This window comes from Faecalibacterium intestinale (assembly GCF_040096575.1).
Lineage (GTDB): Bacteria > Bacillota > Clostridia > Oscillospirales > Ruminococcaceae > Faecalibacterium > Faecalibacterium intestinale.
This window is the reverse complement of record NZ_JBBMEN010000023.1, coordinates 1-42,274: the sequence shown is the minus strand read 5'-3', so window position 1 is coordinate 42,274 and position 42,274 is coordinate 1. Positions and strand designations below refer to the sequence as shown.

37 protein-coding genes and 2 riboswitches are annotated in these 42,274 nt (G+C 59.3%); of the genes, 25 read left to right on the top strand and 12 right to left on the bottom strand.

Going from position 1 to position 42,274, the window contains the following annotated elements:
- The first annotated feature begins 238 nt into the window (after positions 1–238).
- Together WMO20_RS12250 and WMO20_RS12245 are read left to right on the top strand one after the other, a co-directional pair.
- Entirely contained in the window at positions 239–571 is a 333-nt protein-coding gene (locus WMO20_RS12250; protein ID WP_295815553.1) for a PadR family transcriptional regulator, read from the top strand.
- Positions 564–1,232 carry a hypothetical protein gene (locus WMO20_RS12245; protein ID WP_349187029.1) on the top strand — a complete coding sequence of 223 codons (669 nt, stop codon included), beginning with the start codon at positions 564–566 and terminating at the stop codon, positions 1,230–1,232. Before WMO20_RS12250 ends, WMO20_RS12245 begins: the two co-directional genes overlap by 8 nt.
- Positions 1,233–1,324: 92 nt before the next feature.
- On the opposite strand, the gene fba is transcribed toward WMO20_RS12245, so the two are convergent.
- Entirely contained in the window at positions 1,325–2,188 is an 864-nt protein-coding gene (gene fba / locus WMO20_RS12240) for a class II fructose-1,6-bisphosphate aldolase (RefSeq protein WP_005920439.1), read from the bottom strand.
- Between the two features lie 448 nt (positions 2,189–2,636).
- Here fba and WMO20_RS12235 point away from each other — a divergent pair, with 448 nt between their 5' ends.
- The 3 genes from WMO20_RS12235 to WMO20_RS12225 are packed head-to-tail and all read left to right on the top strand — an operon-like array spanning position 2,637 to position 6,540.
- Entirely contained in the window at positions 2,637–2,993 is a 357-nt protein-coding gene (locus tag WMO20_RS12235; protein ID WP_349187028.1) for a hypothetical protein, read from the top strand.
- Positions 2,980–3,786, top strand: coding sequence for a 23S rRNA (guanosine(2251)-2'-O)-methyltransferase RlmB (gene rlmB / locus WMO20_RS12230; protein ID WP_349187026.1), 807 nt, complete (start codon positions 2,980–2,982; stop codon positions 3,784–3,786). Before WMO20_RS12235 ends, rlmB begins: the two co-directional genes overlap by 14 nt.
- A 42-nt stretch (positions 3,787–3,828) precedes the next feature.
- A complete protein-coding gene (locus WMO20_RS12225; RefSeq protein WP_349187025.1) occupies positions 3,829–6,540 on the top strand; it encodes an HAD family hydrolase in 2,712 nt (903 codons plus the stop codon).
- A gap of 72 nt (positions 6,541–6,612) precedes the next feature.
- Here the strand turns inward: WMO20_RS12225 and WMO20_RS12220 are convergent, their stop codons facing one another.
- From WMO20_RS12220 to WMO20_RS12195, 6 genes are all read right to left on the bottom strand, one after another.
- Complete coding sequence (locus WMO20_RS12220) at positions 6,613–7,998, bottom strand: alanine/glycine:cation symporter family protein (protein WP_349187023.1); 1,386 nt, start codon at positions 7,996–7,998, stop codon at positions 6,613–6,615.
- A 257-nt stretch (positions 7,999–8,255) separates the two neighbouring features.
- The gene (gene thiC, locus WMO20_RS12215) at positions 8,256–9,566 is read right to left on the bottom strand and encodes a phosphomethylpyrimidine synthase ThiC (protein WP_349187022.1); all 1,311 of its coding nucleotides are present in this window, start codon (positions 9,564–9,566) and stop codon (positions 8,256–8,258) included.
- Positions 9,567–10,012: 446 nt separating this feature from the next.
- On the bottom strand, positions 10,013–10,651 hold the full coding sequence (gene thiE / locus WMO20_RS12210) for a thiamine phosphate synthase (RefSeq protein WP_349187020.1): 639 nt from the start codon (positions 10,649–10,651) through the stop codon (positions 10,013–10,015).
- Entirely contained in the window at positions 10,638–11,459 is an 822-nt protein-coding gene (gene thiM / locus WMO20_RS12205) for a hydroxyethylthiazole kinase (protein WP_349187019.1), read from the bottom strand. Before thiM ends, thiE begins: the two co-directional genes overlap by 14 nt.
- A gap of 15 nt (positions 11,460–11,474) precedes the next feature.
- Entirely contained in the window at positions 11,475–11,990 is a 516-nt protein-coding gene (gene thiW, locus WMO20_RS12200; protein WP_015536868.1) for an energy coupling factor transporter S component ThiW, read from the bottom strand.
- A 262-nt stretch (positions 11,991–12,252) separates the two neighbouring features.
- A riboswitch (TPP riboswitch) is annotated at positions 12,253–12,361 on the bottom strand.
- 201 nt (positions 12,362–12,562) lie between these two features.
- Complete coding sequence (locus WMO20_RS12195; RefSeq protein WP_349187017.1) at positions 12,563–14,998, bottom strand: glycoside hydrolase family 94 protein; 2,436 nt, start codon at positions 14,996–14,998, stop codon at positions 12,563–12,565.
- A 528-nt stretch (positions 14,999–15,526) separates the two neighbouring features.
- Between WMO20_RS12195 and WMO20_RS12190 the strand changes: the two genes are divergently transcribed.
- The 4 genes from WMO20_RS12190 (at position 15,527) to WMO20_RS12175 (ending at position 20,002) form a co-directional block, all read left to right on the top strand.
- Complete coding sequence (locus WMO20_RS12190; protein ID WP_316544584.1) at positions 15,527–16,534, top strand: LacI family DNA-binding transcriptional regulator; 1,008 nt, start codon at positions 15,527–15,529, stop codon at positions 16,532–16,534.
- 78 nt (positions 16,535–16,612) lie between these two features.
- Positions 16,613–18,058, top strand: coding sequence for a twin-arginine translocation signal domain-containing protein (locus WMO20_RS12185; RefSeq protein WP_112090564.1), 1,446 nt, complete (start codon positions 16,613–16,615; stop codon positions 18,056–18,058).
- A 97-nt stretch (positions 18,059–18,155) separates the two neighbouring features.
- Positions 18,156–19,133 (top strand): carbohydrate ABC transporter permease, encoded by a 978-nt coding sequence (locus tag WMO20_RS12180; RefSeq protein ID WP_097778849.1) that lies wholly within the window; start codon positions 18,156–18,158, stop codon positions 19,131–19,133.
- A gap of 2 nt (positions 19,134–19,135) precedes the next feature.
- Entirely contained in the window at positions 19,136–20,002 is an 867-nt protein-coding gene (locus tag WMO20_RS12175; RefSeq protein ID WP_005920400.1) for a carbohydrate ABC transporter permease, read from the top strand.
- 398 nt (positions 20,003–20,400) lie between these two features.
- On the opposite strand, the gene WMO20_RS12170 is transcribed toward WMO20_RS12175, so the two are convergent.
- Both WMO20_RS12170 and brnQ read right to left on the bottom strand, forming a co-directional pair.
- Complete coding sequence (locus WMO20_RS12170) at positions 20,401–20,811, bottom strand: peptide deformylase (protein ID WP_349187016.1); 411 nt, start codon at positions 20,809–20,811, stop codon at positions 20,401–20,403.
- Between the two features lie 14 nt (positions 20,812–20,825).
- Positions 20,826–22,106, bottom strand: a complete 1,281-nt coding sequence (gene brnQ, locus WMO20_RS12165; RefSeq protein ID WP_349187015.1) for a branched-chain amino acid transport system II carrier protein — start codon at positions 22,104–22,106, stop codon at positions 20,826–20,828.
- A gap of 210 nt (positions 22,107–22,316) precedes the next feature.
- Here brnQ and WMO20_RS12160 point away from each other — a divergent pair, with 210 nt between their 5' ends.
- Complete coding sequence (locus tag WMO20_RS12160; protein WP_005920396.1) at positions 22,317–23,087, top strand: ABC transporter permease; 771 nt, start codon at positions 22,317–22,319, stop codon at positions 23,085–23,087.
- On the top strand, positions 23,081–23,674 hold the full coding sequence (locus WMO20_RS12155; RefSeq protein WP_349187013.1) for an ABC transporter ATP-binding protein: 594 nt from the start codon (positions 23,081–23,083) through the stop codon (positions 23,672–23,674). The genes WMO20_RS12160 and WMO20_RS12155 overlap by 7 nt, the downstream gene beginning before the upstream one ends.
- A 6-nt stretch (positions 23,675–23,680) precedes the next feature.
- Here the strand turns inward: WMO20_RS12155 and hemW are convergent, their stop codons facing one another.
- Positions 23,681–24,763 carry a radical SAM family heme chaperone HemW gene (gene hemW / locus WMO20_RS12150; protein WP_349187012.1) on the bottom strand — a complete coding sequence of 361 codons (1,083 nt, stop codon included), beginning with the start codon at positions 24,761–24,763 and terminating at the stop codon, positions 23,681–23,683.
- 109 nt (positions 24,764–24,872) lie between these two features.
- Between hemW and WMO20_RS12145 the strand changes: the two genes are divergently transcribed.
- On the top strand, positions 24,873–25,577 hold the full coding sequence (locus WMO20_RS12145) for a Bax inhibitor-1/YccA family protein (RefSeq protein ID WP_112090570.1): 705 nt from the start codon (positions 24,873–24,875) through the stop codon (positions 25,575–25,577).
- A gap of 164 nt (positions 25,578–25,741) precedes the next feature.
- Entirely contained in the window at positions 25,742–26,506 is a 765-nt protein-coding gene (locus WMO20_RS12140; protein WP_349187010.1) for a peptidoglycan DD-metalloendopeptidase family protein, read from the top strand.
- A gap of 45 nt (positions 26,507–26,551) precedes the next feature.
- Here WMO20_RS12140 and WMO20_RS12135 read toward each other — a convergent pair whose 3' ends face one another.
- Both WMO20_RS12135 and WMO20_RS12130 read right to left on the bottom strand, forming a co-directional pair.
- Complete coding sequence (locus WMO20_RS12135; protein ID WP_349187008.1) at positions 26,552–27,745, bottom strand: MFS transporter; 1,194 nt, start codon at positions 27,743–27,745, stop codon at positions 26,552–26,554.
- A gap of 81 nt (positions 27,746–27,826) precedes the next feature.
- Positions 27,827–28,471, bottom strand: a complete 645-nt coding sequence (locus tag WMO20_RS12130) for a TetR/AcrR family transcriptional regulator (protein WP_349187007.1) — start codon at positions 28,469–28,471, stop codon at positions 27,827–27,829.
- Positions 28,472–28,649: 178 nt separating this feature from the next.
- Here WMO20_RS12130 and WMO20_RS12125 point away from each other — a divergent pair, with 178 nt between their 5' ends.
- The 12 genes from WMO20_RS12125 (at position 28,650) to WMO20_RS12070 (ending at position 42,215) form a co-directional block, all read left to right on the top strand.
- Complete coding sequence (locus WMO20_RS12125; RefSeq protein WP_349187006.1) at positions 28,650–29,942, top strand: BaiN/RdsA family NAD(P)/FAD-dependent oxidoreductase; 1,293 nt, start codon at positions 28,650–28,652, stop codon at positions 29,940–29,942.
- 58 nt (positions 29,943–30,000) lie between these two features.
- A complete protein-coding gene (gene cmk, locus WMO20_RS12120) occupies positions 30,001–30,666 on the top strand; it encodes a (d)CMP kinase (protein ID WP_112090575.1) in 666 nt (221 codons plus the stop codon).
- Positions 30,667–30,692: 26 nt separating this feature from the next.
- Complete coding sequence (locus WMO20_RS12115) at positions 30,693–31,304, top strand: lysophospholipid acyltransferase family protein (RefSeq protein WP_308564594.1); 612 nt, start codon at positions 30,693–30,695, stop codon at positions 31,302–31,304.
- 3 nt (positions 31,305–31,307) lie between these two features.
- Positions 31,308–33,218, top strand: coding sequence for a bifunctional 4-hydroxy-3-methylbut-2-enyl diphosphate reductase/30S ribosomal protein S1 (locus WMO20_RS12110; protein ID WP_112090577.1), 1,911 nt, complete (start codon positions 31,308–31,310; stop codon positions 33,216–33,218).
- 96 nt (positions 33,219–33,314) lie between these two features.
- Positions 33,315–33,935, top strand: a complete 621-nt coding sequence (locus WMO20_RS12105) for a GtrA family protein (protein ID WP_349187005.1) — start codon at positions 33,315–33,317, stop codon at positions 33,933–33,935.
- Positions 33,936–33,955: 20 nt separating this feature from the next.
- Entirely contained in the window at positions 33,956–34,090 is a 135-nt protein-coding gene (locus tag WMO20_RS12100) for a hypothetical protein (protein ID WP_005927141.1), read from the top strand.
- Positions 34,091–34,108: 18 nt separating this feature from the next.
- Positions 34,109–34,774 carry a deoxyribose-phosphate aldolase gene (gene deoC, locus WMO20_RS12095; protein ID WP_097782685.1) on the top strand — a complete coding sequence of 222 codons (666 nt, stop codon included), beginning with the start codon at positions 34,109–34,111 and terminating at the stop codon, positions 34,772–34,774.
- Between the two features lie 216 nt (positions 34,775–34,990).
- Positions 34,991–36,160 carry a GGDEF domain-containing protein gene (locus WMO20_RS12090; protein ID WP_349187004.1) on the top strand — a complete coding sequence of 390 codons (1,170 nt, stop codon included), beginning with the start codon at positions 34,991–34,993 and terminating at the stop codon, positions 36,158–36,160.
- An 82-nt stretch (positions 36,161–36,242) separates the two neighbouring features.
- Positions 36,243–36,341, top strand: a riboswitch (SAM riboswitch).
- Between the two features lie 99 nt (positions 36,342–36,440).
- On the top strand, positions 36,441–37,595 hold the full coding sequence (metK, locus tag WMO20_RS12085; RefSeq protein WP_117928679.1) for a methionine adenosyltransferase: 1,155 nt from the start codon (positions 36,441–36,443) through the stop codon (positions 37,593–37,595).
- A 201-nt stretch (positions 37,596–37,796) separates the two neighbouring features.
- On the top strand, positions 37,797–38,843 hold the full coding sequence (locus WMO20_RS12080; RefSeq protein ID WP_349187003.1) for a SpoIID/LytB domain-containing protein: 1,047 nt from the start codon (positions 37,797–37,799) through the stop codon (positions 38,841–38,843).
- A gap of 128 nt (positions 38,844–38,971) precedes the next feature.
- The gene (locus WMO20_RS12075; protein ID WP_349187002.1) at positions 38,972–41,386 is read left to right on the top strand and encodes a glycosyltransferase family 2 protein; all 2,415 of its coding nucleotides are present in this window, start codon (positions 38,972–38,974) and stop codon (positions 41,384–41,386) included.
- A gap of 4 nt (positions 41,387–41,390) precedes the next feature.
- Positions 41,391–42,215 carry a glycosyltransferase gene (locus WMO20_RS12070; protein WP_349187001.1) on the top strand — a complete coding sequence of 275 codons (825 nt, stop codon included), beginning with the start codon at positions 41,391–41,393 and terminating at the stop codon, positions 42,213–42,215.
- Positions 42,216–42,274: the final 59 nt, after the last annotated feature.

Sequence of the window (42,274 nt, the reverse complement as noted above, 5' to 3'; positions counted from 1 at the left end):
CACAGAAGTTAAGCTTACTTGTGCCGAAGATAGTTAGCTGGAAACGGCTTGTGAAAATAGGTAGTCGCCGACTTAACTGAAAGCTCTGAGATGAAAGTCTCAGGGCTTTTTTGTTGCATAAAAATATGGCATGATTTTTGGTTGTAATGCCAATAGGTCAGGACTTGACAGAAACACTACTATGTAATACAATGTAGATAAGCTACTACGCATTACATACTAGCAGAAAGGAGGACTTATGGAAAACAACGCACAGCTTTTAAAAGGTGTTCTGGAATACTGTGTCCTGAAATTGATTGCGCAAGAGCCGACCTATGGCTATGAGATCGTGATGCATCTGAAACAGGTCGGATTTTCTGACTTGAGTGAAAGCACGCTCTATCCGCTGCTATTGCGCTTGGAGCAGCAGGGAAAGGTTACGGTAGAGCGCAGACCTTCTCCCAAGGGACCGAGCCGAAAATATTACATTGTAACGGAAGAAGGACGGCTGGCGCTTCTTGAGTTTCGGCAGGATTGGAGCCAACTTTGCCAGCTGGTGGAAAAAATTTTTAAGGAGGAGCCAGATGAATAAGTATTTTGCATTGCGAAAAACAAACCGGATGCGTACTAAGCTGCTGACCGAAGAAAGTCAGGCACAGCTTAAAGAAGTGATTCGTTATCTTCGCCGGGTCAGCTGGGACTTCTGTGGTATCGAACTTGTGCGCAGCGATTTGCTTGATATTGCAATCCAAGCCAACAAGGAAAATCAGGAACTGTTTCATTCGATTTCGGACGCAAAGACCTTTGTGGACGAGGTCAAGCCCAGCTTGAAAACACTGAGAGCCGGGGATTACTTCTGGTATGTTGCACCTCTGTATTTCTTTTTTGGGTGGGGCATTGAAGGGTTGCTGCTCTATCCGATTATTGGAAATTGGGTTTTTGAGCTTTCGGTAGGCTATCTGATGCAGCTTGTTGTTGCAGTGGCGGCGTTTTGCATACTGTTCCGCCGGATGATGGAGCAGGTGGGCTTTCCGCCGCGGGAGCATTGGCTGAAATATGCTGCATGGCTGGTGCTTTATATCGTAATTTTGTATGGAACGGGCTGGTTCTTTACCCAGATCGCGGGCAATCTCGTGTTGTTGCGGCTTCCGATTCTTAGCTATTCAATCGTTTGTCTGCTTCTGGGTGCGGGACTGTATGCAATCCATTTCTGGCGATATGGAAACGACCCACGGCTGAGTGCTCGCATATAAAACAAAAAGCGGCTCCGCTGCACTGTGCATAACAGTGCGGCGGAGCCGCATACTTTATTGGGTGGTGTACCGGTTAGGATACGAGCTTTTGCTTAGCCCTTGCCTGCGCAGCCGAACAGCTCGATCTTCTCCTTGCACTTGGCCTCGATGGCCTTTGCGCCGGGAGCCAGCAGCTTGCGGGGGTCGAAGCCCTTGCCCTGCTGATCCTTGCCCTCTTCGATGTACTTGCGGGTGGCCTCAGCAAACACCAGCTGGCACTCGGTGTTGATGTTGATCTTGGAAACACCCAGGCTGATGGCCTTTGCGATCATCTCGTCGGGGATGCCGGTGCCGCCGTGCAGAACCAGAGGAATGTTGTTGGTGGCCTTATGGATGCGGTCCAGAGCCTCGAAGTCCAGACCCTTCCAGTTTGCGGGGTAGACGCCGTGGATGTTGCCGATGCCGGCAGCCAGGAAGTCGATGCCCAGAGCGGTGATCTTTGCGCACTCCTCGGGATCAGCGATCTCGCCAGCGCCTACAACGCCGTCCTCAACGCCGCCGATGGAGCCAACCTCGGCCTCGATGCTCATGCCGTGAGCGTGTGCCAGAGCAACCAGCTCCTTGGTCTTTTCCACGTTCTCCTCGATGGAGTAGTGGCTGCCATCGAACATGATGGAAGAGAAGCCGGCCTCAACGCAGGCCTTGCAGCCCTCGTAGGTGCCGTGATCCAGATGCAGAGCAACGGGAACAGTGATGCCCATGGAATCGACCATAGCGCTGACCATAGCGGCAACAGTCTTGAAGCCGGTCATGTACTTACCTGCACCCTCGGAAACACCCAGAATGACGGGGCTCTTCATTTCCTCGCAGGCGGTCAGGACTGCCTTGGTCCACTCCAGATTATTGATGTTGAACTGCGGCACACCGTAGTGGCCATCGCGTGCCTTGAGCAGCATTTCGGTTGCATTTACCAACATTATTCATTACCTCCAAAAATTATCGGGGTTCCGGCTCTGCCACACACCGCATTGTGCATGGTTTAACGAGCCCACATGGTTAGTATACCCCAAACTGCGCCTAAAATCAATCCGAACAGGCGCTTTTTCTTGCATAGAGCTGCTGCGGAACAGGCACGGCACAAAGCAGCTCTGGCGGCTGCATCAGAAACTTATTATGTTTAGAGACAAAAATCCATATATGCCGCAACATCTGCCTTGTGCTTGGATGAGGTGGGTTTTCAACACATTTTAACATTCGTCAAAATGATGTTGGAGAAAATTGCAAAAGCGGACAATTTCCGGTTCAAAAAATTGTCATAATTCCGACTTGAATTTTACAAATTGTAAGACTTTTGCTAAGATATGGAGGAACTTGCTGTTGAAAACCCGGTGGAAACTGTTTAATTCCACCCGGAAAACGGGCGCTATGGCTGGACTTTTACACACTTTCCACCGAGTTTTCAACTTGTGGAAAAATTACAGAGCGTTTACGGAATGTATAGACGTTTTTTGTGGAAAACTTTTGACCTTGGCAAAACGGCGGAATTGCACCCCGCCGACCGGGCAGCGGGCAAAACATTTTTACAGCTGCCGAAACCGGCAGGAAGGAACGCTTTTTACCGAAAAAATTTTAGCGCCGGGCAATAAAATCTCTGCAATTTGTGGCGAAGCCGGGCGAGATATGGTATACTTTATCTTGGATTATCATAAACAGAATAAAACGCTCCGGCGCGGCACCGCCCGCCCGGAACGGAAGGAGCATAAAAAAGATGGAAGAACGTAACCAGCCGCGCCGTCCGCGCCGCGATGCAGAGCAGCCGCAGCAGAAAAGCGAGAGCCTGATCTACGGCAAAAACCCTGTGACCGAGCTGCTCAAGAGCGGCTCCGGTGTGGACACCGTGCTTATTGCCGAGGGGATGGCTCCGGTAGTGGCGGCATACTATACAGCGCTGGCCAAAGAGGCCGGCGCAACGGTCAAGCGGGTGCACCCCAACAAGCTGCGCCTGATGACCGGCACCGAGAGCCATCAGGGCGTGGCGGCCTTTGCAAGCGAGATCGAGTACGCGACCGTGGAGGATCTGCTGGCAGCAGCCAAAGCCAAGGGCGAGCCGCCCTTTTTGGTGCTGAGCGACGGCATTGAGGATCCCCACAATCTGGGCGCAGTCATGCGCAGCGCCCTGCTGTGCGGTGCCCACGGCATCGTCATCCCCAAGCGTGGCGGCGCATCCGTTACCCCCACCGTGATCAAGTCCAGCGCAGGCGCTGCCGAGCGTCTGCCGGTGGCGCGTGTGGCCAACATCGGCGAGACCATCCGCCGCCTGAAGGAGCAGGGCGTGTTCGTCTACTGCGCCGACATGGACGGCGTCTCCCTGCGCAAAAATAACCTGACCGGCCCCATCGCGCTGGTACTGGGCAGCGAGGGCAGCGGGGTATCCCAGCTGGTAAAGAAGCTGTGCGACGGTGTGGTGCGGCTGGATATGGCTGCACCCGGTACCGGCGTGGACAGTTATAACGTTTCGGTGGCGGCAGGCATCATTCTGTACGAGATCCAGTCGCAGCGCGCCGTAGAAGAATAAAACAAGCGGTAAACTCCATCCAGAACAGTGGGAGGGACAAGGATGCCGAACAATAAAAATGAACGCAAGGGCAAGCAGACGGGAGAGCTCTCGGCTGAAGAGCGGTTCCGCAACTTCTTCAGCACCAGTGTGATCGATCTGCCCGAGGAGATGACCCACCGGGACGAGCCTGCCCCAGTGGAGGAAAAGCCCAAGGCCGGGCTGCTGGGCAAGCTGTTCGGCCACGATAAAGAAGAAACGCCCGCCGCGGCACAGCCGGTGCTGGAGATCCCCACTGGCGAGATCCTGCTGGGGGCAGATGCAAAGCCGGTACAGCCGGAGCAGGAGGACATGGCGCTGGAGCTGCGCACCGCAGACCCTGTTCCGGTAATGCCGCTGCAGTTTGCCCGGACAGAGCCGGTCGAGGCAGCGCCGGAAGAGCCGGTGCCTGCACCCAAGGCGGCTGCTGCTGTGCAGCAGGCAACGGAAAAGCCCGTACCGCAGCCAAAGCCGCAGCCCGCTGCAGCGCCCCAAAAGCAGCCCAAGGCGAAAAACGCCCCGGAGATACTGCTGCCGCAGGAGGAACTGGAACAGCGGGAGATGCAGCAGCTGAAGGATATGCTCAACGGCATGAGCGGCAAGGCAAAGCCTGCCGTGCAGCCGGCAAAGCCCGTGCAGGCAGCGCCGCAGCCAAAGGTGCAGCCCGCGCCTGCACAGCCTGCGGCAGAGCCGGAAAAAGCCCCGGCAAAGGCTGCACAAAAGGCCGCCGAGGAACTGCCGCCGGTGGTGTTTGCCAGCGCTCCGGCAGACCCGGAAACGCTGCCGAAAAAGCCTGAGAAAAAGTCGATCTTCCAGATGTTCGGCACGGCAGAGGACGAAAAGCCCGCTGCCCACAAGCCGGAAAAAGAGGATACCATGAGCCTGCCGCTGCTCCCGCTGGAGCAGGACGGCGCTCCTGCTGATGAAACAGTGCCCGCACCGGCAGTCGATGCAGCTGTGACCCCGGCACAGCCGGAGGACGCACCCGCAGCAGAAACCGCTGCCCCTGCCGAGGATACTGTGCCGGAATCCATCGCTGACAAACTGCACCACATGGCCGCAGAGCTGACCTTGCGCTGTGTGCTGGCGGGCATTCTGGCTGTGGTGCTGCTGCACCTTGGGCTGACGGCAGAACGTCTGCTGCCGCCGCTTTCGGTGCTGGACCCGGACGCAGCACCGGCGGCGTTCTATGCCGCCAATCTGCTGCTGTTTGCCGCCAGCCTGTTTGTGGGCTACCCGGTGCTGCGGGACGGCCTGACCGGCTTGCGCGGCCGTCCCAGTGCGGACACCATGCCCGCGCTGGCTGCTGTGGCAGCGCTGCTGCAGGCAGTGGTGGCCATGCTGAATGCCAACGCCTACCGCAGCACCGAGGGCATCGGTCTGCTGACCGGTATGGCGGCGCTGGGACTGTTTCTGGCGCTGGTGGGCAGCCGGGTGATGCTGTCTGCCGTGCAGGGCGGCTACGCGCTGGCGGCAGAGGGCGGCGAACTGCGGGGCGCTTACCGCACCCGCGATAAAGACCTGATCCGCGCCCTCGCCCGGGATCTGGAGCAGAAGGACCCGTGGGTGCTGCTGAGCCGCCCGGTGCAGACTGCCAGCGATGACTTTGTGGAGCAGAGTCTCAGCGAGCGCGCCAGCGAGCGCCGCGCCCGCAAGGTGGCCTGTGTTCTGCTGGCGGCGGCAGTGCTCAGCGGCGTAGCCTTCCTGCTGTTCGGCGGCGGCATCAACTGCGCTGTAGCTGCGGCTGCTGCCGTGCTGTGCATGGGCGCACCCCTTTCCTCGGTGCTGGTGCCGGGTCTGGCGGCGCTGCGGCTGCAAAGAGCTGCCGCCGCTGTGGGCGCTGTGGTGCCCGGCTGGGCAGCCATTGAGGAGCTGGGCGGCATCGACACCATTGAGCTGGATGCCGATGACCTGTTTACCGCTGACAGCGTGACGCTGGAGGATATCCGCATCTTCAAGGGCGGCCGCATCGACCGCGCCATCCTGTATGCGGCCAGTGTACTGAACGAGAGCTGCGACACCCTGCGCGGGCTGTTCCGCCAGATCATCGAGGACCGCACCGATATCCTGTTCCCGGTCAAGGATCTGGAGCAGCACACCGGACTGGGCTTCTCGGCGTGGTGCGACAATAACCGCATCCTCATCGGCACCCGCCGCTACATGGAGCAGGAGGGCGTTACTCTGCCGGAGCAGGACTACGAGGACAGCCACTCCAAAAATGGCGAGCTGCAAATTTTGTATCTGGCAGTGTCCGGCAACCTGCACGCCATGTTCGTGCTGCGCTATGTGGGCGGCCGCAATGTGGCACGCAGTCTTGCTTCTCTGCAAAAGGAGAACATCCGTCTGCTGGTCACCAGCAAGGATCCCAGCCTGACGGCGCGGCACATCACCGAGGCCTACCATCTGCCGGAGGGCATGGTCACGGTACTGGACGGCGACCAGTGTCAGGCTATTGAAGCCGCCGATGCAGCCCCGGCAAAGCCCAAGTGCTGCCTGTACCACCACAGGGGCTTTGCCAGCCTGACCGGCGGCTTGCAGGCCGCAGATCAGGCACAGAATGCCGAGACCAGCGCCACAACGGTGCAGCTGGTGTCGGTATGCTTCTCGGTGTTCATTGCGGTGCTGCTGACCTATGCGGGCAGCATCTGGCAGCTGTCCATCGCCACGGTGCTGATGTATCAGGCCGCATGGAGCGCATTGAGCATCGCTGTCTGCGCCCTGAAGCAGCATAGCTGAAAGCTTTCGCATATTACAAAACGGGCTGTTGCACAGAACTTTGTGCAACAGCCCGTTTTTGCTATCTTCCTTTTATTTCAGCTTTTTGCGCTTTTCGTAGTCGTTCAGGGCGGTCAGCGCCTCGCCAGAAAGGGGAACGAGCGCCAGCATATTGAAGATGGTCATCAGTCCGATGCCCACATCGCCCAGATCCCACACCACGGTGTAGGCCTGTGTGCCGCCCACCAGCAGCATGGCCAGCGCCAGCAGCTTGTAGGCAGTCTGGCTCCACCAGTTGTCGCCGCACAGGTAGGCCACATTGCCCCGGGCGTAGTACAGCACCCCCAGAAAGGTGGAGAAGCTGAACAGCGCTAAGATCACCGCAATGAACACGATGCCAAAACTGCCCAGATGGTACTGCATGGCAGTCTGTAAAAGGTCCATGCCGGTCAGCCCGGCGGTGATGTCCTGCGGCACCAGCAGCATCAGAAAAGCAGTGCAGCTGCAGATGACCACCGTGTCGATCAATACGCCCAGCGCCTGCACAAGACCCATCTTTACCGGGTCGTCACACTCCGCAGCGGCAGCGGCGCAGGGGGCAGAGCCGCTGCCCGCTTCGTTGGAGAACAGCCCGCGCTTGACACCGTTCATCAGCACTGCGCCAAAGCCGCCTGCGGCCACCTGACGCAGGCCAAAGGCTTCGGCAAAGATGCGTGCCAGCACAGCGGGCAGCTGCCGGAGATTCAGCACCACGATGCCCACCGTGATGACAAAGTAGCACACCGCCATGACCGGCACGATAAAGTCAAGGCTTTTTACGGTGGCGTTTTTGCGCAGCACGATCAGCGCCGCCAGCAGGGTAAGCACCACGGTAGTGGCCAGCGGCGGGACGTGAAAGGCGTTTTCAAAGGCAGAACTGACCGAGTTGGAAATCACCTGACTGATGCCGCACCAGCAGATCAGACCGGACACCGCAAACAGCGCTGCGCACACCGAGCGCTTGAGCTTTTTGCCCCGTTTGCGCTCTGCCAGCACATGAAGGTAGTAGGCCGGGCCGCCCCGCCAGCCGCCGTACAGCGGGTCCGGTACGCGGTACTTCTGCGCCAGAGTGGACTCTACAAAGGAGGTGGAAGCACCCAGCAGGGCGGTGACCCACATCCAGAACACCGCGCCCGCACCGCCCGCCGAAACAGCGGCCACCACGCCCACAAGGTTGCCCATGCCCACCCGGGTGGCGGTGGAGATGACCAGTGTCTGGAAGGAGGAAAGCCCGCCCGCAGCCTGCTTTTTTTCGCACACCGCGCCGATCATATCCCGGAACAGGCGCACCGGCAGCAGCCTTGTGCGCAGGGTAAAGCCGATACCGGCTGCAAACAGCAGCACCACCATGAAGGAGATGCCAATGCCGCCCGCCACTGGCAGGGTGAATAAATCGCCCCACAGCAGGCGGTAAAGCGCTTCGATCAGATCAACTATCAAGAAAACAGCCTCCTGTACTTTTGAGAAATAAAGTTGCTACTTCATTATAGTACAGCACAGAAGAATTGTAAAATCTAAAATATTGATAGAATAGATTGACCAAACTGAACGCAGTGCAGCAAATGCAAAATAATAATTCCACTGAATATGCCGCAGCTCGGCAGCGGAGGGCATTTAAATCGTCCTACAAAAAAGGGACTGCCGCACGATTGTGCAGCAGTCCCGGAGGAAGAAGCGCCTTTCAGCGCGGGAAAAGCTTACAGAATGTCGATGTATTCACCGGCCAGCGCCTTGTTCATGCTGCGCACGGCGCAGAACTTGCCGCACATACTGCAGGTGTCGCTGTGGTCGTCCTCGGGCAGGCGGGCGTCGCGGATGGCCTTGGCGGTCTCGGGGTCCAGTGCGCAGGCAAACTGTGCATCCCAGTCCAGTACGCGGCGGGCATCGCCCATCTTGTCGTCAATGTCCCGGGCATGGGGGATGCCCTTGGCAATGTCGGCGGCGTGAGCAGCGATCTTGGAGGCCACGATGCCCTGCTTTACGTCTTCCACATTGGGCAGTGCCAGATGCTCGGCGGGGGTCACATAGCACAGGAAGGCCGCACCGCTGGCGGCTGCCACTGCGCCGCCGATGGCAGCGGTGATGTGGTCGTAGCCGGGGGCGATATCGGTGACCAGAGGTCCCAGCACATAGAAGGGTGCACCCATGCAGATGCTCTTCTGCACCTCCATGTTGGCGGCGACCTGATTCAGGGGCACATGGCCGGGACCCTCCACCATTACCTGCACGTTGTGCGCCCATGCACGCTTGGTCAGCTCGCCCAGACGCACCAGTTCCTCGATCTGGCACACATCGGTGGCGTCAGCCAGACAGCCGGGACGGCAGGCGTCGCCCAGAGAGATGGTCACATCATGCTCGGCGCAGATCTCGCAGATCTCGTCAAAGTGCTCGTAGAAGGGGTTCTCGTTGCCGGTCATGCTCATCCACGCAAACACCAGAGAGCCGCCGCGGCTCACGATGTTCATCTTGCGCTTGTGCTTGCGGATCTGCTCGATGGTCTTGCGGGTGATGCCGCAGTGCAGGGTAACAAAGTCCACGCCATCCTCTGCGTGCAGGCGTACCACATCGATGAAGTCCTGTGCAGTCAGCTCCGCCAGATCCCGCTGGTAGTGGATGACCGAATCATACACCGGCACAGTGCCGATCATCACCGGGCACTCGTGGGTCAGCTTCTGGCGGAAGGGCTGGGTGTTGCCGTGGCTGGACAGATCCATAATGGCTTCTGCGCCCATGTTCACGGCGCTCATCACCTTCTGCATCTCAATGTTGTAGTCCTTGCAGTCGCGGGAGACGCCAAGGTTCACGTTGATCTTGGTGCGCAGCATGGAGCCTACGCCCTCGGGGTTCAGGCACTTGTGGTGCTTGTTGGCGGGGATGGCTACCTTGCCTTCGGCGACCCACTGGCGGATCTCCTCGGTGGTGCGGTATTCCTTTTTGGCTACGATCTCCATCTCCGGGGTGATGATGCCCTTGCGGGCGGCATTCATCTGGGTGGTATAAGTCTGCATACGCTGTGTTCCTCCAAATGACAGTTTATCTCTGAACAGCAGGGTGCTGGTCATACATTGCAGCAGGGGCGAACCGCTGGTTGGGAGTTTCTCCGAGGACCGTCCGCTGGGGTGGGACCCTGCTGCCGCAGGCAGTAGGGCGGGCGATGGAATGGACTGCAGCAGCAACGACCGCCGCCAGTGGCGGAAACAGGAAGTTGCTGCTGGGGCAGCGGCCAGTAGGATGCGAGTGCTGCTTAAGGCACGAAGCATCCGCTGGGTGCCGCAACCCGAACTCGTGTCCGAGGAGAAAGCTCCCGGCCAGCAGGCAAGTAGCCGTCATTCAGAAAAAACAGTATGCTCTGGATGCCGGCACCTGCGCAAGATACGCTTTTCATGTTGGTTTTCTCCATGAATTTTGTAACGCGGCCCAAGGTGGTGCCCCCGGTTTGCCGCGGGATGATAGCTTACTTTATGATCTGCTCCGAAAGGGCGCGCAGCTCCCGGCACTCGGCCTCGATGTCCTTTGCGGCAAAGATGGCGCTTACCAGCGCCACACCGTCCACGCCGGTGCCCTTGAGCTGCAGGATGTTCTCCTTGTGGATGCCGCCAATGGCCACCACCGGCACATCCACGGCGTTGCAGATGTCCAGCAGGGTCTGCCGGGGCATCTCGCTCACGTCCGTCTTGGTGTGGGTGGCAAATACCGCGCCTACGCCAAGATAATCCGCGCCGTGCGCCACAGCGTCCAGCGCTTCCTGTACCGTGTGGGCGGATACGCCGATCATCACGCCCTCGCCCACGCGCTGGCGCACCTGTGCGGCGGCCATATCGTCCTGCCCCACATGGATGCCCTCGGCGTGGCACTGCAAGGCCACCTCCACGTTATCGTTGATGAACAGCGGCACGCCGTACTGCTGGCACAGGGCGTGGATCTGGATGGCTTCCTGCAGAAAATCCGCGTCGCCCAGCTGCTTTTCCCGCAGCTGCACACAGGTGACACCGCCCTTCAGGGCGCTTTCCACCTGCTGATACAACGTCTGCTCGCCCACCCATGCGCGGTCGGTCACCGCGTACAGGAGCATGGTGTGTTTATCGCACTTCATAGTTTGCGCCTTTCTCCAGCTGTTCGGGGGTCATGTTGTAAATGGCATCAATGATGTAATTGCGGTAGGTAGCGTTGCCGTCCTGCGGAGTGAGCCGCTGGTGGGCAACTTCACCCGCCAGACCCATGGCGCATACCGCCGCAGCGGCAGCTTCCAGCGGGTGGCCGGGGTTGGCGGTGACAAAGGCTGCCGTCAGGGCAGAAAGCTGACAGCCTGTGCCGGTGATGCTGCTCATCATGGCGTTGCCGTTGCGGATGCAGTAGGCTTTTTGTGCATCGGCTACGATGTCGATAGCACCGGTAATGGCTACCACCGCGCCGGTGCGGGCGGCAAAAGCCTTGGCAAAGGCTACAGCGCTGTCCAGATTCTCCTCGGTCACCTTGTCGGCTACGTCTGCATCCACGCCCTTAGTAGTGCCCGCGCCGGAGGCAAGGGTTTTGATCTCCGAGATGTTGCCCCGGATCACCGTGAACTGCACCTCCCGCAGCAGGCGGAAGGCGGTGTCCGTGCGCAGATGGGAAGCGCCGGCACCCACCGGGTCCAGTACCACCGGATGCCCCAGCTGATTGGCCTTTTTGCCCGCCAGCAGCATACTGGTGACGGTGCGGCTGTTCAGTGTACCGATGTTGATATTCAGTCCGCCGCAGATGGCGGTGATCTCCTCCACCTCGGCGGCATCATCGGCCATGATGGGAGAGGCACCGCAGGCCAGCACCATGTTGGCGCAGTCGTTCACGGTGACGTAGTTGGTGATGTTGTGGATGAGAGGGCTGCGGCTGCGCAGGTTCTCAAAGGCGGTTTTGAGCATTCCCGGCACCTCCGCTCAGGAAAGGCTGTTCTGCATGGAGCGCAGAGCGCCGGAGCGCTGCAGGCTGAACACCACTGCACCGGCGATTACCGCACCCACGGCGGTGGAGATGAGGAAGGGCACGATGTAGGCGTAGAAGGCGATATCCGCAGCACTCTTGCCCATCAGGAAGATGGCCACGGGCCATGCGCACAGGCCGCCCAGAATGCTGGTGCCGAACACCTCACCCACCACGGTGGCAATCAGGTTTTTGGTCTTGTGGTATGCAAGGCCGCACAGCAGCGCACCGAACATACTGCCCGGGAAAGCCATCAGGCTGCCCAGACCCAGCAGGTTGCGCAGCAGGGAAGCTACAAAGGCTACACCGACGCCCCACCACGGCCCCAGCAGAACGGCGCACAGCACATTGACCATGTGCTGCACCGGGGCGCACTTGCTGCCGAACATGGGAAAGCTGAACACGCTGCCCACCACGCACAGGGCACAGAACATACCGGCAAGGGCAAGCTTTTTGACAGAGAGATTCTTCATGATAAATTAGCTCCTTTTCAACCATCTGCGGCAGCGCAGGACGAACACCGGTGCTCCCGCAACAAAACAGCCCGTGCCCGCCACAAGGCGGGAACAGGTACGGAAGGTGCGGTCGAAACTTACTGGTTTCCTCTCACGCCGGAACACGGCTTCCCATCGCTGCATTCATCCAAGGCTCAGGGCGCTCCCCCTCAGCCGGCTGCGGAACCACCGCAGAGGACAAAAAAACAGGAGGAGCCCAGCGCGGCTCCTCCTGCAAAAAATCATAAAGGGTATGACTTCCTACGGCGGCATTATCCGCATCAGGTAAAAGGGTCGAAGCTTGCTATACTTCCTCTCAGCCCGCTGCACGAGCTCCCCTGTGTTTGATTGTGACTGTATTTTACACCTCTTTCCCCAAAAATGCAAGAGGGAAGGGGACGATTTGGAATGCGCAGAGCAACGCGGAGCGCATTATCAATCGTTAAGCTGTTAAAATATTTTCATTGTAAACCAAAGCCGCCGTGCAGAGGTCTGCGCGGCGGCTTTGGTCACAGAAAGGAGAATAATATGAAAAAGCAGAGAAAGTCGGTTTAACCCATGGTCACCTGCACCGTTACCTCAGTGCCGGCGGCAGCCAGCGGCAGAACGTTGCCGGAGATGGCCTTGCCGTCCACGGTAACGGCCTTGATGCCGTGCTGCACCCCGGCGGCGTTATCCACCGTGATGTGGTACACAGCACCGCGGAAGCGGCGGGTCACGGTGAAGCCGGACAGGGTGTGAGGGATGCAGGGGTCTACCCGCAGGCCGTCCAAGGTGGGCTGGATGCCCAGAATGTACTGGCTGATGTTGAAGAAGGTCCATGCCGCCGTGCCGGTCAACCAGCTGTTTTTGGCTTCGCCAAAGGTGGGGGCGTCCTTACCGGCTACCATCTGGCTGTAAACGTAGGGCTCGGTGCGGTGGATCTCGGAGATGTCCTCGATATAGGCGGGGCAGGTCTTGCGGTACACCGCAAAGGCGCGGTCGCCGTGACCGAGCGTTGCCTCGGCGCAGCTGATCCACGGGTTGTTGTGGCAGAAGATACCGGCGTTCTCCTTGTATCCCGGAGGATAGCTGGAGATCTCGCCCAGATTCAGCTGATAGCTGGTGTAGGCGGGCTGCAACAGCACCACACCGTATTTGGTGTCCAGACGCTCCTCCACGCTGGCAAGCGCTTGCGCGGCCTGTCCGCTCTCCTTGCCGATGCCCGCCATGACGCACATACCCTGCGGCTCAATAAAGATCTGACCCTCGGTGCACTCCTTGCTGCCGACGGGCTTGCCGAAAGCATCGTAGGCACGGCGGAACCATGCGCCGTCCCAACCGGCGGTCAGGGTGGCCTGCTCCACGGCATCAATGTGCTTGCGGGCGGCAGCGGCCTCCTCGGTCAGATTCAGATGGTCGCACAGTTGGGCGTATTCGTGGCCGTACTTGACGAACATACCGGCAATGAATACGCTTTCGGCCACGGGACCCTCGCTGGGGCCGGTGATCTGGAAGCTCTCGCCCGGGTGCTCGGAGAAGCAGTTCAGGTTCAGGCAGTCGTTCCAGTCGGCGCGGCCGATCAGCGGCAGGCCGTGGGGACCCAGATGGGTGCAGGTAAAGTTGAAGCTGCGGCGCAGGTGCTCCATCAGGGTCTGTGCCTTGGTGGCGTCATTGTCAAAGGGCACCTGCTCTTCCAGAATGGACCAGTCGCCGGTCTCCCGCAGGTAGGCGGCGGTACCGGCAATGAGCCACAGCGGGTCATCGTTGAAGCCGGTGCCGATATCCCGGTTGCCCTTTTTGGTCAGGGGCTGGTACTGGTGGTAGGCGCTGCCGTCCTCAAACTGGGTGGCGGCGATATCCAGAATGCGCTCCCGGGCGCGGGAGGGGATGATGTGCACAAAGCCCAGCAGATCCTGACAGCTGTCCCGGAAGCCCATGCCGCGCCCGGTACCGCTTTCAAAGTAGCTGGCAGAGCGGCTCATATTAAAGGTGACCATGCACTGGTACTGGTGCCAGATGTTGACCATGCGGTTCAGCTTTTCCTCGCCGGAGTCCAGATGGTAGGTGGACAGCAGCTGCTCCCAGTGGGTGCGCAGGGCGGCGCGGGCGGCATCGACCTGTGTATCCGTAGCGTAGCGCTCCATCATGGCATGGGCGCGGGTCTTGTTGATGACGCCCGGTGCAATGAACTTTTCCTGCTGCGGGTTCTCAATGTAGCCCAGACCGAACAGGACGCTGCGGCTCTCGCCGGGGGCGAGGGTCAGGTGGATGTGCAGTGCGCCCACCGGTGCCCAGCCGTGGGTAATGCTGCCGGAGCAGTGTCCGGCGCGGACGGCCTGCGGGTCTGCCGGGCCGCCGTACACGCCGCAGAAGGCATCCCGGGTGGTGTCAAAGCTGTCCACCGGGCAGTTTGCCCAGAACACGGCGTAGTGGTCGCGGCGCTCGCGGTACTCGGTCTTGTGGTAGATGACGCTGCCCTCTACCTCCACCTCACCGGTGGAGAAGTTGCGCTGGAAGTTGGAGCCGTCGTCCACAGCATCCCACAGGCAGAACTCCACATAGCTGAACAGATCCAGCTCCTTGACGATGGTGCTGCCGTTGCACACCGTCACCCGGTCCAGCTCACAGGCATCGCCCTTGGGGACGAACAGTTCCTGCCGAGCGGTCACGCCGTCCTTTTTGCCCTCCAAAATAGTGTAGCCCAGACCGTGGCGGCAGCTGTAACTGTCCAGCGGGGTCTTGGTGGGCTGCCAGCCCGGGTTCCACACGGTGTCGCCGTCCTTGATGTAGATCCGGTGGCCGTCCATGTCCAGCGGGGAGTTGTTGTAGCGGTAACGGGTCAGGCGGCGCATCCGGGCGTCCCGGTAAAAGCTGTAACCGCCCGCCGTGTTGGAGACCAGACTGAAGAAGTCCTCGCTGCCAAGGTAGTTGATCCAGGGCAGGGGGGTCTGCGGGGTGGTGATGACATATTCCTTATTCTGGTCATCAAAATATCCGAACTTCATAATGCTTCCTCCTTAAAACTGCGCCTTGTCGGGCGGGCAGTGCGTCGATGGGCGAAAACGATTAAGGCGCTGCGAAAGAAGCAATCTCATCACGCTAAGCATACCGTATCCCACCAAAAAATGCAAGAGCTTTTTGCAAAAATCTCGGCGGAAATTTTAAAATAATCTGCGCAGCCCCGGCGGTTTTCGACGGCTTTCGGTGCTGCGCATACCGGTGAAAGACAGAACGAAGGACCCGAAACCCCATTTTAAAAGTAATATATACATACGGCCTTTGACACCGAAAACCATAACGAAACTGCAACGAAAATTTTTCTATTTTAATCGAAATGTAACGAAAGCGAATCGAAGTGCACAATTATTACAGGTGGAATTGAAACGAAATGCCAAAAGTGATGCAGCTGAGCTAAAACTTTTACGTTTTCGCTTGATTTTTGGTGCAGAATGCGATATATTGAGATTGCGAAAACGATTAAGGAACTCGCGAGAAACATTCCGCAGCTCCTTTCCTTGGAAGGAGGCCATAAGATGCCGTCCCTGAAGGATCTGGCAAAAGAGTGCGGCGTATCCGTCGCAACTGTCAGTAAGGCGCTGAACAACCAGCCGGACATCGCACCGGCCACGCGGGAACGCATCCGTGCAGCGGCTCGCCGCGTAGGGTATCTGCCCAACGCAGCAGCCCGGGCGCTGAAAACCAACCGTACTTACAACCTTGGCGTTCTGTTCGTAGATGAAAAGCAGAGCGGCCTGACCCACGAATACTTCTCCGCAGTGCTGGACAGCTTCAAGGTAGAAGCAGAAAAGCGCGGCTATGATATCACCTTCATCAACCACAACATCAGCGGCAAGTCCATGAGCTATCTGGAACATTGCCACTACCGGGGTGTGGACGGCGTGGTGATCGCCTGCGTGAACTTTTACGATCCGCAGGTGGTGGAGCTGGTCAACGGCGATGTGCCGGTGGTGACCATCGACCATGTGTTCAACAACCGGATGGCGATCCTTTCAGACAACGTGGTTGGCACAAAGGCTCTGGTACAGCAGGCATGGGCCTGCGGACACCGGCGCATCGCCTTCATCCACGGCGAAAAGACCGCCGTTACCGAGAACCGCTTGGCAGGCTTCTATCAGGCCTGCGAGGAACTGGGGCTGAAGGTGCCGGAGGAGTACGTCCGCTGCGGTGTGTACCACGATGTGGATCGCTGCGCAGAGGAGACCCGGGCGCTGCTGGCACTGCCGCAGCGGCCCACCTGCATCATCTTCCCGGATGACTTTTCCGCACTGGGCGGCTACAACGCCCTGAGCGAAGCGGGCTTGAGCATCCCGGAGGACATCTCGGTGATGGGATATGATGGCATCTATCTCTCCCGGGTGGTCAAGCCCCCGCTGGTGACCTACCAGCAGAACACCAAATCCCTTGGCAGGCTGGCAGCGGATAAGCTGATCGAGCTGATCGAGCATCCGCGTGTGACCCTGCCGGAGCAGATCCGGGTGTCCGGCAAACTGCTGGACGGCGGCTCCGTCCGCATCCTTTAACAAAGGCCCACAACTCCCGGCGCGGAGTTTTTGAGTATGAATTTTTTAATTGGAAAACCATGAAGGAGGTTTACCCTTATGAAAAAGATCTCTCGTCGTAATTTCCTGCTCGCTTCCGGTGTCGTGACGATTGGTGCTGCTCTGGCAGCCTGCGGCGGCGGCTCTTCCAGCAGCACTGCTGCTTCCTCTGCGGCTCCCGCATCCTCCGCTGCTGCTTCTGCTCCGGCTGCTGCCGAGGGCAAGGTGCTGAACATCTGGTGCTGGAATGATGAGTTCCAGAGCCGCTTCAACGACTACTATCCCGAGGTCAAGGAGATCGCAGCCGACAAGTCCACCACCACCCTGAAGGACGGCACCACCGTGAAGTGGACCATCAACGCCAACGAGAACAACAACTACCAGAACAAGCTGGACGAGGCTCTGCTGAATCAGGACTCCGCTGCCGATGATGACAAGATCGACATCTTCCTGATCGAGGCTGACTACGCTCTGAAGTATGTGGATTCCGACTATGTTCTGGATGTCAAGAAGGATATCGGCCTAACCGATTCCGATCTGGCCGGCCAGTACCAGTACACCAAGGATATCGTTTCTGTGGACGGCAGCCAGCGCGGCACCACCTGGCAGGCTACCCCGGGTCTGTTCGCATACCGCCGCAGCATTGCCAAGGAGGTGCTGGGCACCGATGACCCCGCCGAAGTGCAGACCTACCTGTCCGACTGGGATAAGTTCAACGATGTAGCTGCCAAGGCTGCTGCCAAGGGCTACAAGATGCTGTCCGGCTTTGACGATGCATACCGCACCTTCTCCAACAACGTCTCCGCACCCTGGGTCACCGGCACCACCGTTACCGTGGACGAGAACCTGATGAAGTGGGTGGATCAGACCAAGGAGTACACCGACAAGGGCTACAACAACAAGTCCAGCCTGTGGGACAGCCAGTGGGCTTCCGATCAGGGCCCCACCGGTAAGGTGTTCGGCTTCTTCTACTCCACTTGGGGCATCAACTTCACCCTGCTGGGCAACTCTCTGGCAACTCCTACCGCTGAGGGCGGCAAGGAAGAGGTTGGCAACGGCATCTACGGCGACTACGCTGTGTGCGAAGGCCCTCAGCCCTACTACTGGGGCGGCACCTGGATCTGCGGCGCAGCCGGCAGCGACAACCTTGAGACCATCAAGGACGTTATGCTGAAGCTGACCTGCGATGAAGCCATCATGAAGCAGATCACCATGGATACGCAGGATTACACCAACAACGAGAAGGCCATGAACGAGATCGCCAGCAGCGATTACAAGTCCGACTTCCTCGGCGGCCAGAACCACATCGCTCTGTTTGCAGAGGCTGCAACCAAGATCGATATGTCCAACGCCGGCCCGTACGATCAGGGCCTGAACGAGAGCTTCCAGAACGCTTTCAAGGATTACTTCACCGGCAACGTGGAGGAGGATGCCGCCAAGGCAAACTTCGAGACCGCCATCAAGGAGAAGTACCCCGAGCTGACCGACGTGGTATGGCCCGCATAAGCGGTTTTACTCCGAACTGAAATTTGAAGCAAAGGGGCGGGCGGCGTATCTCGCCCGCCCCTTTGGTTTTGCTGTGACCCGGCAGGAGGGAGATCTCATGGGAGAAAAAACAAAAAAGAAAGGGTCGATCAGCTACGCGAAATGGGGTTATATCTTCATTGCACCGTTCTTTATCATCTTCGCGGTATTCCAGCTGATCCCTCTGGCATCCACCATCTATTACAGCTTTTTTGAGTATTACCGCAGCGGCTTGAAGATCATCGGACCCAACTTTGTGGGTCTGAAAAACTACATCACCCTGTTCGCGACCGACCTGCCCAAGTATTTCAGCAACACGCTGATCCTGTGGATCATCGGTTTTATCCCGCAGATCGTCGTCTCGCTGCTGCTGGCGGCATGGTTCACCGACCTGCGGCTGAAGCTGAAGGGACAGACCTTCTTCAAGACGGTCATCTATATGCCCAACCTGATCATGGCCTCGGCCTTTGCAATGCTGTTCTTCGCCCTGTTCTCGGATAACGGCCCGGTGAACGCAGTGCTGCTGAGCATGGGCTGGATCAAGACCCCCATCAGCTTTTTGAATACCGTGTGGGGCAACCGTGGTCTGGTGGGTCTGATGAACTTCCTGATGTGGTTCGGCAACACCACCATCATGCTGATGGCCGCCATTATGGGCGTGGATCCCACCCTGTACGAGGCTGCAGAGCTGGACGGCTGCACCCCGAACCAGATGTTCTGGAAGATCACCCTGCCCCTGATCCGTCCCATTCTGGTCTATGTGATGATCACCTCCATGATCGGCGGCCTGCAGATGTTCGATGTGCCGCAGATCCTGACCAACGGCAAGGGCGGCCCCGACCGTACCTCCACCACCATGATCATGTACCTGAACAACCACCTGTTCAGCAAGAACTACGGCATGGCCGGTGCAGTATCTGTGGTGCTGTTCCTTGTGTGTGCAGTGCTGTGCGTCGTCGTGTACTTCTCGCTGACCAAGGAAGATGACGGCCTGACTAAGGCTCAGCGCAAGGAACTGAAGGCAGCCAAAAAGGCTGCTGCCAAAGGAGGGAAATAAGTATGGCACATACGCCTAAAAACCAGTCCGAAAAGGCGATCTTGACCGCCCGCCGTGCGTGGTGCTATCTGGTGCTGGTGCTGATCAGCTTTCTGTGCCTGTTCTTCTTCTATGTGCTGATCATCAACTCCACCCGCACCCACTTCGAGATCCAGAAGGGCTTCTCGCTGATGCCGGGCAAATCCATCATCACAAACTTCCGCAATGTGCTTACGGACGCCAACATCCCTGTGGTAAGCGGCATCCGCAACAGCCTGCTGGTGTCTGCCTGCTCGGCAGCGCTCAGCGTTTACTTCTCGGCTCTGACGGCCTACGGCATCTACGCCTATAACTTCAAATTCAAAAAGGCTGCCTTTGCCCTGATCCTGCTCATCATGACCATGCCCACACAGGTGTCCGCACTGGGCTTTCTGCAGTTGATCTCCAAGATGGGCTTGAAAAACAGCTTCATTCCCCTGATCGTCCCCAGCATTGCAGCACCTACCGTGTTCTTCTTCATGAAGCAGTATCTGGACGCTTCCCTTCCCATGGAGATCGTGGAAGCCGCCCGCATTGACGGCGCAGGCGAGTTTTATACCTTTAATAAGATCGTGCTGCCCATCATGAAGCCGGCTCTGGCTGTACAGGCCATTTTCTCCTTCGTGGCCAGCTGGAACAACTACTTCATCCCGGCTCTGGTGCTGGACACCGCCGACAAAAAGACCCTGCCGATCCTGATCGCTCAGCTGCGCAGCGCGGACTTCCTGAAGTTCGATATGGGCAAGGTGTACATGATGGTGGCCATCGCCATTCTGCCGGTCATCATCGTCTACCTGCTGCTGTCCAAGTTCATCGTCCGCGGCGTTGCTTTGGGTGGCGTGAAGGGCTAAAATTCTGACTTCTCTGTTACAGCATAGCAAAGCCCCCGGGGGATACACCCTCGGGGGCTTTGTGCGTAAGTTGAAGAAAAAACGATTTGGAATGCGCTCCGCGTTCGCTTTGCGCATAAATAGCGGAAAGAATATTTTTATGTTTGCAACTCTGGAAAATCTGCGGATTTTCCAGAGTTGCTTTTTCACGGGAGGAACGCTGCCCGCAGCACCGCGCTTTCGCAGAAAGCGGCGCTGCAAATGCTGCTGCCCTTCACGACCCCACCCGTGAAAAGGGGATTCAGAAACGCCCGCAGGCGTTTCTGAATCCCGAATTAAAAATAATTTTCCGCTGAAAATGGCTAGAGCGCAGCGGAAGCCATTCAAAATCGTCCCACGCGGGGGAGTGTGCGATGGGGTCAAATCAAGATCCCATCGCAATGGTCGATCTCGTGCTGGATGATCTGCGCCGTCCAGCCGGTAAAGGTCTTGATGCGCAGCTTGCCGTCCATGGTCTGGTACTGCACCTTGATACTCTGCCAGCGCTTTGTTTTCCGCACACCTTCCAGCGAAAGACAGCCCTCTTCGGCTTCGTACTGGCCGGACTTTTTCAGGATGACCGGGTTGAACAGCACTAAATACCCGTCCTCAGTTTCCACCGCGATGATGCGCTTGCGCACGCCGATCATGTTGGCAGCCATGCCCACACAGCCGTCGGCGTGGGCGGTCAGGGTGTCCAGTAAGTCCCGCGCAACAGGGACATCCTCCGGGGTGGCGGGGGCGGACTTCTGCGCCAGAAACAGCGGGTCGTGCATGATGGGCTGGATCATAGTAAAATCTCCTATTATTTTTCAGTTCTGCTTAAAAGAATGCCTGCCAGCAGCCCGGCGGCAGCCGGGAGCACCCAGCCAAAGCCCAGTGCCGCCAGTGGCAGGGCGTTGGCAAGGGCAGAAAGTGCGCCAAGCGGCAGCGCGGCGGCAATGCTCTGCACGGCGGTGCAGCCAATGCACAGCGGGTAGACCCGGCGGCGCTGCTCCAGCCCGGGCACGAAGGAAAGCGTGATCAGCACAATGGCTACCGGGTACAGCGCGTTGAGCACCGGGACGGACAGACGCAGGATCTCTGCCAGCCCCAGATTTGCGATCAGCATACTGGCAGCGGCAAAAAAGGCGGCAAGAACAGGGTAGGGGATGCGGGGCAGCAAGGTGTGGAAATACTCTCCCACACAGGCGATTAGCCCCACACAGGTGTTGAAGCAGGCCAGCATAAAGATGGCCGCAAGCAGCACCAGCCCCGCTTTACCGAACAGCCGCTCCGCCAGCACGGTCAGCACCTCGGCACCGGTGGCAAGACCGGGCACGGCGGCACCGGTCAACGCTCCGGCGTGCCCCAGCATGGCATAGACCGCCAGCAACAGCCCGCCTGCCACAAGACCGGCACGGATGGCACTGCGCTGCACGTCCTGCTCCCGGGCAACGCCCTGCGCCCGGATGTTCATGGCGATGACCGCGCCAAAGTTCAGTGCGGCAAGGGCGTCCATGGTCTGGTAACCGTACAATACGCCTTGTAAAATGACCGCTGAACTATACGCATCGGTGGGCGCACCGTACTGCGCCGCCAGCGGGTGCAGCAAACAGCCGCCGAACAGGATCAAAATCAGAACCAGCAGGCAGGGGCAGAGCAGCCTGCCCAGCCAGCGGGTGAGCCTGTCCGGGCGCAGCGCTACCAGAAAGGCCGCGCCGAAGAACAGCACGGAGTACCCCAGCTGCAGCCCGGCGCTGCTGCCCAGCAGCGGGGTGAGCATGGCAAACGAGGTGCTTGCGGTGCGCGGAATGGCCAGACACGGCCCGATGGACAGGTAGATCAAAATCATGAACACCTGTGCGAATACCGGGTGCACCCGCCCGGCAAGCTTATCCAGACCGTCAGCCCGTGCCACCGCGATGACCCCTGCCACGGGCAGACCCACGGCACTGATGACAAGCCCCAGAAAGGCGGGCCAGAAGTTTACCCCCGCCTTTGCACCCAGATCGGGTGGGAAGATCAGGTTGCCCGCCCCGAAAAACATGGAAAATAACGTAAAACCGACAAGCAGCAGCTTGCGGCCCTTGAGCGCTTTTGTCAATACCGTCCTCTCTTTCCTGCGTCGGCGCAAAGATGCACCGTATACTGTACCCAGTTTACACTGGATGCAAATTCATGTCAAGCATACGACGGTTGAATAAAAGTATATACAAAACGAGCCGACCCGCCGCAGGTGGTGCACAGGTCATTCCCCTTTGCGGGACGGTATGGTATACTATACTTTATAATAGGAAGCGGAAGAGGGCAGTTTATGAAGCAGAACAAGCAGTTTTTCCGCCGTCTGCTGGCGGTGGCGTTCTGGCTGGCGGTCTGGCAGGCCGCAGCCATGGCCATCGGGCAGGAGGTGTTTCTGGTATCGCCGGTGCAGGCGCTGCGCACCTTAGTGCAATTGCTGCCGAGGGCAGATTTCTGGCAGCGGGTGGGCTTCAGCTCAGGGCGCATTTTGCTGGGTTTTGTGCTGGGCGCAGTGGTCAGCGTGGTGCTGGCGGTGTGCGCCGCCCGGTGGAGTGCCGCCGATGCACTGCTGGCTCCGGTGATGCAGCTGGTCAAGGCCACGCCGGTGGCAAGCTTTATCATTCTGGCGCTGGTCTGGGTGCGGGGCAGTGCGCTTTCGGTGCTTATCAGCTTTTTGATGGTGCTGCCGGTGCTGTACGGCGCGGTGCGCACCGGCATTGCTGGGGCAGACGTGCAGCTGCTGGAGATGGCAGCGGTATTCCGTCTGCCGCCGGGGCGCCGCCTGCGGTCGATCTGGCTGCCTGCGGTGCTTCCGGCTTTCCGGCAGGGGTGCAGCGTGGCGCTGGGCATCTGCTGGAAAAGCGGCGTGGCGGCCGAGGTCATCGGCCTGCCCAACGGCAGCATCGGCGATGCGCTCTACCGCGCTAAGATCACCCTTTCCACAGGGGAGCTGTTTGCGTGGACCTTTGTCATCATCCTGCTGAGCGCAGGCTTTGAAAAGCTGTTCCTGCTTGCACTGGATAAAGCCGTGGGCGCAGTGCTGGGAGAGGAGGGGACAAAATGCTGAAGCTTCAACATCTGACAAAACAGTTCGGCGCAGCGCCGCTCTTCACCGACCTGTGCATGGAGGTGGATGCTCCCGTGGTGCTGTGGGCACCCAGCGGCTGGGGCAAGACCACCCTGCTGCGCATCCTGATGGGGCTGGAACGCCCCACCACCGGCAGCGTGGAGGGCGTGGGCCGGGTGGCAGCGGTCTTTCAGGAAGACCGCCTTTGTCCCCAGCTGAACGCCGTGCAGAACGTCACCTTGGTGCTTCCGGGGGTAGAAAACCAGTACAAAGAGCAAATTATAAGCGGTTTTCAACAACTTGGAATGGACATTGCAGCCTTGCAGCTGCCTGCCCGCAGGCTTTCCGGCGGGCAAAAGCGGCGGGTGGCGCTGCTGCGGGCGCTGTGGGCACCCAGCGACACCCTGCTATTGGACGAGCCCTTTACCGGCATGGACCCGGACACCTTGCAGCGGGCAGCGGCACTGCTGCGGCAGCGCTGCGCGGGCAAGCCGGTGCTGCTGGCTACCCACGATGAAAGCGCCATCCGCGCCCTTGGCTGGCCGGTGGTGGAACTGGAAAAGCTGGGGACAAGAGCCAAAGCCTGAGAGGGCTTACAGCAGCTGGGCAAGGATGCTGTTCTGAACAATAAGCCCGGCGGGGGTCAGAGCGAGGGTACTGCCATCGAAGGTGGCATACCCGGCGCGGACGCAGTTTTGCACAAAGGCCAGCTGTGCGGTGGAAAACTGCTTGCCGTATATGGCTTTGTAGGCTGCAAGGTCAAGCCCCTTGCGCAGCCGCAGCTGTAAGATCAGGTAGTCCTCTGCGCCGCAATTGCCGTCCATGATGGGCGCGGCGGCGTCCTGCAGAAAGGCGGCGGTGTCCGGTGCGTAGCAGAACCGCTTGCCGCCCATGCAGGAGTGCGCCGCAGGGCCAAGGCCAAGATAGTCGCCGCAGTCCCAGTAGATGAGGTTGTGCCTGCCCTCATAGCCCGGCTTTGCAAAGTTGGAGATCTCGTACTGGAGGTAGCCGTGGTGCTCCAGCTGCTCCACGGCGTAAAGGTAGAAATCGGCGGCTTCATCGCTGGTGGGCAGCCCCTCCGGCGGGTGCTTGCCAAAGGCGGAGTCCGGCTCTATCTTTAAAAGGTAGGCCGAGATATGGGTGGCACCGCCTTTTTCGATCAGCTCCAGTGTCTCGTCAAACTCGGCCTGCGTGTAGTGGGGCAATGCCAGCATGATATCGCCGCTGATATTCTCGAACCCGGCGCGCCGGGCGGCGGCAAAGGCTGCCCGCGCCTGCTTGGCGCTGTGGGGACGGCCAAGGGTGCGCAGCTGGGTGTCCCGGGCAGACTGCACCCCGAAGGAGATGCGGTTCACCCCCGCCGCCCGGAAGCCCCGCAGGCTCTCCTCGGTGACGGTCTCGGGGTTTGCTTCCAAGGTGATCTCTGCACCGGGCACAGGCTCTGCTGCCCGGATGAGCCGCTCTGTCTGCGCCGGGGTGAGCAGGCTGGGCGTGCCGCCGCCGAAATAAACGGTATCCGGCCGCAGGGGCGCGTTTGGCGCAAAGCGGTGCAGCTCCCGCAGAAGCGCGTCCACATAAGCATCCGGCACGCCCCGCTCCCCGGGGTGGGAATAAAAATCGCAGTACCGGCATTTGGAAAAGCAGTAGGGAATATGCAGATAAAGTCCAAGGGACATACAATATCACAGCCTTTTTCATGAAACGTTCATTTCTATGCAGTATACTATATTCCGTAGACCGGAGCAAGAGAGAAATGCTCCGGCAGAATAGACTGGAGGAACCCAGATGAGTTACAACAATTACAACCGTGGCTATGCAGAGCCTACAATGACCTCGGCTGATTATATGACCCGCACCTACCGCTGGATGGCGCTGGGACTGCTGATCACCTTTGCGGCGGCGTTTGTCACCGCTACCACCCCGCTGTTCTATGTGGTCAACTCGCTGTACCTGCTGTTCACCATTGCCGAGCTGGCGCTGGTGTTCGTGCTGAGCGCCCGGGTGCAGAATATGTCCGTGGGCGCGGCAAGAGGAGTATTTTTAGGCTACGCCCTGCTCAACGGCATGGTGCTGAGCTATTATTTCCTTGCCTTTGATCTGGGCACGCTGGTGCTGGCCTTCCTTGCCACATCGCTGTATTTCGGCCTGATGGCAGTTTACGGCACCACCACCCACAAGGATCTGTCCGGCTGGGGTCCCAAGCTGATGATGGCGCTGTTTGCGCTGCTTATCACCGGTTTCGTCGGTGTGCTGTTCGGCATGGGCTTTATGAGCACGGTGCTGTATTCCGGCATCGGTCTGGTGGTGTTCATGCTGCTGACCGCCTACGACACCCAGAAGCTGAGCCAGATGTACTCCTACTACGCAGGGGACAGCGAGCTGGCGGAAAAGGCTTCCATCTACGGTGCACTGACGCTGTATCTGGACTTCATCAACATCTTCTTGTATGTGGTGCGTCTGCTGGGTCTGAACAGCCGCCGCCGCGACTAAGCGCAGAAAGAACTTTATGATCTGTAAATCAGCCAAGCCCGTGGGCTTGGCTGATTTATTTTTCGCTGTCTTTTTTATCCCTTTGTATAAACTGCCCGCCGCTGTCCCACACTAAACCCAGAAAAAGACCCCGTACACAAAACGGACAGATGGGAGTAACAAGCATGGAGCAGATCAAAAAATTTCTGCACGGCAAGGGCTTTGCTCTGCTGCTGACAGCAAGCCTGCTGGCTGCGGCTGCGGCGGGGGTGTGGGCGGTGCGCGCCCTGCGGGCAGAACTGCAAAAAAGTCTGGATGGGCTGAACGCCCCCGGCACCACCCAACAGACCACCCCGGAAACAGAACCGGACTGGGACGCACAGGAGGACACCACATGGCAGCAGCCCGTGACCGATGTTGCAAACAGCAAGGCAGATGTGCCGCAGCAGACGCCCTCTGGGGCGTCCTCTGGTGCGCAGTCTGGCTCTGGTTCGCTGCGCGAACCTTCGGCACTGCAAGGCGCATCCTCGCCTGCCAGCAGTTCGGCGCAGCCTGCCGCCGCGCCCTCTATGCCGGGGCGCGTGCTCAACGCCTTCAGCGGCGATGAGCTGGTGTATAACAAGACCCTTGGGGACTGGCGCACCCACAACGGTGTGGACTATGCCTGCACGCAGGGCGCTGCGGTAGCGGCACCCGTGGCGGGCAAGGTGGTCTCTGCCGGGGCAGAGGGCAACTGGGGCACCGTGGTGGTGCTGGAGGATGCCGCTGGCCGCAGTTGGCGGCTGTGCGGCGTGGCTGACCCGGACGTTAAGGCCGGCGACACCGTGACCGCCGGGCAGAAGCTTGGTGCGGTGGGCACGGTCGGCTGCGAGTGCGCTGAGGAGAGCCACATCCATGTGGAGGTAAAGCAGGGCGAAGCTTACCTCGACCCGGCAAAGCTGCCGGAGTAAGCATACCATAAAAGGGGCTGCAACAGCGGCTCCTTTTTTGCTGCGTCAGGCGGTACGGCGCGTTTGCAGCAGCCAGAGAACCAGCGCCGAAAGCACCCCGGCTGCCAGCAGTACATCTGCCGGGTGCGCAGCCCAGTGCTGGAAGGCACTGCCATAGACTGCCTGTCCGATGGGCTGGGTCAGGCAGGCCAGCACGGAGATGCAGGCGGTCGTCTTGCCCAGCTGTGCCTGCGGTACTAGCATTTGCAGCTGCGCAAAGAACCACACGTTGAACAGTGCCGCCACGGTCATAAACACGGCACCCAGCACCAGAATGCTGCCGAACTGGAGTGTGGGCACCCGGAGGGCAAGACCCAGCGCGGCACACACGCCGCTGAGCGCCAGCAAAAGACCTGTGCCGCTGCGGATGGGATGCCGGACAAAGACGGTTCCCGCCAGCACGCCGCCTAAAATGCCGCCCGCGCTCAGCACCGCCTGCACAAGACCAAGGGAGGCATCACTTTTCTGCAAAGTCTGCACCACCAGCACCGGAACACCCACGGTGAGGGCAGGGACTTCCAGCAGGTTTACAGCCGCCATGGCAGCAGCTAACCGCAGCACCGCAGCCTGCCCGGTGAGAAACCGCGCACTTTCCCGCAGGTCGGTCCACAGAGAACGGACGGAGAGCTTTGTGTCCCGGAGGACATCCTGTGGGATGCGCAGGCAGAGCTCCATCCCGGCGGAAAGTGCAAAGCAGCTGCCGCAGAGCGCCAGCAGACCCCGGATGCCGAGGTGCTCCAGCAGAACAGCACCCAGCAAGGGGCCGAGAAGTTCGTCCACGGTATCCACCAGTTGGATGACCGCGTTGCCGCGCAGCAGCTGGGTGCCGTTCAGCAGCAGGGGCAGACAGGCGCGTACTACAGGCTGGTAAAGCCCCTGAATGGCGTACAGACTGCCCAGCACGGTCAGGATCAGCGGAAGCAGGGGCAGATGCGGCAACCCGGCAGCGGCTGCCGCCGAAATACCGGCGGTTACCAGATCCAGCAGCGCCATCAGGCGGGCTTTACGGCAGCGGTCTGCCAGCGCGCCGCCGGTCAGCATTCCGGCCAGAGCAGGCAGCATAGCCAGCGCGGTGATGCCGCCGTACAGCGCAGCGGAACCGGTCTGCCGCAGCAGATACAGCGGCAGCGCAAACCGCAGGGCGGCATTGCCGAACAGGGAGATGATCTGCCCGAGGACGATGAGGAAAAAAGTGTTCATGGGAACCTCCTGTTTTTTTGTTTACAAACCGTTGGTCTGTATCTGCGTATAAAAAAGGGCGGAGCGTTCCGCCCGGAAAATTCAGTCTTTGACCGGTGTGCACAGCTGCACCAGCTGTGCAGCCTGTGCATCAGTCAAAAGATCCAGCCCAAGCGCATGGGTCATTTGCTGAAACACGAGATTCCGCGCCCGCTGCTGAGCCGGCGTGGTGGGGCGCGTCTGGGGGGAAAGCCAGATGTCTGCCAGCACGAACAGCGCTTCCGCCAGCGCATTGGCATCGGCGGTGTGGATGGAGCCGTCCGCCATGCCCTGCCGGATCATGGGTGCAATACATTCCGGGGCCAGATGCGCTTCAATGTTGTCTAGTTCCATGGCAAGGAACTGCGGGTTGCTGCACAGGTGCGGCAAGGTCTGCGCGATCTGCTGCTGCCGCTGCCCGGCAAAGGATGCTGCAAACACCGCCTGCAGCTTTTGCAGCCCGGTCAGGGACGGGTCGTCCCGGATATGGCGCAGCGGCTCCCACATCTGGTCGCCCAAACGGTCACCGACGCGCTGCGCGATCTCCTCCTTGGAGCGGAAGTGATGGTACACCGCCCCTTTGGAAAGCTTTGTGGCATCAATGATGTCCTGCAGGGTGGTATTCTGGTAGCCCTTCTGGGTGAAGAGCAGGGCAGCGGCGTCTAAGATCTTTTCCACGGTCTGTTCCGGGTATTTGTTGCGCGGCATGGCAGATGCTCCTTTTTTACAAACTAACGGTCTGTAAAAAGAATACTGCAGCCCGGCGGCTTTGTCAAGAGGGCATGGAACCGAAAATCCATTCATTTCCTGCGGCGCTGCATTGCTTTTGCGCGGGGTTTCTGGTATGATACAATAGAATTAACAGGCGATTTTGGGAGGATGACAGATGGCAAGGGTTTTGATCGTGGGAGCCGGGGCAGCCGGACTGATGGCGGCGGGTGCCGCCGTGCGGCAGGGACATCAGGTGACGGTGCTGGAGCATACCGAGAAGCCCGGGCAGAAGATCCTTGTCACCGGCAAGGGGCGCTGCAACGTGACCAACGACTGCCCGGCAGAGGAGTTTTTGCGCCATGTGCGCACGAACCCGCGCTTTTTGTACTCCTCGCTGGGCGCGTTCCCCCCGGCAAAGGCCATGGAGCTGTTCGAAGCTTTGGGCGTGGAGCTGAAGGTGGAGCGCGGCCGCCGGGTGTTCCCGGTATCGGATAAGGCCGAGGAAATCCGGCAGGCGCTGCTGCGCTATGCGCAGGACGCCGACATCGTCTACGACGGTGCAAAAAAGCTGCTGCTGGAGGACATCGTGCCGGAGGCAGAGCCCGCCCTGGCGGCAGCGGAAAACCCGCGCCACCCCAAAAAGAAAAAGGCAGGCCCGGCGCTGCGCTGCGTGGGCGTGCGGGGCACTTCCGGCAGGGAGTACCGGGCGGACGCGGTGTTAGTGGCCACCGGCGGTGTGAGCTACCCCACCACCGGCTCTACCGGCGACGGCTACAAGCTGGCGCAGCAGGCGGGGCACACCCTTGTGGAGCCGGTGCCCAGTCTGGTCAGCCTTGTCAGCCGGGACCCGGACTGCAAAAAGATGATGGGTCTGGCGCTGAAAAACGTCACCCTGACCCTGCTGGAGGACGGCAAGGCCATCTTTGACGAGCAGGGCGAGATGCTGTTTACCCACTTTGGCATCAGCGGGCCGCTGACCCTGAGCGCGTCCAGCCATCTGGGGGACATGAAAAAGCACAGGTACATCGCGGAGATCGACATGAAGCCCGCCCTGAGCGAGGAGCAGCTGTACGACCGCATCACCCGGGACTTTGCCCTGCTGGCAAACCACGCGGCGCAGGGGGCGCTGGTCAAGCTGCTGCCCTCCAGTATGCAGCCGGTGATGGTGGCGCGCTGGGGCATCGACCCCGCCACCAAGGCAAACCAGATCACCCGGGAGCAGAAGCGGGAACTGGTGCAGCTGGTCAAGCACTGGCAGGTGTCCATTGACGCCCGGGGCGACCTTGCCCACGCAGTCATCACCAGCGGCGGCGTATCGGTGCGGGAGGTAGACCCCAAGACCATGCAGAGCAAAAAGGCACTGGGGCTGTACTTTGCGGGCGAGGTGCTGGACGTGGACGCCTACACCGGCGGCTACAATCTGCAGATTGCTTTCTGCACCGCGCAGAGCTTTGCCAATAATCTGTAAAAAACAGCACCGTCCATTCTGCTGTGTACTATATATATATAAATAAGGAGAACATATCATGGTATCTGTTGCGATCGATGGGCCTGCGGGTGCAGGCAAATCCACTCTGGCACGCCGTCTGGCGGCAGAGCTGGGCTATATCTATGTGGACACCGGTGCAATGTACCGCGCCATCGGCCTATACGCCCTGCGCGCGGGCAAGGACCCTAAGGACAACGCGGCGGTGGATGCCCTGCTGCCGGAAATCGAGCTGCGGCTGGCCTCCATTGCGGGCGAGCAGCACATCTACTTGAAGGACGAGGACGTGAGCACCGCCATCCGCACCGAACAGGCGGGTATGGCAGCCTCTGCCGTAGGTGCAAACCCCGCTGTGCGGGCATTTCTGCTGGACTTGCAGCGCAGCATGGCCAAAAAGCAGGATGTGCTGATGGATGGCCGGGACATCGGCACGGTGGTGCTGCCGGACGCTACGGTGAAGATCTTCCTGACCGCCAGCCCGGAGGCACGCGCCACCCGCCGCTGGAAGGAGTATCAGGCCAAGGGCATCGACACTCCCTACGAGGAAGTGCTGGCAGACGTGAAGCAGCGGGACTATCAGGACACCCACCGCGCCGCCGCCCCGCTGAAGCAGGCGGAGGACGCCGTGCTGCTGGATACCTCGGAACTGGACTTTGAGCAGAGCCTTGACGCCATGAAGCAGATCATTGCCAAGAAGATCGGCTGATAAAACAAACAGGACAGGAACAGAAAATGGTACTATATTATATTCTGGTGCCCCTTGCGTGGCTTGTGTGGCACATCGGCTTCCGCATCCGGGTGGAGGGGCGCGAAAACCTGAAAAAAGTGCAGACGAAGGGCTATATCCTTGCGCCCACCCATGTATCTGCTATCGACCCGGTGTTCATCGTTGTCACCCGCTGGGGCAGGCGGATGGTGGTGTTCGCCAAAAAGGAACTGTTCGAGATCAACGCCTTTCTGACATGGTTCTTCCGCTGCTGCGGCGGCGTGTGCGTCCGCGGCACCAAGGACGAGATGGCGGTCATCACACAGACGGTGGAGGCCTGCAAGCAGGGCAGAACACTGCTCATCTTCCCGGAGGGCACCCGCGAAAAGGAGGGCAAACTGCTGCCCCCCAAGAGCGGTCTTTTTGTCATTGCCGCCGAAGCCGGGGTGGACGTTGTGCCCTGCCGCATCTTCTACGACACCCCGGACGGAAAAATGCACCTGTTCTGCAGGGTGCGGGTGATCTACGGCGAGCCGATGCCCGCAGCACAGTTTGCCATGGAAAGCCGCCGGGACACCAAAAAACTCCGTGCCAACAAGCAGGCATTGCTGGAAGCATGGGAAAAGATGGGAGCGTAAAAAATGGAGATCCGTTTGGCTAAAACGGCGGGATTCTGCTTCGGCGTGAACCGTGCCGTGGAACTGACTTATAAGCTGCTGGACGAGGGGCACAGGGTAGCAACGCTGGGCCCGCTGATCCACAACCCACAGGCGGTGGAGGATATGCGGCGCAAGGGTGCACAGGTGGTAAACACCGTGCAGGATGTGCCTGCCGGGTGCGAGGTGGTCATCCGCAGCCATGGGGTGCCCCGCAGCATCTACGACGAGCTGGAGTCGCGCGGCATCCCTTACCACGACGCCACCTGTCCCTTTGTGCAGAAGATCCAGCGCATTGCCGCACAGGCCGAAAAAGAGGGCGCAGTGCTGCTGGTGGCGGGTGATAAGACCCACCCGGAGGTGCAGGGCATCGTGGGACACACCCGGGGCGAGGTGTTCGTTTTTGCCGATTTAGCCGAATTGGAGGCGTGGAACGGCCCTTCTGACCCCCAAAAACCCCTTTTTGCAGTTGCACAGACCACATTTCAGGTAACAAAATGGAAAGAAAGTTCGGAGTTTCTCAAAAAAGCCTATACAAACGCCCGAATTTTTGATACAATATGTAATGCGACGTGGGCGAGGCAACAGGAAGCGGAAGACCTCAGCCAAAAATGCGACATTGTTGTTGTCATTGGCGGTCATCATTCTTCCAATACCCAAAAGCTGGTACAGGTCGCCGCAAAACACACGCGTGCCGTAACGGTCGAGACAGCGAGCGAACTTCGGCCGGAATGGTTTGCAGATGTTAAAGTGGCGGGCGTGACAGCCGGGGCTTCAACGCCATCGTCTATTATTGAGGAGGTACTTAACAGTATGAGCGCAGAAATCAATGACAGCATGAGCTTTGAGGAGATGCTGAACGCATCCGAAGAAAAGCGGGTTCATGCAGGCAGTATTGTGAAAGGAATCGTGACCAGCATCTCTGCCAACGAGATCCAGGTGGATATCGGTGCGAAGCAGACCGGCTTTGTCAAGCTGAGCGAGCTGACCGATGATTCCTCCGCCAAGGTCGAAGACCTGGTGAAGGTTGGCGATGAGCTGGACCTCATCGTCGAGAAGGTTATGGATCAGGATGGCGTCATCCAGCTCTCCCGCAAGAAGCTCGCATCTCGCAAGGGCATGGAAGAGATCGCCAAGGCAGCAGAATCCGGTGAAGTCGTCGAGGGCGATGTTACCGAGTTCAATAAGGGCGGCGTTGTCGTCAACGTCAAGGGCGTCAAGGTGTTCGTTCCCCGTTCTCAGGCCACTATGCGCCGCGACGAGGACTACACTGCTCTGGTCGGCCAGCACGTTCAGCTGGTCGTCACCGAGTGCTCTGGCCGCAAGATCGTGGGCAGCATCAACAAGGTGACCGCTGAGCAGAACAAGGCAAAGCGCGAGGAGTTCTGGGCAAACGTTGAGGTGGGCAAGACCTACACCGGCGTTGTCAAGAGCCTGACCTCTTATGGTGCATTCGTTGACATCGGTGGTGTTGACGGCCTGTGCCACATCAGCGAGCTGAGCTGGAACCGCATCAAGCACCCCTCCGAGGTCGTCTCCGTTGGTGACACCATCGAAGTGTATGTCAAGGACATCGACACCGAGAACCACAAGGTCTCTCTGGGCTACAAGAAGTCCGAGGACAACCCCTGGGAGCAGCTGAAGAACAACTACCCCATCGGCAGCACCTTCCACGCTCCGGTCGTTTCTCTGACCAAGTTTGGTGCATTCGTCCGCATCCTGCCGGGTGTTGACGGTCTGGTCCACATCAGCGAGATCAGCAATGACCGCGTTGAGAAGGTCTCCGACGCACTGAAGGTCGGCGATATGGTCGATGTGAAGCTGCTGGATGTTGACTTCGACAAGAAGCGCATCAGCCTGTCCATGAAGGCTCTGCTGAACGACGACGCTGAGTAATCAGCTCTTCGTGCAAAAGCATAGCTTCTGACACAATGCGATCTGCAGCCCCGTTGCCGGGAAAACGGCGGCGGGGCTGTTTTTGTTAACAAAGCCATGATGAAATTTTTCAAAAAGCACTGGGAAGTGCTCAGTTACCTGATCTTTGGCGTGCTGACCACCTTGCTGAACATCCTGCTGTACGCGCTGTTTAGCCGGCTGTTCGGCTATACTGCCGCCAACAGCTGGGGCAATGTGCTGGATAACGCCTTATGCATCCTGTTTGCCTACTGCACCAACCGCGCGTTCGTGTTCCGCAGCAAGACCACCGGCAAAGCCATGGCCAAGGAGTTCGGCACCTTTGTCACCTGCCGTCTGGGCACCATGGTGCTGGATGCCGCTATCATGATCGTGGGGGGCAACCTTTTTGCCGCACAGGGGGCGGCGCTGGTGGACACCGCCATGCAGGGTCTGCTGGGCGCCGTGGCGGGCTGGCTGGGTCCGGATACTACCCTCTACATGGCAAACAGCTTTGCCGGGAGCCATGCCGCCGTGGCAGATGGCTCCGCTGCCATTGCCGTCATCGGCGGGGCGGACGGCCCCACAGCCATCTTTGTCACCAGCGCCTACGATGCTCAGGCAATGTGGGGCCTTGCCGTGAAGGTCTTTTCCAATGTACTGGTGATCTTGCTGAACTATGTGTTCAGCAAGCTCATTATCTTTAAAAAGAAACAATAATTTTCAGGAGGTACGGTATTATGAAACGTGGTCTGAAAGGGTTCGCATTCCTGGTTTCCGGTCTGGTGCTGGGCATCATTGGTGCAACGGCATCGGTGACTGCGATCGCACTGAGCGCTGTGGGCATGGCAAAGGTGCGCCGTGCCAGCAAGTAAAACAACGGAGGAACGAGAATGAACCGCGAAGAGATCCTGTCCCATGTCGATCATACCCTGCTGAAGCCGGAGGCTACCTGGCCCCAGATCCAGCAGCTGTGTGACGAAGCCATTGCAAACCACACCGCATCTGTCTGCATCAACACCTGCTACGTCAAGCAGGCTGTGGAGTATATGGCAGGCCGCATCCCCGTGTGCTGTGTGGTGGGCTTCCCTCTGGGTGCCATGGATACCGCCAGCAAAGCCTTTGAAGCCAAGACTGCCATCGAGAACGGTGCAGCCGAGGTGGATATGGTCATCAACATCGGCCGCCTGAAGAACAAGGAGTACGATGCTGTCCGCGAGGACATCCGTGCCGTGAAGCAGGCTGTGGGCGATAAGATTTTGAAGGTCATCATTGAGACCTGCCTGCTGACCGAGGAAGAGAAGGAAAAGATGTGCGACATCGTCTGCGAGGCCGGTGCCGACTACATCAAGACCAGCACCGGCTTTTCCACCGCAGGCGCCAACTTCCACGATGTGGAGCTGATGGTCAAGGGCGTGCGTGGCCGCTGCAAGGTCAAGGCTGCCGGCGGCATTTCCACCGTGGAGGATATGGAGACTTTCCTTGCACTGGGCGCTGACCGTCTGGGCACCTCCCGCGCTGTCAAGATTTTGAACGGCGAGCAGGCAAAGGGCTATTAAGTTTTCTGCCAAAAAATGTATTTCGGCAAAGCTCCGGGCTTGGCTGGACTGCAAAGGATGATTTCTCAAGGGCTGCTGCACAAATTGCCGTGCAGCGGCCTTTTTGCGTCCAAGCCTTGCAAGCAGGGGGCGGCAGGGTGTATAATACAATTAGGTATTGTATAAAACAGGGGGCTGCCCGCTTTATGGGGTAAGGCGGGCAGAGGAGGAAACGCAATGAATATACCCGAGATCCTTGTGGCCAATGGCACAGGGGCGGTGCTGGTAGGCTTTCTGCTTTTGCTGCGGGTGCGCGGCGAGAGCAAAAACAGCGTGGGAACAGCGCTGTTCTGCCGGATTCTGGTGGTGACGCTGCTGGCACAGGCAACAGAAACGATCAGCTTTCTGTTGGACGGCGTGCCCGGCGCGGCAAGCCGGTTCTGGCTGTACCTGACCAACACCGTCTGCACCGGCGCTACCGTGTGTGTGGGCTATGCGTGGTGTTTGTATGTGGACTTCCGGGTCTACCGCAGCATTGGACGCCTGCGCAGAAGACACTTTCTGCTGGGCGCGCCGCTGCTGGCGCTTTTAGTGCTGCTGGTGGCAAACCTTTTTGGCACGGGGTGGATCTTTACCATCTCGGCGGACAACCTTTACCATCGGGGTCCGCTGAATATCTTGCTGTATCTGCTGCTGTTCAGCTATTACGCCGAGAGCGTGTGGCAGGTGCATAAGGCCAAGCGCGATGGCGTTACGGTGGAGTTTTTCCCGGTGTACTACTTCGTGGTCACCTGTGCGGTGGGCACGCTGCTGCAGGGCGCGTTCTACGGTATGGCCTTTGGCTGGCTGTCAGTAGCCATCGCTTTTGTGCTTGTGGACAGTCAGACCCGCAGCCTGCGCGGCTATACCGATGAACTGTCCGGCCTGTTTGGGCGCAAGTACATGAACTACTGTCTGGACCGCATCCACGCCACGCAGGAGAAGGGCGTTTACGGCATCATGATGGACGTGAACTGCTTCAAGGAGATCAATGATACCTACGGTCACGCCGAGGGCGACCGTGCCATTCAGGAGATCGGGCACATCCTGTCCGGGGCGCTGGCAGCAAACTCGGTAGCCATCCGCATGAGCGGCGATGAGTTCATGGTGCTGATCCGTCATGGCTCGGAGGAGCTTCTGGATAAGACCTGCGCCGCCATCGAGCGGCGGGTGCAGCACTATAACGAAACCGCTCCGGCGGGCAGCTTTCAGCTGTCCTTCTCTACCGGCGTGGCAAAGTACGAGGGCGGCAGCGTGGAAAAGTTTCTGGTGGAGCTGGATCAGCGGATGTATGCGGAAAAGCGTGCCTTCCACGCCGCCCGGGATAGCCATGCAGCACCGGAGCAGGGAAATGCTCCATCAATTTAAAAGGAATGTCTAAAATAAGTGAGACTTATCTTGACAATCTGACGCTGCAATGATAGAATATGGAGCGTACCAATTGAATACCGACTTATCAAGAGCGGCTGAGGGGACAGGCCCTGTGAAGCCCGACAACCTGCGCGAGAGCGTAAGGTGCCAAATCCTGCGGGAAACCGGAAGATAAGAGTGCAACGCTCAGAGCTTTCGGCTCTGAGCGCTTTTATTTTTCAGAACAAACTTGATGGAATGGTAAATACAAGCAACTGCAACATTTAGGAGGCAAAAAATGGCTAGACACCTGTTTACTTCGGAGTCCGTTACCGAGGGACATCCTGACAAGATCTGCGACCAGATCTCTGATGCGATCCTTGACGAGATCCTGACCCACGACCCTGATGCCCGCGTGGCCTGCGAGACCTGCGCATCCACCGGCCTTGTGCACATCATGGGCGAGATCACCACCAGCTGCTATGTGGACTTCCAGAAGGTCGTCCGCGAGGTGGTGGCAGATATCGGCTACACCCGCGCAAAGTTCGGCTTTGACGCCGACACCTGCGCCGTCATCTCCAACATTGACGGCCAGAGCCCCGATATTGCACTGGGCACCAACGATCAGGTGGGCGGTGCAGGCGATCAGGGCATGATGTTCGGTTATGCCTGCGACGAGACCCCCGAGCTGATGCCTATGCCCATCAGCCTTGCCCACAAGCTGGCAAAGCGCCTGACTGAGGTGCGCAAGAGCGGCGAGATGGACTACCTGCGCCCGGACGGCAAGAGCCAGGTGACCGTGGAGTACGACGAGAACAACAAGCCCGTGCGCGTGGATGCCGTGGTCATCTCCAGCCAGCACAGCGAGAGCGTGAGCATGGAGCAGCTGCGCGCAGACGTGATGGAAAAGGTCATCAAGGCCACCATCCCCGCCGAGCTGCTGGACGAGAACACCAAGTACTACATCAACCCCACCGGCCGCTTTGTTGTGGGCGGCCCGCAGGGCGATACCGGCCTGACCGGCCGTAAGATCATCGTGGACACCTACGGCGGCTATGCACGCCACGGCGGCGGCGCTTTCTCCGGCAAGGACCCCAGCAAGGTGGACCGCAGCGCAGCCTACGCTACCCGCTGGGTGGCAAAGAACATCGTGGCTGCGGGTCTGGCAAAGCAGTGCGAGGTGCAGGTGGCCTACGCCATCGGCGTGGCAAAGCCTGTGTCCATCATGGTGGATACCTTTGGCACCGGCACTGTGGCAGACGAGAAGATCGAGCAGGCTGTGGAGAAGGTGTTTGACCTGACCCCCGCCGCCATCATCCGTGACCTCGACCTGCGCAAGCCCATCTACCGCCAGCTGGCCGCCTACGGCCACATGGGCCGCGAGGATCTGGGCGTGAAGTGGGAGAACACCGACCGCGTGGATGCCCTGAAGGCTGCCGTGGCTGCCCTGTAAAAAGCGTTTTTCCATAGAAGGTACGTGAAGAAAAAAGCCGCTGCACCTGACCGTGCGGCGGCTTTTTTGCGGGTGCGGCAGCGCTTCCCCAAAACGGTACTGTAAAATACATAACTCCGGTTCTTGCCCGGCGGCGCTGGCTGTGTTACACTAAGGTCATATCAAACTGCAAGAATATGCCCACAAGGAGGGAACCGGACTTTGAAACATCTGCATTCTTTTGCCCGCCGCGCGGCGGCTTTTCTGCTGGCGGCGGTGCTGTGCGTCTGCATCCCGGCGGCAGCGGCTTCGGCTGCCACCACTATCGGCGGGGCCGATACCACCCTGATCCCCGCAGAGGACGAAAACTGTCTCAGCTGGCTGTTTGGCTCCAAGGATAAGATCACCATGCCCTACCTGAACATCAAGGGGCAGGGGCTCAAGCGCAATGTCACACTGGATCTTGAGGATTGTCTGGTGGGCATCACCTACACCGAGCTTGGCTCCATTGGCAGTTATGTCAGCGCCAGCGCTGCGCAGCAGGCGTGGAAGGCGCAGGCGGTGGCTATCCACTCCTATCTGGAATACCACAAGCAGTACGGCTCGTCCGCCAATGCGCTGATCTACACCCCGGTCAGCCAGATCCCATCCTCCACCCGCAGCGCCATCCGCAAGGCGGTGCAGGCGGTCAGGGATGAGGTGCTGGTGTACAACGGCAGCGTGTGCGACGCGGTATGGTCGGCCAGTGCGGGCTACAACACCCAGACCGGCGTGTACGGCACCTGCGCCAGTCTGGACGCATGGGGCACGGACGTGCCCTACCTGCAAAGCGTGGAAAGCCCCTACGAGGAGCAGTACCACAACCTGCTGCGCCGGGTGATCGGCAAGGACTACACCTATATAGAATACAACGACAGCCGCACCGGCGAGCCCTACCAGAGCGCCGACACCACCCACAAGGATCTGGGCGGCTTTGTACAGTACAACACGCTGGTGTCCAACGGACGCAGCTACCGGTACATCAACCAGTTCGTTTCCTCCCGCTACTGCTTCGATTTCGGCACCGATGCCGGCGGCACCCCCTGCATGACCTATTACGGCTATGGTCACGGCGTGGGCATGAGCCAGTGCGGCGCAGTGGGCTACGCCGCCGAGGAAGGCATGAACTACAAGCAGATCTTACAGCACTACTACACCGGGGCGCAGATCCGTACCCGCACTACCCGCAGCTGCGGGCTGTTCGGCTGGCTTACGGGGTTGTTCCGCTGAGCGGCTATTTGACTGAAATTTTGGAAAAACCTTCTCAAACGCCGTAGGATTTGGTATACTATATCCGTTTGTGAAAAATGAACGGGAAACATAACTGCGCAGAAAAACGCACGGATTGGAGTATCAGCATGGAGTTGGATCAGGAAAAGCAGAATCAGGAGGCCGCCGAGCGCTGCCGTGCACTGGCACAGCGCATCGTGCGGGAACTGGCACCCCGCAGTGTGCAGGTGCTGGAGAACAGCGGCCTGCTGGAAGAGGCTTTTGACAAAATGAATACCACGGTGGTGCAAAGCAGCCCGGAGCTGCTGGTGGTGGCAGACCCTCAGTGGGTCACCCTGCCCGCCGTGCAGGCCGAAAAGGTGGTGCTGGTGTGCGATGAGTACACCGGTATGGCAGACTGCGCAAAGCAGCTTGCCGCACAGGGCTTTTGCCGGGAGTTTGCATGGAAGGACAGCGGCAAGGAGCAGCTGTCGGCGCTGTTCTGCCGCACGGCTGCCCCGGAGCTGCCGGAGCTGGAGACGGGCTATGAACAGCAGCTGGACATTTTGCGGGAGCGTACTGTGCAGGCCGAGCGCACCGCCGCCGAACAGGCTGCCCAGCTGGAGCGGCTGCGCAGCGACCTTTCCCTGAGCCGCAGCCACGAGCAGGACTTGGAAAAAACCCTGAACAGTGTGGTCAACTCCACCTTCTGGAGGGCCAGCTGGCCGCTGCGGTATCTGGTAAGCAAGTGCCGCCAGCTGTGGCGCACCTTCCCGCTCTTCGTCTTTTTTGCCACCCTGCGCCGGGTGGGCTTTGCGGGCGTAATGGCACAGGCCAAGGCCAAGCGGGAGTATAAAAAGCTGTTCCCGGGCAAGGCCATGCCCGCCGACCGCTTTGCGGACGTGGAACTGCTGGTAAAGCAGGCCGCAGACCAGCCCGCTGCACCGTGCATCAGCATCGTGGTGCCGCTGTACAACACCCCCCACGATTTTCTGGTGGAGCTGCTGGATTCGGTGCAGAACCAGACCTACCGCAACTGGGAGCTGTGCATGGTGGATGCCGGACAGGACGCGGACGTGGGTGTCCTTGCGCAGGAGCGTGCCCGCACCGACAGCCGCATCCGCTACCGGAAACTGGACAGCAACGAGGGCATTGCGGGCAACACCAATCAGGGCTTTGCCCTTGCCACGGGTGAATATATCGCTCTGCTGGACCATGACGACATCCTGCACCCCTGTGCACTGTGGTATGTGGCGGAAGCCATTGCCAAGCAGGGCGCGGACTTTGTGTACACCGACGAAGTGACCTTTGAAGGGGACATCGACCACCTGACGGTCTACCACTTCAAGCCGGATTATATGCTGGATAACCTGCGCTCCAACAACTATATCTGCCACCTGAGCGTGTTCAGCGCGGCGCTGCTGGCAAAGGTGGGCGGCGACGAGCGGGCAGAGTTCAACGGCAGTCAGGATTACGACCTCTACCTGCGCCTGACCGAGCAGGCAGAGAAGATCGTGCACATCCCGCATCTGCTGTACTACTGGCGTTCCAGCCCCGCAAGCGTGGCCAGCAACATCTCCGCCAAGACCTACTGTCTGGAAGCAGCCATGAAGGCGCTGCGCGCCCACTACGACCGCATGGGCGTGCCGGTGGACGCAGTGACCATGGTGCCCAACACCCCGGGCTTTTATAAGACCGATTACACCATCACAAAGCCCGGGCGGGTCAGCGTGCTGATCCCCAGCTGCGACCATTCGGGCGACCTGCGAGTGTGTGTGGAGTCCATCTACCGCAAGACCACCTACCCGGATTTTGAAGTGATCATCATCGAGAACAACAGCAAGGAGCCTGCCACCTTCCGTTGCTACGAGCAGCTGCAAAAGGAGTACCCGGACACCCTGCATCTGCTCACATGGCAGGGCACCGGCTTCAATTACAGCGCCCTGAACAACTTTGGCGCAAAGGCTGCCACCGGCGAGTATCTGCTGCTGCTCAACAACGACACCGAGGTCATCTCTCCCCGCTGGATGGAGGAGATGGTCATGTACGCCCAGCAGGACCGCGTGGGCTGCGTAGGCGCAAAGCTGCTCTACCCGGACAACACCATCCAGCACGCAGGCATCGGCTTTGGTTTCCGGACGCTGGCAGCGCATATGCACAAGAACTTCCCTGTGGGACACCCCGGCTATATGGGACGGCTTTCCTACGCGCAGGACGTGTACGCGGTGACCGCCGCCTGCCTGATGGTGCGCAAGGATGTGTACGAGCAGGTGGACGGGCTGGACGAGAGCTTTGCCGTGGCCTTCAACGACGTGGACTTCTGCGTCCGTGTGCGGGAGGCAGGCTACACCAATGTGTTCACCCCCTTTGCGCAGCTGTACCACTACGAGAGCAAGAGCCGCGGCTTGGACGAGAGCCCGGTCAAGCGCAAGCGCTTTGTCTCCGAGGTGGAGCGCTTCCAGAAGCGGTGGGCAAAGCAGCTGGCTGCGGGCGACCCCTGCATGAACCCCAACTTTGATCTGATGAAGGAGGACTTCAGCTTTGACATCAAGCCGCTGGAGTGAGCCTTTGACCCAAACTGAAACGAAAGGGGAAACGCAGATGGAGCTTTCGGCCTGCATCGTGGTGTATAACGGCGCACAGGAAGCTATCAAGGCCGCGCAGACCGTGCTGGACTGCACCCGCCGCTACCCGCTTACGCTGTATCTGGTGGATAACGCCAGCCCGGACGGCAGCGGCAAGCGGCTGACCGCTGCCGCAAAGGACGGCACTCTGCGCACCGCCCCCGGGCAGACCGTGCAGGTGCTCTGCCGGCTGGAGAACGGCGGCTTCGGCACCGGGCACAACACGGTGCTCTCGCTGCTGCACAGCCGGGTGCACTTTATCCTGAACCCGGATATCCAGCTGACCGCAGATACCCTGAGCGACCTTGCCGACTGGATGGCGGCGCACCCCGGCGTGGTGATGACCCGCCCGGGGCTGACCTTCCCGGACGGCAGACCCCAGCAGCTGCCGCTGCGCCGGTGCAATGTGCGCGCCATGGTCTACCGTCAGCTGCCCTGTCTGCGCTTTTGGGCAAAGTACAACGACCGCTACCTGATGGCAGACAAGGATCTGACAAAGCCTACCGAGATCGAGTTCTGCACCGGCAGCTTTTCGGCGGTGGACACTGCCGCCTTCAAGGCTGTGGGCGGCTTTGACGAGGGGTACTTTATGTATGTGGAGGACGCTGATCTTACCCAAAAAATGCGCACGCAGGGCAAGGCATATCTGGTGCCCCAGTACACCGCCATCCACGCATGGCACCGCGCGGCGCACCGCAGCCTGAAGCCTTTTCTGTGGCAGCTGCGCAGCCTGCTGCGCTACTTTTCCAAATGGGGTTTTGCGTGGTGAGCGGGGACGAAAAATATTGTTTTTGATCCGCAGAAAGCGGCGTGCCATCGGCACGCCGC

Coding starts and splice junctions, on each gene's coding strand:
- WMO20_RS12180 (WP_097778849.1), top strand. CDS start 18,156: ATGGGAGAAAAAACAAAAAAGAAAGGGTCGATCAGCTACGCGAAATGG.
- WMO20_RS12105 (WP_349187005.1), top strand. CDS start 33,315: ATGATGAAATTTTTCAAAAAGCACTGGGAAGTGCTCAGTTACCTGATC.
- fba (WP_005920439.1), bottom strand. CDS start 2,188: ATGTTGGTAAATGCAACCGAAATGCTGCTCAAGGCACGCGATGGCCAC.
- thiE (WP_349187020.1), bottom strand. CDS start 10,651: ATGAAGTGCGATAAACACACCATGCTCCTGTACGCGGTGACCGACCGC.
- WMO20_RS12110 (WP_112090577.1), top strand. CDS start 31,308: ATGGAGATCCGTTTGGCTAAAACGGCGGGATTCTGCTTCGGCGTGAAC.
- WMO20_RS12075 (WP_349187002.1), top strand. CDS start 38,972: ATGGAGTTGGATCAGGAAAAGCAGAATCAGGAGGCCGCCGAGCGCTGC.
- thiC (WP_349187022.1), bottom strand. CDS start 9,566: ATGCAGACTTATACCACCCAGATGAATGCCGCCCGCAAGGGCATCATC.
- WMO20_RS12250 (WP_295815553.1), top strand. CDS start 239: ATGGAAAACAACGCACAGCTTTTAAAAGGTGTTCTGGAATACTGTGTC.
- rlmB (WP_349187026.1), top strand. CDS start 2,980: ATGGAAGAACGTAACCAGCCGCGCCGTCCGCGCCGCGATGCAGAGCAG.
- metK (WP_117928679.1), top strand. CDS start 36,441: ATGGCTAGACACCTGTTTACTTCGGAGTCCGTTACCGAGGGACATCCT.
- thiW (WP_015536868.1), bottom strand. CDS start 11,990: ATGAAGAATCTCTCTGTCAAAAAGCTTGCCCTTGCCGGTATGTTCTGT.
- WMO20_RS12140 (WP_349187010.1), top strand. CDS start 25,742: ATGGAGCAGATCAAAAAATTTCTGCACGGCAAGGGCTTTGCTCTGCTG.
- WMO20_RS12155 (WP_349187013.1), top strand. CDS start 23,081: ATGCTGAAGCTTCAACATCTGACAAAACAGTTCGGCGCAGCGCCGCTC.
- WMO20_RS12170 (WP_349187016.1), bottom strand. CDS start 20,811: ATGATCCAGCCCATCATGCACGACCCGCTGTTTCTGGCGCAGAAGTCC.
- WMO20_RS12235 (WP_349187028.1), top strand. CDS start 2,637: ATGGCTGGACTTTTACACACTTTCCACCGAGTTTTCAACTTGTGGAAA.
- WMO20_RS12160 (WP_005920396.1), top strand. CDS start 22,317: ATGAAGCAGAACAAGCAGTTTTTCCGCCGTCTGCTGGCGGTGGCGTTC.
- WMO20_RS12130 (WP_349187007.1), bottom strand. CDS start 28,471: ATGCCGCGCAACAAATACCCGGAACAGACCGTGGAAAAGATCTTAGAC.
- WMO20_RS12100 (WP_005927141.1), top strand. CDS start 33,956: ATGAAACGTGGTCTGAAAGGGTTCGCATTCCTGGTTTCCGGTCTGGTG.
- WMO20_RS12190 (WP_316544584.1), top strand. CDS start 15,527: ATGCCGTCCCTGAAGGATCTGGCAAAAGAGTGCGGCGTATCCGTCGCA.
- WMO20_RS12175 (WP_005920400.1), top strand. CDS start 19,136: ATGGCACATACGCCTAAAAACCAGTCCGAAAAGGCGATCTTGACCGCC.
- WMO20_RS12090 (WP_349187004.1), top strand. CDS start 34,991: ATGAATATACCCGAGATCCTTGTGGCCAATGGCACAGGGGCGGTGCTG.
- WMO20_RS12125 (WP_349187006.1), top strand. CDS start 28,650: ATGGCAAGGGTTTTGATCGTGGGAGCCGGGGCAGCCGGACTGATGGCG.
- WMO20_RS12245 (WP_349187029.1), top strand. CDS start 564: ATGAATAAGTATTTTGCATTGCGAAAAACAAACCGGATGCGTACTAAG.
- thiM (WP_349187019.1), bottom strand. CDS start 11,459: ATGCTCAAAACCGCCTTTGAGAACCTGCGCAGCCGCAGCCCTCTCATC.
- WMO20_RS12115 (WP_308564594.1), top strand. CDS start 30,693: ATGGTACTATATTATATTCTGGTGCCCCTTGCGTGGCTTGTGTGGCAC.
- deoC (WP_097782685.1), top strand. CDS start 34,109: ATGAACCGCGAAGAGATCCTGTCCCATGTCGATCATACCCTGCTGAAG.
- WMO20_RS12185 (WP_112090564.1), top strand. CDS start 16,613: ATGAAAAAGATCTCTCGTCGTAATTTCCTGCTCGCTTCCGGTGTCGTG.
- hemW (WP_349187012.1), bottom strand. CDS start 24,763: ATGTCCCTTGGACTTTATCTGCATATTCCCTACTGCTTTTCCAAATGC.
- WMO20_RS12145 (WP_112090570.1), top strand. CDS start 24,873: ATGAGTTACAACAATTACAACCGTGGCTATGCAGAGCCTACAATGACC.
- WMO20_RS12225 (WP_349187025.1), top strand. CDS start 3,829: ATGCCGAACAATAAAAATGAACGCAAGGGCAAGCAGACGGGAGAGCTC.
- WMO20_RS12195 (WP_349187017.1), bottom strand. CDS start 14,998: ATGAAGTTCGGATATTTTGATGACCAGAATAAGGAATATGTCATCACC.
- cmk (WP_112090575.1), top strand. CDS start 30,001: ATGGTATCTGTTGCGATCGATGGGCCTGCGGGTGCAGGCAAATCCACT.
- WMO20_RS12135 (WP_349187008.1), bottom strand. CDS start 27,745: ATGAACACTTTTTTCCTCATCGTCCTCGGGCAGATCATCTCCCTGTTC.